Here is a 40,958-nt window from a genome sequence, read left to right on the forward strand (position 1 = left end):
CAGGCCGATGTCCTTGACGCAGGGCACGATCCGGCTGAAGAGCAGCTTGCGGAAGAGGTGCAGGAACTCGGACTGCTCGGAGTACGCCTCCGCCTCCGCCGCCGAGAGACCGAAGTTCTCCAGGACCTCGATGCCGCGCAGCCGGTCGCGCATCAGATAGCAGCCCTCGATCACGAACTCCTCGCGTTCGCGCAGTTCCGCGTCGGTCAGCTGCCGGTAGTGGTCGCGCAGCGCCATCCGCCCGAAGGCCACGTGCCGGGCCTCGTCCTGCATGATGTACGCGAGGATCCGCTTGGGCAGCGGCTTGGTCGTGGTGTCGCGGATCATGCCGAAGGCGGCGAGCGCCAGGCCCTCGATGAGCACCTGCATACCGAGGTAGGGCATGTCCCAGCGGGAGTCGCGCAGGGTGTCCCCGAGCAGGGCCCGCAGATTGTCGTTGACCGGGTAGAGCATCCCGACCTTCTCGTGCAGGAAGCGGCCGTAGATCTCGGCGTGCCGCGCCTCGTCCATGGTCTGGGTCGCGGAGTAGAACTTGGCGTCGAGGTCGGGGACGGACTCGACGATCCGCGCCGCGCAGACCATGGCGCCCTGCTCGCCGTGGAGGAACTGGCTGAACTGCCAGGACGTGTAGTGCTTGCGCAGTTCCCCCTTGTCCCGTTCGGTCATCTTCGCCCAGTGGCGGGTGCCGTACAGGGTGAGCGCCTCGTCGGGGGTGCCCAGCGGGTCGTACGGGTCGACCTCCAGGTCCCAGTCGATGCGCTTGGCACCGTCCCACTGCTTGTCCTTGCCCTTCTGGTAAAGGGCGAGGAGGCGTTCACGCCCCTCTTCGTACTCCCAGCTGAAGCGGGCGGAGCCGGTGGCGGGGATCTGCCAGATCGGCTCCGAGGGGGCTTTCGTATAGCGGTCCTGACTCGACACCGGCGGCTCCTTCGCCTCGTATCCCTTGTGCACAAGGACAGTTGGCAGGCTCACACGCTGGTAGACGAGGAGTCAACAAGTCGTGCACGGGGGATTGACGAGGTTACTGACAGGGAGTCTCATAACTGAAGAAGCCGGTGACCCCCACTCGCGAGGTGCCCTCAGCCATGACGACAGTGACCGACCGCGACGTGCAGCTGCTCCGCGACGCCCTCGGCCCGCTACGGGACCGCGAACAGGTCGCCGCACGCCTGCTCGAGTCCTCGGCCAAACACTCCTTCGATCCCGACAAGGAACTCGACTGGGAGGCACCGGTCGAGGACGGCAAATGGTTCTGGCCCCCGGAGCTGGTCTCCCTCTACGACACCCCGCTCTGGCGGAGGATGTCCGAGGAACAGCGGATGGACCTCGCCCGGCACGAGGCCGCCTCGCTCGCCTCGCTCGGGATCTGGTTCGAGATCATCCTGATGCAGCTGCTGGTGCGCCACATCTACGACAAGTCGGTGACCAGCAAACACGTCCGCTACGCACTCACCGAGATCGCCGACGAGTGCCGGCACTCGATGATGTTCGCCAGGATGATCGAGAAGGGCGGGGCCCCCTCGTACCCGGTGCCGCGGATCTACCACAACATGGCACGTGTGCTGAAGACGGTCTCCACCACACCCGGCTCGTTCGCCGCGACCCTGCTCGGAGAGGAGATCCTCGACTGGATGCAGCGCCTGACCTTCCCCGACGAGCGGGTGCAGACGCTGGTGCGCGGTGTCACCCGCATCCATGTCGTCGAGGAGGCCCGTCATGTGCGGTACGCCCGCGAGGAGCTGCGCCGCCAGATGGTGACCGCGCCGCGCTGGGAGCAGGAGTTCACCCGGCTCAGCTGCGGCGAGGCGGCCCGTGTCTTCAGCGTCTGCTTCGTCAACCCGCAGGTGTACGAGAACGTCGGCCTGGACCGCCGCGACGCCGTCGCCCAGGTCAAGGCCAGCGGGCACCGCCGTGAGGTCATGCAGACCGGCGCCCGCCGGCTCACCGACTTCCTGGACGACATCGGCGTACTGCGCGGCCCCGGCCGCAGGCTGTGGAAGAGTTCCGGCCTCCTCGCGTGATCACATGACAGGTGCCGCGCACCCTCCGGTTACGCTGCGGAGCATGACCGGTCCCGCTCCCGCCACCCGCGCCTACCGACGGCTCAGCGTCGAAGAGCGCCGCGAGCAACTGCTCGCGGCGGCGCTCACCCTCTTCGCGCACCGACCGCCGGAGGAGATCTCCCTCGACGACGTGGCGGAGGCGGCCGGGGTGTCGAGGCCGCTCGTCTACCGGTACTTCGCCGGCGGCAAGCAGCAGCTGTACGAGGCGGCCCTGCGGTCCGCCGCCGACCGGCTGCGGCAGTGCTTCGCGGAACCGCAGACCGGTCCGCCCACCGAGCGGCTGACCCGCGTGCTGGACCGCTACCTCGTCTTCGTCGACGAGCACGACGCCGGGTTCAGCGCGCTGCTGCGCGGCGGAAGCGTCGCGGAGACCTCCCGTACGACCGCGATCGTCGACGAGGTGCGGCGGGCGGCGGCCGAACAGATCCTCGTCCACCTCGGGGTGCACCGGCCCGGACCGCGCCTCGGGATGATGGTCCGCACCTGGATCGCGTCGGTCGAGGCCGCGTCGCTGATCTGGCTGGACGAGGACAAGCAGCCGGCCGCGGACGAGCTGCGCGAATGGCTCGTCGACCATCTGGTCGCGCTGCTCACCGCGACGGCCGCGACCGACGAGGAGACGGCGGCCGTGGTCGCCAACCTGCTCGCGCAGGAGACGGCGGACGGCCCCGTCGGCACGCTGGTGCAAAGGCTCGGGCCCGTCGTCGGCGGCGCGGCGCACCTGCTGTGAGACTGGTCCGGTGAAAAGCGAGAACACCCCCTTCGAGGGCGGCCCCCTCGACGGCCGCGTGCTGCCCGTACTGGTGGGCCCCACCGGCCACCCCCCGAAGTGGTACAAGGTCCCCGTCCCGAACGACGACGGCACCCCGCCCACCGTCCACGCCTACCGCCGCGTCCCCTCCGGCTACACCAAACGGCTCGGACTCCAGCGCGGCTGGAAGTACGAGTACGCCCCCGGTGGCGTGGAACGCCGCGAACTGAAGTGGCCGTGGTCCAAGCCGGGGGGCGGCGCGGCGTAGGAGCGGGGCCGGCGCCCCACGACGGTGACCGGCGACCTTCCCGGCGGCTGAGTGGCAGGCGCCCTTCCCGGGAGTGGCCGGCGACCTTCCCGGCGGCTGAGTGTCCGGCCCGTGATGCGAGCGCGCTCGGCGCCGCGGCTCGGTGCCGGGGCTCGGCGCCGGGGCTCGGTGCCGGGGCGCAAGGAGACGCGCCGGGTGGGCGGGGATCGTGACCGGGCGAGTGACCGGGTTGCGCCGGGGTGCGCAGCTCCGGTCGCCGTACACGGGGGCGCCACGCAGCCTCGGGTGCGGGCGGAGGGACCGTCCGTACGGCCGGAGGTGATCGGGTGTCAGGCAGTTGCGTGATGCGGGCCGTGTGCGTGGGCGCGCTCGTCGTCGCCGCGACGGCGACGACACTGCCCGCGGCGGCGGAAGGGCCGGAGCCCGGAGCCCGGCAGGGTGCCGTCGACAGGGTGCTCGGCGAGATCGGGGACGCCGTCATGGAGCGGTTCGCCGCCGAAGGCGCGGGCTCCGCTCCTGGCTCGCCGCTCTCGCTCGGCGAACTCACCGCCGCCTCCGGCGTGAGCGGCGTGCTGACCCGGTTGCGCGAGCTGTACCGGCAGGCCGAGGCCGCCGGTGAGACCTATCGGAGCACCGAGGGCGCCCTGCGAGCCCAGCGCACCGAGACCGCGCGGCTGAACAAGGAGCTCGCCGCGGCACGCGGCGCGCTCGCGCTGAGCCGCGCAGAGGCGGGCCGGATCGCGCGCGAGCAGTACCAGGGCACGTCCGAGCTCTCCGCGTACCTGGAGCTGCTGCTGGCCCGCGACCCGCAACGCGTCCTGGACCAGGGGCACCTCATCGAGCGTGCGTCAACCGGCCGCCTGGCGGCCATGGCACGGCTGGAGGCCGGCGAGAAGCGGTCCCGAGAACTGGCGGCCGCCGCCCGCAGGGCCCTGGACCGGGAAATGGTGCTCGCCGCCCGGAAGAAGCAGGCACGCGACCGGGCCACGGCCCGGCTGCGCTCCGCCGAAGGGCTGCTCGCCTCGCTCTCCACCGACCAGCTCACCGCCCTGGCCGCGCAGGGCACGGCTTCGTACGCCCCGCCCGAGCTGCCGCCCGGCGTGGCGGCGGACGGCCCGGACGAGGCGGAGGCCGAGGCCGGCGGTCAGACGCCGGAGACGGACGCCAGGTAGGCGCCGGTCTTCTCCGGGTCGTAGAAGAAGTTCTCGAAGTCCGACGGGTCGTTGAAGCCGTTCGCGAACCGGTCCGCGACCGGCTGGAGCCCACCGGCCGCGCCGATCAGGTTGAGCACGTGCTCCGGCGGCACACCGAGCATCGCGTTCGTCCACTTGGTGACGTGCTGCGCCGTCTCCCAGTACCGGTCGAACGTGCCCTGCATCCACTGCTCGTCGAACGGCCTGTCCCCGTGCTCGGTGATCGACGCGAGGTACGAGGCCGCGCACTTGGACGCCGAGTTGGAGCCCTGGCCGGTGATCGGGTCGTTGGCGACGACGACGTCCGCGACACCGAGGACCAGCCCACCGCCGGGGAGCCGGCCGATCGGGTTGCGGACGGTCGGGGCGTATCGTCCGGCAAGTGTGCCGCCGGCGTCGGTCAGTTCGACCCTGGTGGCCCTCGCGTACTCCCAGGGTGTGAACTTCTCCATCAGCTCCAGCGTCAGCGACAGGTGCTCCGCCGGGTCCTTGACGCCCTTGAAGGCGTCGAGCGGTCCGCCCGGAACGCCCTCCCAGAAGAGGATGTCGGCGCGGCCGGACGTGGTGAACGTCGGCATGACGAACAGCTCGCCGACGCCCGGCACCAGGTTGCAGCGCACCGCGTCGTAGTCGGGGTGCTCGGGGCGCGGGCCGAGGCCGTGCACATAGGCGACGGCGAGCGCGCGCTGCGGCTCCGTGTACGGCGAGCGGGACGCGTCCCGGCCGAACATCGAGACCAGCTCGCCCTTGCCGGCCGACACCAGCACCAGGTCGTAGGCGCGGGAGAAGTAGTCGAGGTCGGAGACGGCCGCGCCGTGGATGACGAGTTGTCCGCCGCGCTGAGCGAAGGTCTCCATCCAGCCGGCCATCTTCACGCGCTGGTCGACGGACTGCGCGTAGCCGTCCAGCCTGCCGACCCAGTCGACCGCGCGGCTCGAGTCGGGAGCGGCGACGGAGACTCCGAGGCCCTCGATCCTGGGTGCCTGCGACTCCCAGAAGTTGATGCCGAGGTCACGCTCGTGCTGGAGCGCGGTGTGGAACATGCACTGGGTGGACATGACCCGGCCGGACCGGATCTCGTCCGCCGTGCGGTTGGACATCAGGGTGACGTCGTAGCCCTGCGACTGGAGGCCCAGGGCGAGCTGGAGGCCGGACTGACCTGCTCCGACTATGAGTATCTTCCGCATGGCGGGGTTCTCCGTGGTTCTGCGTCGTGGTTCCGGCGTCGGGATCCCGGCGTCGTGGTTCCGGCGTCCCGGTCCCGCGTCGGGGTCCCGGCATCCCGGTCCCGGGAGGCTATTCGGGGGTGGCTTCGAGGGCGTGCGCGACCAGCGCCAGCAGGGACTCGACCACCGTGATCCGGTGACGGGCATCCATGATCACCACCGGTACGTGCGGCGGCACCGTCAGAGCCTCCCGTACGTCCTCCGGCTCATAGGCGGTCGTCCCCTCGAAGTGGTTGACGGCGACGATGTACGGCAGCCCGCAGCTCTCGAAGTAGTCGAGCGCGGGGAAGCAGTCCGGCAGCCGCCGGGTGTCGGCGAGCACGACCGCGCCGATCGCCCCGCGCACCAGGTCGTCCCACATGAACCAGAACCGCTGCTGGCCGGGCGTGCCGAAGACGTACAGCACCAGGTCGTCGTCGAGTGTGACCCGGCCGAAGTCCATGGCCACGGTCGTGGTGACCTTGTCCGGCGTGGCGGTGAGGTCGTCGGTGTCCTCGCTGGCGCGGGTCATCAGCGCCTCTGTCGTCAGCGGCGTGATCTCGGAGACGGAGCCGACGAACGTCGTCTTGCCGACGCCGAAACCGCCCGCGACGACTATCTTCGTCGCGGTGGGGGCGCGGGTCGTGTCCAACTGCCACGGCTGCGGCGGCTCTTCGGGCTCGGTCCCGGCGCCGGTCCGAGGCGGGTCGAGGAGCATGTCAGAGGCGGCGGAGTCCACTCAGCACCCTTTCGAGCAGTGCGCGGTCGGGCCGGCCGGTGCCGTGACCGCTCCCGTACACGCGGATCTTTCCCTGGTCCGCCAGGTCGCTGAGGAGCACCCGGACGACGCCCAGCGGCATCTTGAGCAGCGCCGAGATCTCGGCGACGGTGCGCATCCGGCGGCACAGCTCGACGATCGCCCGCAGCTCGGGCATGACGCGCGAGGCGAGGTTGCCGCCGGGCAGCTCACGGCTCCCCTTCAGCCTTCGGCGAGGGGGTACCCCCGTCTCGCCGTGCTCGGGCGGCGCCTCCAGCGCGGCGACGAACGTCTCGACCAGCAGCACGTGCCCGAAGCGGGTGCGGCCGCCGGTGAGGGAGTACGGACGGACCCGGGCGGGGCGTTTGCCGTCACCGCGGACGGGCAGATTGGGGACGGACATCACAGGCCGCTCTCCATCGATTTGCGCAGCTCGCTGCGGACTTCGGGGGTGAGTACGTGTCCGGCTCGGCCCACGAAGAGGGCCATGTGGTAGGCGACGATGCTCATGTCGCAGTCGGGCGTGGCGTGCACTCCGAGCAGGGAGCCGTCGCTGATCGACATGACGAAGAGGCTGCCCTCGTCCATGGCGACCATCGTCTGTTTGACGCCTCCGCCGTCCATCAGGCCCGCGGCGCCGATCGTGAGGCTGCCGATCCCGGAGATGATCGTGGCGAGGTCGGCGGCGGAGCCCTTCGGGCCCTCACGGGGGACGACGGCGGCAGCCTGGGCGGCGTTCTGTCCGGGGTCGGACGAGAGCAGTAGCAGGCCGTCGGACGAGACGACGGCGACCGAGCGGACTCCTGGTACCTCCTCCACCAGATTGCCCAGCAACCACTGAAGGTTGCGTGCCTCGCTGCTCAGGCCGAACGTGCCGGTCGCAGTCAACTGCGTACCTCCTCGACTGTGTCCCCCGTTTCCGCTGCGGTGTGTGCGTGTCCGTCGTTCTCGGCGGCCGCGGTGGTCTCCGCTGCCTCCGATGTCTCCGCCGTTCTCGTTTCCGTCAGCTCCGCGATCTCCGCCTCCGCGTCCCGGCGGCCGTCCTTCGCGCCCTGATGGAAGCCGCCGAGCCGGCGGCGCAGAGCCTCCGCGTCGACGCTCCCGGTGCGCCCGGTCGGGGCGGTGGCGGGCGTGACGGACTTCGGGGTCCGCTTGGGCAGCCCCTTGTCGGTGACGCGGTCCCAGACGGCGGGCGACACCGGGGCCACCGGGTTCTCGGGGGCCTCCGGCCCGGCGCTTTCCGACCCGACGCTTTCCGACCCGGCGCTTTCCGACCCGACGCTTTCCGGCCCGGGCAGCGGTGGGAGCCGCATCGCGAACGTCTCCTGGTCGACGCCGACCGTCACCGGCTCTCCGTCGGCCACCCGCTCGCGCGTGTCCGGCTCCGCCGCGGCGGCTACGGCCCGCTCGGCGGCCTCGACGAACGGGTCCGGCGCCGGGGCCGTACGGGGCGGGGTGGGCTCGTCGTCGTGCTCCATGTCCGAGTCCGGCACGACGTCCACGTCCGGCTCGGGTGCAGCCGCCGCGAGCAGGTCCGGCGCTGCGGCGTCGGCCGGGCCCGGCTCGAGGGCGTGCTCCATGTCCGGGCCGGGAGAAGCGTCCGCGTGAGCGAGCGGCCCGTCCGCTGCCGGAGCCGGCGGCTCGACCGGGGCCGGACCCGCCTCCGCTGTCTCCGGTACGCCGGGCTCGGCCGGGGCGTCGGCACGGCCCTCCGGGGGCGGGGCGTCGGCACGGCCCTCCGGGGGCGGGGCGTCGGCACGGCCCTCCGGGGGCGGGTCGGCGTCCTGGTCGGCGTCCTGGTCGGCCGGGGCCGGTGCGGCGCGGTGTTCGCTGCCGGGCAGTGCGTTGGAGTTGGCCTCGGCCACCGAGCCCGGGAGGTTCAGCGCGGGAGCCGCGCCCGGTACGGGCGCCTGGCGACCGCCCGTCGCCGGCGGCCCCGTCGGCAGCAGGGTCTGCGGCACGACGACGACCGCCGTGATCCCGCCCTGCTGGTGCTCGCGCAGCTGGATCCGTACGCCGTGGCGCGCCGCCAGCAGCGCGGCGACCCGCAGGCCGAGACCTTCGGCCTCGCGGCCCGCCGGGGGCCCGGTCTCGTACGACTCCGGGTCCTCGAGCCGGGCGTTGATCTGCGCGATACGTCCCGCGGTCATACCGATGCCGGCGTCCTGGACGGAGAGCATGACCTCCCCGCTCTCCAGGAGCCACCCCGACAACTCGACCTGGGCGTCCGGCGGCGAGAACGAGGTGGCGTTCTCCAGCAGTTCGGCGACCAGGTGGCTGAGGTCGTCCGCGGCGAAGCCGGCGACCTGGGCGTGCGGCGGCAGGGACTGAATGACGACCCGCTCGTAGCGCTCGATCTCGCTCACCGCGGCGCGCAGCACGTCGACGAGCGGGACGGGCCCTACGTGCCCGTGTCCGTGCTCCGTGCCGGCCAGGACCAGCAGGTTCTCGCTGTGCCTGCGCATGACCGTGGCCATGTGGTCGAGTTTGAAGAGGGTGGCGAGGCGCTCCGGGTCCTGCTCGCGCTCCTCCAGCTTCTCGATGACGCCCAGCTGTCGTTCTACGAGGCCGAGGGTGCGCAGCGAGAGGTTGACGAAGGTGTGGCGGACGGTGTGGCCCAGCCGGTCGAGTGCGCTGCCGATCTCCTCGGTTCGCTGCCGCAGCTCCAGGCGGGCCGCGGCGACTTCGGCCTCGAGCGCCTCGCGCGCACCGGCGAGTTCGCCGCGCTCCGCCTCCAGCCGCTCGGCCCGTGCCCCGAGGTCGCGAAGCTTGCCGTGCAGGGCGTTGAGCGACCGTACGACCTGGGCGAACTCGTCGTTGCGGCCGGTGAAGCGGACCGGCGCCTCCGTCTGCGGGGCGGGCGCGTCGGCGAGCCTGGCCGCGCCGATGCGCAGAACGGCGAGCGGGCGGGTGAGCGTACGGGAGACGGCGGCGAGCACGCCGATGGTGACGACGACCAGTCCGCCGAGGAGCGCGATGCGGATCTCGAGTGCGGTGAGGTCGTCGTCGCGCAGCTGCGCGAACCGTTCGGTCCGCTCCGTGGCGAGGGACGACTCGGCGCCCCGCATCTGTTCGATACGGGCGGTGAGCGCGGTCTCCAGTTCGGCGGGGTCGGTGCCGCGTTCCGTGTCGGAGAGCCTGGGCTGGTCGGTGAGGCGGCCCAGGTAGCTCTCCGCGGCCTTGACCTCGGGGCCGGTGACGGTGGCGGCGACCTTCTCGCGGGCGGTCTTCGCCGCGGCCTGGTCGAAGTCGGCGAGGGCGGCGAGTTCGCGTACCCGGGCCTGCTGAGCGGCGGCGGTGAGGGCGTTGCGGGTGCGGGCGTCGGTGCCGGAGTCCTCGCCCGGGTTCTCCACGGGGAGGCCGGTGACCGGGTCGTAGCCGATCACCGGGTCCGGCTGCGGAACGGCGAGCGCGGCGAGCAGCAGGCCGCGGGCGGCGGATGCCTGCTCTACGGCGAGTCCGAGTTCGGCGGGTGCCCGGGTGCCCTCGGCGGCGCGGGACGGTGTCCGGTCGGCCAGTTCCCCGGCGAGAGCGTGCAGGGCGGAGATGACGGTGGTGTAGGCCAGGTGGGCCTCGATCGCGGTGCTCTTGCCGGTGAGCGCGGTGCGGCGGACGGAGGGCACGGAGGCCAGCGAGTGGCGCAGGTCCGCGCGCTCGGAGCCCAGGGCGTCGCGCATCTCGTCGACCTGCCGGTCGACGCGGGCGCTGAGGCTGCCGGAGATCTTCCGGCGGTCCTTCTGCTCGCCCTGCTGGTCGTCCCGGCCGGCGGCGACGTACGCGGTGACCTCGTCGCGCTCGTCGGCGAGCGAGTGGGCGAGGGTGACGGCCTGCCGGTCGAGCGCGGCAAGGGTGACCAGCCGCTGCGACTCGGTCAGGTCCGCGGAGCTCGCGAGGATGCCGGGGGCACCGGCGCCGACGACGAGGAGGACGGTCAGCGCCACACCCGCGACGAGCCGGTTGCGCACGCGACGGGGGCGGCCCGCGGGCGGCTGCGCTTGGGCGGCGGCCTGCGAGGGCGGCGCGGCCGCGGTGTGCGGGACCGGGCCGGGCGCGGTCGGGCCCTGCGCTGCGACTGCGTCTCGCCCAGCAGGTGGGCTCTGCACGGCGGCTGCATCCTGCCCGGGTGGGCTGCTCTGCACGGCGGCTGCATCCTGCCCGGGTGGGCTCTGCACGGGTGTCTCGTGCGCGGCTGGGTCCTGCGCGGCTGCGTCCTGATCACGGGGGCCCGGGATCGGTTGGGGAGAGGCCGGGGCCCGGTGGTCGCCCGGGGCTCCCGTGGACGGCGTTCCAGTGGGCCTGCCGCCGTTGCCCCGAGGCCGCTTCATCTGCACCGGTGCTCGCAATCTTGCTTGACTCGTCCACCCTTGAAGCAGAGATGACGACCGGTCACACGCGAGAGCCCCACCCCTGGTACGGCTTCCGACCATTCCAGTGCCTACGGGAGGGAGGCGCGCATCGGCCGCTCCGCCACCCGAACGAGTGAACAACACTCAGGAGTTGGCGAACAACTTCCGCGCGCGCGTCGCAGGGCTCTGCGGCGCCCCCGGGTTGGACCTTCCGGCAACCCTTTGGCAAGATGCCCGCCCGCAGCTTCGCACAGCCGCCCATTCCGGGCGAAGCACCTGCTTGACCTGCCGGTACGCGGCAACTACCGCCCCGTGAGGCCCTTGTGAAGGTCTCATGCAGACTGGATCCATGCGCATCGAGTTCGCCACCTCGCCCGGCTCCCCCGAACGCCCCAACGAGGACTGGGTATCCGTCGCCCTGCCCGCTTCGGGCCAGGGCGGCACGCTGGTGGCGCTCGACGGCGTGACGCCGCCGAGCGGTGATGCGGGATGCGTGCACGGGGTGCCGTGGTTCACCGCCCGGCTGGGCGGCGCTCTGGTCGAACTGTCCGGTTCGCGGCGCGACCTGGCACTTCGGGACGTCCTCGCGGAGGCAATCCGGCGCACCGCGGACGCCCACCGCCGAACCTGTGACCTTTCTCACGTGCGTACGCCCCAGGCGACGGTGGTCCTGGCGCGGTGGGGCGGAGCGGACGAGCACGCCGAGTATCTGGTGCTCTCGGACTCGACGCTGCTGCTGGAGTCGCCCGACGGCACCGTCCGCCCGGTGCTGGACGACCGGCTGGACCGTCTGCCGCGCGAGGCGCTGCGGACCCACGCCTCGGCGGACACCCTGCGGAACGCGGAGGGCGGCTTCTTCACCGCGGCGGCGGACCCGTCGGTGGCCCTGCGCGCGGTTGCGGGCAGCGTCCCGCGCCGCAAGGTGCGCTCGGTGGCCGCGCTCACCGACGGTGCCTCGCGCTGGGTGGACATGTTCGCCGAGGGCGACTGGGCCGCGTGCGTGGCTCTGGTGCGCAAGGAGGGGGCACAGGGGCTGATCGACCGGGTGCGGGAACTGGAGACAGCGGCACGGACCCGTACGACGGCTGTCCGGTGGAAGCTCCACGACGACGCGTCGGTGGTGTACGCGGAGCTGTGACGTGAGGGCGGGCGGTGGATCCGCCGCCTGGTCCCTTCCCCCCGCCTGTCCCCCTTCCGCCGCCTGGTCCCTTCCCCCGCCTCTCCTCTTCCCCCGCCCGTCCTCCTCCCCGCCCCTTCTCGCCTCCTCCCCTCCCCGTCCCTTCCCCCCGCCTCTCCTCGCCTCTTCCCGCTGTACCGACGTGCGGCCCCTCCGCGTGGCGGGCTCTGCCCGGGCCGGGTGCCGCGCTTCGCCGGTGTCCTGAAACGCCGGACAGACGGATTGCGCACAGCGAAATCCAGCCCGCCGGAGGCACTCCCCTACGCTCTGGCGGCGTGGGAGGTGGCCCCACCCGCGGCTGCCGAGCCGTAGGGGGAGTTCGCGGCGCGGGGGTCCGGTGGGGGTACCCCGGGCCGCCGGGCCGAGGGGAGGAGCCCCGTCACGCGGCGGAGCCGCATTCCGGTGCAGCGGGAAGGGGCGGGGCGGGGAACCAAGCGCCGCGCAGCGGCCCGTCAGCCTTCTGCGTGGGCGTTGAGCCGATTGAGCAGGCGGGCCAGTTCGGCGACCTCGCCGCGATCCCAGCCGGCCAGCTTGCTCCGGTACCGGTCGCGGCGGGCATCGCGCACATGACGGAACCGGGCCACTCCTTCGTCCGTGAGCCGTACGAGGGACGCGCGGCCGTCGGCGGGATCCGGTTCGCGGGCGACCAGGCCGAGGTCCTCCAGGGCCCGCAGTTGGCGGCTCATGGTCGCCTTGCCGACGCCGAAGTAGGAGGCCAGTTCGGTCGCCCGCTGCTGCCCGGTCTCCTCCAGTCGTACGAAGAGCCCGTAGGCGGCGGGTTCGAGCTCTGGGTGGACCTCGCGGGCCATCTCGCCTGATGACGCCCTTGCTCGGCGCAGAAAGACGGCCAACTCCCGCTCCAGCGCCAGGAATTCCGGGTCCACTCCACTCCCGCCGTTCGGGTCCGCCGCATCCGCCGTACTGCTTTCGTGCACGTCAGCACCCCTCGCGCGCTTTCCTGGTCGTGAAAGTCTCTTCCGGCGGCCGGTACTGCCGCAGCTCAGCCAGTATTTCGCAGGAGTGGACCGACGGCGGCGGCCGGGCGCGGGACGCGACCACGGCCCGCCCCGTTCACGCCCAGTGAGCGGGGCGGGTCAGCCGGTCCGGAATACGGGTGGCCGCGTCGCCCCTGGCCGCGTTGAGCTGCGGCTGGGTGAGGAAGATGCAGCCGGTCAGGTCCGCGCCGGACAGATCGGCGTCCCTGAGGTCGGCGCCTATGAGGTCCGCCGACCTCAGGTCGGCGCCGGTCAGGTCGGCTGCTATCAGATACGCGCCGCGCAGCCCGGCGCCCCGCAGGTCGGCGTTCCTGAGTCGGGCGCCCATCAGGTCCGCTCCCCTGCGGTCCTTCTTCCGGCCCTTGACCCGGGCCCGCACCAGTTCGCTCACCCGCAGCAGGAGGACGTTCACCTCCTGGCGGTGGGCGGCCACATCGGTCTTCTCCAGGGCGTCAGGGGCGAGCCGGGTGAGGTCGGTGACGACGTCCCGTTGCCGCCGCAGCTCCGGGTGCACCTCGCGCGCGGCGCTCAGGGTCAGTGCCTCCTCGACGTACCAGAGGAGCTCATGGAGCTGCCGGACCACGGGGAAGACGTCGAACATCTGCCGGGACGTGGCCGGGGCGTCCCGCCAGCTCGTGCCGCCGAAGGTGATCTGCGAGACGTGCTGTCCGGCGCCGAAGCAGTCGTAGACCGTGCAGCCGGGAAAGCCGCTGTCGCGGAGCCGGTCGTGGATGCCGCAGCCGAAGTCCGTACGGAGGTTGGCACAGGGCTTGCCGGCGTCCTTGTTCACCGCGAAGTCGGCGGAGGCTGCGAAGGGCAGAGCGACACAGCACAGCCCGAAGCAGTTCGAGCAGTCGGCCCGCAGGGTGGTCATCCATCCATTGTGCGTGACGGGCGTGATGGGCGTGACGGGCGAGTCAGGTGAGGCAGGCGTGACAGGCAGGGCGAGAGGGAACGGGCGGGGCCGGGCGGGAACGGCAGGGGCCCGGCGGTGGTCACCACCGCCGGGTTCCACCACCACCGGGCCCCTGCCTGTCTGTCGCCCGAGCCGGTACTGCCCACGTGCGCCCCCGAGGACCGTCGGGCCGCCGCCACGGCCCCGTCGGGCCCCCGCCGTCACCGGGGCCGGTCAGGCCGAGTGCGGCGCTCCGGTCCGGTCAGGCCGCCGCCGTCACCGGGATCTTCGCCGTGGAGAGCGCCAGCTCCAGGACCTGGCGGACGTCCGTCACCGGATGCACTTCCAGCTTGTCGAGGATCTCCGCCGGGACGTCGTCCAGGTCGGCCTCGTTCCGCTTCGGGATCACGACCGTGGTGATACCCGCCCGGTGCGCCGCGAGCAGCTTCTGCTTCACGCCGCCGATGGGCAGCACCCGGCCGGTCAGCGACACCTCGCCGGTCATCGCCACGTCCGTACGCACCTGGCGACCGGAGAGGAGGGACGCGAGTGCCGTGATCATCGTGATGCCCGCGCTCGGCCCGTCCTTCGGGACCGCGCCCGCCGGGAAGTGGATGTGCACGCCCCGGTCCTTGAGGTCGGCGACCGGCAACTCCAGCTCGGCGCCGTGCGAGCGCAGGAAGCTCAGCGCGATCTGCGCGGACTCCTTCATCACGTCACCGAGCTGACCGGTCAGCGTCAGTCCGGATCCGCCGGTCTCCGGGTCGGCGAGCGACGCCTCCACGAACAGCACGTCCCCGCCTGCCCCCGTCACCGCGAGCCCGGTGGCCACGCCGGGCACCGCGGTGCGGCGCTCGGCCGGGTCCTGCGCCGACTCGGGAACGTGGCGCGGCCGCCCGATGAGGCCGCGCAGCTCGTCCTCCGTGACGGTGAACGGCAGTTCGCGGTCGCCCAGCTCGTGCTGTGCCGCGACCTTCCGCAGCAGCCGCGCGACAGACCGCTCCAGGTTCCGTACGCCCGCCTCGCGGGTGTACTCCCCCGCCAGCCTGCGCAGCGCCGAGTCGTCGAACGTCACCTCGCCGGCCTCCAGGCCGGCCCGCTCCAGCTGGCGCGGTACGAGGTGGTCGCGGGCGATGACGATCTTCTCGTCCTCGGTGTAGCCGTCGAGCCGTACCAGCTCCATCCGGTCGAGCAGCGCCTCCGGGATGGCCTCCATGACGTTGGCGGTGGCGAGGAAGACGACGTCGCTGAGATCGAGCTCGACCTCGAGGTAGTGGTCTCGGAAGGTGTGGTTCTGCGCGGGGTCCAGGACCTCGAGCAGGGCTGCGGCGGGGTCGCCGCGGAAGTCGGACCCGACCTTGTCGATCTCGTCGAGCAGAACGACCGGGTTCATCGAGCCGGCCTCCTTGACGGCACGCACGATCCGGCCGGGCAGCGCGCCGACGTACGTACGCCGGTGGCCTCGGATCTCGGCCTCGTCCCGTACGCCACCGAGCGCGACGCGCACGAACTTGCGGCCCATCGCGTGCGCTACGGACTCGCCGAGCGACGTCTTGCCCACGCCGGGCGGGCCGACGAGTGCGAGTACCGCGCCCCCGCGCCGCCCGCCGACCACGCCCAGCCCCCGGTCGGCGCGCCGCTTGCGCACCGCCAGGTACTCGGTGATCCGCTCCTTCACGTCTTGCAGGCCCGCGTGCTCGGCGTCCAGGACGGCCTTGGCGCCCTGGATGTCGTACGCGTCCTCCGTGCGTTCGTTCCACGGCAGTTCGAGCACCGTGTCGAGCCAGGTGCGGATCCAGGAGCCCTCGGGCGACTGGTCGCTCGCCCGCTCCAGCTTCTCGACCTCCTTGAGCGCGGCGTCCCTGACCTTCTCGGGCAGGTCGGCGTTCTCGACGCGGACGCGGTAGTCGTCGGACTCGTCCTCGCCGCCCCGGCCGCCCAGCTCGCGCAGCTCCTTGCGCACCGCGTCCAGCTGACGGCGGAGCAGGAACTCGCGCTGCTGCTTGTCGACGCCTTCCTGGACGTCCTTGGCGATGGACTCGGCGACGTCCTGCTCGGCAAGGTGCTCGCGCAGCTGCTCGGTGGCGAGCCTGAGCCGGGCGACGGGGTCGCCGGTCTCGAGCAGCTCGATCTTCTGGGCGGTCGTCAGGAACGGCGAGTACCCGGAGTTGTCGGCGAGCTGCGAGACGCCCTCGATCTGCTGCACACGGTCGACGACCTGCCAGGCACCGCGCTTCTTCAACCAGTCGGTGGCAAGGGCCTTGTACTCCTTGGCCAGTTCGGTCACCGCGCCGGGCAGGGGGTCGGGCACGGTCTCCTCGACCACGGTGCCCTCCACCCACAGGGCGGCGCCGGGACCGGTCGTACCGGCGCCGATACGGACGCGGCCGACGCCGCGGATCAGCGCGCCGGGGTCGCCGTCGGAGAGCCGGCCGACCTGCTCGACGGTGGCGAGCACACCGGTCGCGGCGTAGGTGCCGTCGACCCGGGGAACGAGCAGCACCTTCGGCTTGTTGCCGGAGGTGCGGGCGACAGCCTGGGCGGCCTCGACCGCAGCGCGTACGTCGGTGTCGGACAGGTCGAGCGGCACGACCATGCCGGGCAGCACGACCTCGTCGTCGAGCGGCAGCACGGGCAGAGTGAGCGGTGAGTTCGCCTTGATATCGGCAGCCATGATCTCCCCTTAGGCAGTCAAGTTGAGCTGTACCGACTCAATGCATGTGAGCCCGCCATTGTTCCCTTCACCGTGTTCGCCCTGAGCGATCACCGAAATCCGGTGGGCGACGACGGCACCGCGCGCCATAGTGAGGCGATGGGGAACAAGGGACTGAACCCTGACGGGACCATCGCCCGGGAGGGTTCGCTCGACCACGTGACCGCCCGCTTCGCGCCCGTGGTCGCCGCGGCCCGGGCGGAGATCGCGGGACGCTTCGGCGACGGCCGGCTGCACAGCGCGTATGTCTACGGCAGCATCCCGCGCGGCACGGCCGTGCCCGGCATCTCCGACCTCGACCTACTGCTCGTCCTGGCCGAGGAGCCCACTGCGCGCGACCGGGCGGACGCCGACGCCGCCGAGGGCGTGCTCGACGGGTCGTTCGACGTGATCGACGGCGTCGGTGTTCTGCTCGTGGGGGTCGGAGCGGCGCTGAGCGAACTCGAGCGGTACGACCTGGGCTTCTTCATCTCCTGCCTGTGCACACCGCTCCTCGGGGAGGACCTGGCCGCCCGGCTCCCGCCTCAGCGCCCCACCTCGCTGCTGGCCCGCGAGACCAACGGCGATCTGGCTCTCGCGCTGCCGCGCTGGCGGGACGGCTTGCTGAACGCCCGTACGGATGCCGAACGGCGGGCCATGTGCCGCCGAATCGCGCGGCGCGTCGTGCGGTCGGGGTTCACGCTGGTCATGCCCCGCTGGGGCGGCTGGACCAGCGATCTGCACGAGTCGGCGGAGCTGTTCGCGCGCTACTACCCGCGGCGCGCGGCCCAGATGCGGTCGGCTGCCCGCGCGGCCCGAACCCCGACGCCTGACCCGGCCGGACTCCGCGCCCTTACGGAGGACCTGGGGCCCTGGCTGGCGGCCGAGTACACGGCGGTGCACGGCGAGAAGGCGGCCCGCCCGTGAACGGCCCGCCGCCGTGACGTGCGTCACCTTGATATTCAGTCGCACTCCCCCACCTCTCGGTGCGTAACAGACCACGGCGCCACCATCGGCCTTCTGGGCGGCACCCCGGACGACCGCGCCCTCTACGAGTCCCTGGGCCGGCACACCCACGCACCGCTGGCGAGCCTCTTCCACCGCCGGGCCTCCTGAGCACCGGCGGCGGCCCGTTCCGACCGTCGTTGCCGTGAACCGGAACATCGGCGCCGCCCGGCCTCCGACGGGTTTGGCCCGCCGCGTGCCGCCCCGACAGAATGGGGCCGATTCCCGTCGTCACCTGCCGGCCGCCCGGAGGTCATCTCATGCCGTTCCCCGCCAGCGACGCCCCTGTCACCCTCGACCGGCGCGAGGGCCCCTACGGGGAGGTGGTACTGCGCAGACGGGGCGACGGCGACGAGAAGGTGCACGAGATCATCGCCAACGGGTGCTTCCTGATGGACACCTCCGACGGGCGGTCCGAGCGGCTGCTCGTCGACGCCGCGTACGAGGCCATCGGCACGGGCAACGTCGCCCCGCGCCTCCTCATCGGCGGTCTGGGGGTGGGCTTCTCGCTCGCCCACGCCGCGGCCATGCCGTCGTGGCGGCAGATCGCCGTGGTCGAGCGCGAGCAGGCGATCATCGACTGGCACCGCGGCGGGCCGCTCGCCGCCGTCTCCGGGCGGGCACTCGCCGATCCGCGCTGCGTGATCCTTCACACCGACCTGCTGAACCACCTGAACGCGACCGCGGACCGTTACGACGCCCTGTGCCTGGACATCGACAACGGGCCCGACTGGACCGTCACGGAGGACAACGGGGCGCTCTACTCACCGGCCGGACTCGCCGCGTGCGCAGCCGTGTTGGCGCCCGGCGGAGTGCTCGCCGTGTGGTCCGCGCAGCCGTCCCCGGAATTCGAAGAGTCGTTGCGGAATGCCGGGTTCAGCGCAGTAAGAACCGAAGAGATCCACCTTGCCCGGGGCGTACCGGACGTCGTCCACCTCGCCGTTCGCCCTGCGTAGCCGGGACACAGCCGCTGCCTTTACGCTGCTGGACTACACAGCGGATCCAGCTTCGAAGCAGAACCACATGCAGCTCGCAGAGAACGCGTACAAGGGCGGGGCGATGGAGCAGACACACACCACGCAAGGCGGCGTCGCGGCCACTCCGGGGGCCCAGCGCCGGGTGCTGGTGGTGGAGGACGACGCCACGATCGTCGACGCCATCGCGGCGCGGCTGCGGGCCGAGGGCTTCCTGGTGCAGACCGCCCTCGACGGACCGGCCGCCGTCGACGCCGCGGAGGCATGGCAGCCGGACATGATGGTTCTCGACATCATGCTGCCCGGCTTCGACGGACTCGAGGTCTGCCGCCGGGTCCAGGCGCAGCGCCCCGTGCCGGTGCTGATGCTGACCGCCCGTGACGACGAGACGGACATGCTCGTCGGGCTGGGCGTCGGCGCGGACGACTACATGACCAAGCCGTTCTCCATGCGCGAACTCGCGGCCAGGGTGCACGTCCTGCTGCGCCGGGTGGAGCGGGCGGCCCTCGCCGCGGTGACTCCGCGCAGCGGGATCCTGCGTCTCGGCGAACTGGAGATCGACCACGCGCAGCGCCGTGTGCGTGTCCGGGCTGAGGACGTGCACCTGACGCCGACCGAGTTCGACCTGCTGGTGTGCCTGGCGAACACGCCGCGCGCGGTCCTCTCCCGTGAACAGCTGCTCGCAGAGGTGTGGGACTGGGCGGACGCCTCCGGAACACGAACGGTCGACAGCCACATCAAGGCGCTGCGCCGCAAGATCGGCGCCGAGCGCATCCGTACCGTCCACGGTGTGGGGTACGCCCTGGAGACGCCCGCGCCATGAGTCCACGGCGGCAGGCCGTCGGGCCGGGCAGATGGCTCAGTACCGCGTCCATCACGATATCGATCAAGACCAAGCTCAGCACGCTCGTCGTGGTCTCGGTCCTCATCACCACCGGTCTGATGCTGTTGGCGTTCCACAGCAAGACCGAGGTGCGGTTCATCACGGTCTTCACGATCATCGCCACCCTGTTGATCACCCAGTTCGTGGCGCACGGCCTGACCGCTCCGCTGGACGAGATGAACACCGTCGCCAAGGGCATATCGCACGGCGACTACACCCGCCGGGTGCGCGGCGCCGACCGCCGCGACGAACTCGGCGACCTGGCCTCCACGATCAACCGCATGGCGGACGACCTGGAGGCCGTCGACCGGCACCGCAAGGAGCTGGTCGCCAACGTCTCCCACGAGCTGCGCACCCCGATCGCCGCGCTGCGCGCCGTGCTGGAGAACGTCGTCGACGGGGTGTCCGCCGCCGACCCGGAGACGATGCGCACGGCGCTGAAGCAGACCGAGCGGCTGGGCCGGCTGGTCGAGACGCTGCTCGACCTGTCCCGCCTCGACAACGGAGTGCTGCCGCTGCGGGCGTCGTGTTTCGAGGTGTGGCCCTATCTATCCGGGGTGCTCAAGGAGGCCAACCTGGTCTCGGCGCGGCCCGGCCTCGCTTCCGGGTCGGGCCACCACACCCGTACCGACGTCCATCTCCACCTGGACGTGTCCCCGGCGGAGCTGACGGCGCACGCGGACGCCGAGCGGCTGCACCAGGTGGTGGCGAATCTCATCGACAACGCGGTGAAGCACTCCCCGCCGCACGGCCGGGTCACGGTACGGGCCAGGCGCGGTCCCTATCCGGAGTCGCTCGACCTGGAAGTGCTGGACGAAGGTCCGGGCATCCCGGAGCAGGACCGGCACCGGGTCTTCGAGCGGTTCAACCGGGGCGGCGTCCCCGCCCCGCACGGGCCCGGCAGCGACGGCGGCACGGGGCTGGGACTGGCGATCGCGCGCTGGGCGGTCGATCTGCACGGCGGGCGCATCGGGGTGGCCGAATCCGCACACGGCTGCCGCATCCGCGTCACTCTTCCGGGGGCCAGGTCGGCACGCGGTTGACGTAGGGTTCGAACCGGAAGCACAGATTCTCCGTGTAAGTGGTCGAGACACGGGAAGCCGATCTGCCGAGCCGAGGAAAACTGCCGGTCAGGCAGCTCCCGGAGTGCCGCCAGGGGTGCGGGCCAAGGGCTCGTGACCGCTGATAGCCGTACCCCGGCTCGGCCGAACCGTGCTAGTTTCCCGCCATTCACAGCACCGAAACGCGCTGTTCGGTGTGACTTGCACGACGTTGACCCGCCCGGCCTGCACCTCCCGGCCAGGGAGGCGTAGCCTTTATTTCCGCTGTCCATCACCTTGCGAAGCGGAAGAGGGCGGTTCTCGCCGTGTCGTCTCAGTCCCCCAGTAACTCGAGTCTCTCGACCGACCAAACCGGGCAGGGTCAGAACCCTGCCGCCGCGTTCGGCGCCAATGAGTGGCTCGTCGACGAGATCTACCAGCAGTACCTCCAGGATCCGAATTCGGTCGACCGTGCCTGGTGGGACTTCTTCGCCGACTACAAGCCGGGTGCGGCCGCCACCGCGGACGCCCCCGCCGCCGGAGCGAAGCAGACTCAGGGCGACGGAGCCGGTACGGCTCCCGCCCCGGACGCCGCGCCGGCGCAGCCGGCCGCTCCGGCGCAGCCCACCGCCCCCGCCGCTCCGGCTCCGGCCAAGGCGGCCCCCGCGGCCGCTCCGGCCAAGCCCGCCGCCGCCAAGCCGGCCCCGGCCGCCAAGGCCGACACCCAGCCGGCCGACGGCCCCGAGCTCGTGACGCTGCGCGGCCCGGCCGCCGCGGTCGCGAAGAACATGAACGCCTCCCTGGAACTGCCCACGGCCACGTCCGTGCGTGCCGTCCCGGTGAAGCTGCTCTTCGACAACCGCATCGTCATCAACAACCACCTCAAGCGCGCCCGTGGCGGGAAGATCTCCTTCACCCACCTCATCGGGTACGCGATGGTGCAGGCCATCAAGGCCATGCCGTCGATGAACTGGTCCTTCGCGGAGAAGGACGGCAAGCCGACCCTGGTCAAGCCCGACCACGTCAACTTCGGTCTGGCCATCGACCTGGTGAAGCCGAACGGCGACCGACAGCTGGTCGTCGCGGGCATCAAGAAGGCCGAGACGCTGAACTTCTTCGAGTTCTGGCAGGCATACGAGGACATCGTCCGCCGCGCCCGCACCAACAAGCTGACGATGGACGACTTCACCGGCGTCACCGTCTCGCTGACCAACCCCGGCGGCCTCGGCACCGTCCACTCCGTGCCGCGTCTGATGCCAGGTCAGTCGGTCATCATGGGCGTCGGCTCCATGGACTACCCGGCCGAGTTCCAGGGCACCTCGCAGGACACCCTGAACAAGCTGGGCATCTCCAAGGTGATGACGCTCACCTCGACGTACGACCACCGCGTCATCCAGGGCGCCGCCTCGGGCGAGTTCCTGCGGATCGTCGCGAACCTCCTCCTCGGCGAGGAGAACTTCTACGACGAGATCTTCGAGTCGCTGCGCATCCCCTACGAGCCGGTCCGCTGGCTCAAGGACATCGACGCCTCGCACGACGACGACGTCACCAAGGCCGCGCGGGTCTTCGAGCTGATCCACTCCTACCGGGTCCGCGGCCACGTCATGGCCGACACCGACCCACTGGAGTACCGCCAGCGCAAGCACCCCGACCTGGACATCACCGAGCACGGCCTCACGCTCTGGGACCTGGAGCGCGAGTTCGCCGTCGGCGGCTTCGCCGGCAAGTCGATGATGAAGCTGCGCGACATCCTGGGCGTGCTGCGTGAGTCGTACTGCCGCACCACCGGCATCGAGTTCATGCACATCCAGGACCCGAAGCAGCGCAAGTGGCTGCAGGACCGGGTCGAGCGCTCGGCCACCAAGCCGGAGCGCGAGGAGCAGCTGCGCATCCTGCGCCGGCTGAACGCGGCGGAGGCTTTCGAGACCTTCCTGCAGACCAAGTACGTCGGCCAGAAGCGCTTCTCGCTGGAGGGCGGCGAGTCGGTCATCCCGCTGCTCGACGCGGTCATCGACTCGGCCGCCGAGTCGCGCCTCGACGAGGTCGTCATCGGCATGGCCCACCGCGGCCGGCTGAACGTACTGGCGAACATCGTCGGCAAGTCGTACGCCCAGATCTTCCGCGAGTTCGAGGGCAACCTCGACCCGAAGTCGATGCACGGCTCCGGCGACGTGAAGTACCACCTGGGCGCCGAGGGCACCTTCACCGGCCTCGACGGCGAGCAGATCAAGGTCTCCCTGGTCGCCAATCCCTCCCACCTGGAGGCCGTCGACCCGGTCCTCGAGGGTGTCTCCCGCGCCAAGCAGGACGTCATCAACAAGGGCGGCACGGACTTCACGGTCCTGCCGATCGCCCTCCACGGTGACGCGGCCTTCGCCGGCCAGGGTGTCGTCGCCGAGACGCTGAACATGTCCCAGCTGCGCGGCTACCGCACCGGCGGCACGGTCCACGTCGTCATCAACAACCAGGTCGGCTTCACGGCGGCGCCGGAGTCCTCCCGCTCCTCCATGTACGCGACCGACGTCGCCCGCATGATCGAGGCGCCGATCTTCCATGTGAACGGCGACGACCCGGAGGCCGTGGTCCGCGTCGCGCGGCTCGCCTTCGAGTTCCGCCAGGCGTTCAACAAGGACGTCGTGATCGACCTCATCTGCTACCGCCGCCGCGGTCACAACGAGGGCGACAACCCGCAGTTCACCAACCCGCAGATGTACAACCTGATCGACAAGAAGCGTTCGGTGCGCAAGCTCTACACCGAATCGCTCATCGGTCGCGGCGACATCACGCTGGAAGAGGCCGAGCAGGCGCTCCAGGACTTCCAGGGCCAGCTGGAGAAGGTCTTCGCGGAGGTCCGCGAGGCCACCAGCCACCCGGCGCCGACCCATGTCCCGGACGTCGAGGCCGAGTTCCCGGTCGCGGTCGGCACGGCGGTCTCCCAGGAGGTCGTCAAGCGGATCGCCGAGTCCCAGGTCAACATCCCCGACCACATCACCGTGCACCCGCGGCTCATGCCGCAGATGCAGCGTCGCGCGGCGTCCGTCGAGGACGGCACCATCGACTGGGGCATGGGCGAGACCCTGGCCATCGGCTCGCTGCTGATGGAGGGCACTCCGGTCCGCCTCTCCGGCCAGGACACCCGCCGGGGCACGTTCGGCCAGCGCCACGCGGTGCTGGTGGACCAGGAGACCGGCGAGGACTACACCCCGCTGCTCTACCTGTCCGAGGACCAGGCCCGCTACAACGTCTACGACTCGCTGCTCAGCGAGTACGCGGCGATGGGCTTCGAGTACGGCTACTCGCTGGCCCGGCCGGACGCGCTGGTCATGTGGGAGGCCCAGTTCGGTGACTTCGTCAACGGCGCGCAGACCGTCGTGGACGAGTTCATCTCCTCCGCCGAGCAGAAGTGGGGCCAGCACTCCGGCGTCACGCTCCTCCTGCCGCACGGCTACGAGGGCCAGGGCCCGGACCACTCCTCCGCGCGCCCGGAGCGTTTCCTGCAGATGTGCGCGCAGGACAACATGACGGTCGCGATGCCGACGCTGCCGTCGAACTACTTCCACCTGCTGCGCTGGCAGGTCCACAACCCGCACCACAAGCCGCTGATCGTCTTCACCCCGAAGTCGATGCTGCGTCTGAAGGCCGCGGCGTCCAAGGTGGAGGAGTTCACCACCGGCGGCTTCCGCCCGGTGATCGGCGACACCGAGGTCGACTCGGGCGCGGTCGACCCGACGGCCGTGCGCAAGGTCGTCTTCTGCGCGGGCAAGGTCTACTACGACCTCGACGCCGAGCGTCAGAAGCGCGGCGTCAAGGACACGGCGATCATCCGCCTCGAGCGTCTGTACCCGCTGCCGGGCGCGGAGGTCCAGGCGGAGATCGCCAAGTACCCGAACGCCGAGAAGTACCTGTGGACCCAGGAGGAGCCGGCGAACCAGGGCGCCTGGCCGTTCATCGCGCTCAACCTGATCGACCACCTCGACCTGGCCGTCGGCGCGGACATCCCGCACGGCGAGCGCCTGCGCCGCATCTCGCGCCCGCACAGCTCGTCCCCGGCGGTGGGCTCCGCGAAGCGCCACCAGGCGGAGCAGCAGCAGCTGGTCAACGAGGTCTTCGACGCGTGAGGCGGCTGCGCCGCCGCGTGACGTAGTACCTGGCCCGGCCCCGCGATCCGATCGCGGGGCCGGGCCATATTCTGTCCGTATGTACTTCACCGATCGCGGTATCGAGGAGCTGGAGAAGCGACGCGGCGAGGAGGAAGTCACCTTCGAGTGGCTCGCCGAACAGCTCCGCACGTTCGTCGACCTCAACCCGGACTTCGAGGTCCCCGTGGAACGCCTCGCCACCTGGCTGGCGCGCCTCGACGACGACGAGGACGACGAATAGCCCTCTCGTCCCAGGCCCGGGGCCACGGGTCGGGGCCGAGTGCCGGCGCCGAACGGACGCGCGGACCGCGCAGTACGGGGCACGAGCACCGGGCCGAGTGCCGGCGCCCGGGGGCAACGCCCGGCCGGCGCGCGGAGCGCAGTACGGGGCGGAGCCCCGGTTCTCGGTGAGGGGCGCGCCGGGGGCGGGGCGGGGAAGGTCACCGGCCCGGCGCGTACACACCCAGCCGCGCCCGTGTCCACGGCGCCAGTCCGTGGGCGACCAGGACCGCTCCCGCCGTCAGCCAGCCCCCGCTGCGCCGCCGCAGCCCCCACGCCACCAGCGCCACTCCCGCCACCAGCTGGGCCGTGCCCGCCACCCGGAACCAGGGCGGGGCGGACGGGCGGGGCGGACCGGGCGGGGACCGAAGGGCCTGGGGCTCGCGCCGGCCACCGGCGGGATCGATCTCCTCGGCGTCCGCCGCCCGCGCGGCGGTACGCAGCCCGTCCGCCGACGCACCCGGCGCCAGGCCGGGCGGCAGGGCGAGGCCGGTGCGGGTGAGGACGGCCGTCAGGCCGGCCAGCCTGGTCCGGGCGTCGGACTCGGGGTCCGGTGCGGTCAGCGGTTCGAGGGCCCGCAGGGCGAGGGCCGGGTCGAGCCCCAGCCGCGCCGCGAAGGTCCGCATCGCCTCGTCCTCGCCCGCCGGGGTGCCGTCGGCCAGCCAGACGTATCCGACCGGCCGGCGGAAGCCGGAGGCCAGCGTGAGACCGGCTCCGTCGCCGTCCCACCACAGAGCGAGGACCGGCCGGCCCGCGCCGATCGAGAGCGCCGCGGCCCAGCCGCCCAGCACGGCGTCGACCGGTTCGCCGCCGTCCAGCCACGGCCCGCCCTCGGGGACGAGCAGGCTCCATCCGTCGCCGGCCGGGGCAAGAAGCGCCTGTTCGCGCAGCAGGTGAGCGGCCGGGGCCCGCACGGCCGCCGGGTCGGCCCGGCAGAGCAGCACGGCTCCCGCGGGTGTCGCGTTCATGGCCCCACGCTAGGGCAATTCGCCCCGCAATCGGCGCCAATGCGACGCGTCGCCCGCCGGGGCTGCCCGCCCCCGCGGGCGGCACCTCCCTTGACAACCCGACACCGCGATATATCGTCTTCTCAACGAGACGCGATATGTTGCGTCGTGGCCGGCCCAGGAGGTCAGCATCATGGCAGTGACGACGTGGGAAGTCGCCGAGCCCCGGAAACTCACCTTCGACGACCCTTTGACCACGCTCAATGTCCGGATCGTAGGCGGAACGGTCAACGTCGTGGGCACGGACGAAGGTTCCACCCGTCTGGAGATCTCCGAGATCGACGGCCCGCCCCTCGTGGTCACCAGAAACGGGTCGACGCTCACCGTCGCCTACGAGGACCTGCCCTGGCAGGGCTTCCTCCAGTGGCTCGACCGCAAGGGGCCCCGGCGCAGCGCCGTCGTGTCCGTCGCGGTACCGGCGGCGACGGCCGTCGAGGTCGGTGTCGTCGGCGCCGGCGCGGTCGTCTCCGGCGTGCGGGGCACGACCGCGGTGCGCGGCGTCAGCGGTGACACCACGCTCGTCGGCCTGTCGGGCGACGTCCGGGCGGACACCGTCACCGGCAACCTCGAGGCCCAGTCGGTCACCGGCGACCTGACGTACCACTCTGTCTCCGGCGACCTGACCGTGATCGACGGCGCGGGCGCCTCGGTGAAGGCCGACTCCGTCAGCGGTGACATGGTCGTCGACCTCGGACCGGGCGGGGGGAAGCCGACGGACATCCGGCTGACCACGGTCTCCGGCGAGGTCGCCGTCCGGCTCCCGCACCCGGCGGACGCTCGGGTCGACGCGCACACCGCCGGCGGCGCCGTGTCCAACGCCTTCGAGAATCTGCGGGTCAGCGGGCAGTGGGGCGCCAAGCGCATCACCGGAACTCTCGGCGCGGGCACCGGCACCCTCAAGGCGACCACCGTCTCCGGGGCCATAGCCCTGCTGCGCAGGCCCCCCGCGGAGGACGACCCGTACGAGGAATCACCCGCGGACCACCCGAGTGGGAAGGTGCTCTGACATGCCCCCCGTCTTCGCCCACGGCCGGCTGCGCCTGTATCTGCTGAAGCTGCTCGACGAGGCACCGCGCCACGGCTACGAGGTGATCCGCCTCCTCGAGGAGCGCTTCCAGGGCCTCTACGCCCCGAGCGCCGGCACCGTCTACCCGCGGCTGGCCAAACTGGAGGCCGAGGGCCTCGTCACCCACGCCACCGAGGGCGGCCGCAAGGTGTACTCGATCACCGACGCGGGCCGTGCCGAGCTGGCCGGACGCAGCGGCGAACTGGCCGACCTCGAGCTGGAGATCCGCGAGTCGGTCTCCGAACTGGCCGCGGAGATCCGCGACGACGTCCGCGGCGCGGCGGGCAAGCTGCGCAGCGAGATGCGCGCGGCGGCGAGCCGTACCGCCCAGGACTCCGGGACCGCCGCCGGCGACCGGGTCCCGGGCCCGTTGGACTTCGGCGACCTGGGCGACTTCACGGACACGGAGTCGTGGCGCGCCGCGAAGGAGGAGCTCAAGCGCGCCAAGCAGGAGTGGAAGGAGCAGACGCGCCGCGCGAAGGACGAGTCGCGGCGGGCCCGCGAGGACGCCCGGCAGGCGCGCCGCCAGGCGCAGGAGGCGCGCGAGAACGCACGCGCCGAGATGCAGCGCATCGCCCGGCAGGTGCAGGAGCAGGTCCAGGACCACTTCACGCGCGGCGACTGGCCGACCGGCGTCCGCGAGGGTCTGTCCGAGCTGACCACCCAGCTCGGCGGGCTGGCACGGGGCACGGCATGGCCGCCGTATGCAAAGCCGGACGCGGCGGACGCCGACCCCGACTGGGCGAAGGACACCGTCGAGGCGGGCGCTTCCGCCGACCCGGCGCGTGATCTGGAGCGGCTGCTGGACCGCTTCCGTGACGACGTACGGGACGCGGCGCGCGACCACGGCGTGACGGCGGACCAGCTGGGCGAGGCCCGGCGCCATCTGTCGACGGCGGCGGCCCACATCACCGCCCTGCTGCGCGGCCCGGAGGCGTGACGAGGGCCGGGGGCCGCGCGGCTCCCGGCCGCCCCACCCGCCGGGCTCAGCCGATTCTCGCCGTCCCTCCGTCCGCCGGGCACGGCATCACCTGGGGCTGACGCCGACCGTGACGTGCTCGCCCGGGCGGGCGTGGACGCGGACCGTGGCCGTCCGGCCGGGTGGGACGGTGCGGGTCTGCGGCCGGGCGCGGCCGGTCACCTCGATCCGCCAGCCGCTCGCACCGGGTGGCACCGAGATCTCGCTGACGCCGCGCGCCGAGCGGTACTCCAGCCGGTACGTCCCACTCCCCGGTTCGTACCTCTCGGCCGTCACCCTGCCCGCCACGGCCGGCGCGTACGGGGCCGCGGTCTGCTCCTTGTTGGTGCGGAACCGGCCCTCCGCGTCGACCGCGCAGTACCCGCCGCCGTAGCACCAGACGTACCCGGCCCAGCCGGAGCCGTAGCGGTTCAGGGAGGCGAGCGCCTCACGGTAGAAGCGGCCCATGTTCGGCAGCGCGTTGTTCAGCGGGCCCCACTCGCCGACCACGACGGGCATCCGGTGACGCGCCGGATACTCGGTCACGGCCTGCTCGTACGCCTCGATCCAGCCCGCGGCGGGGTCGTAGTCGGCGCCCGCCTCCATGGCGGTGTTGTAGAAGTGCGGGGCGTAGACGACCCTCGGGTCCTCGATCCGGCCCAGCCCGGTCGGCACTCCCTCACCGACGATCGGCGTCGGTTCGACGAACAGCCAGGTGTCCCGGTCCACCGCACGGACCGCGTCCGCGAGCCGGTTGTACATCGGCGTGAGCTGCTCGGCCTCGATGCGCCGGGCGGCGGTCGCCAGGTCCTCGCCCTCCCGGATCTCACCCATGGGCTCGTTGATCAGGTCGTAGCCGAGGACGGCGGGGTGGTCCTCGAAGCGGTGGGCCAGCACCCGCCACATCCGCGCCTGGGCGAGCCGCAGGTCCCGGTCCTCGTAGAGATGGGTGAACGCGCGCTGCACGGCGGGCTCGAAGTATTCGGAGAACCAGTCGTCGGGATGCGGAGTGAACGGCAACCCGTCCGTCCTGGTCGCCCACTCGGGGATGCCCCGGTGTCCGAAGGCAGGCCCGAAGACGTCCTGATGTGCGTCGATGAGCACATGGATCCGGTGCTTGTGCGCCCAGTCCAGCACCTGGTCGATCTTGCGCAGATACCGCTCGCTGTAGCGGCCGCGCACCGGCTCCAGGTCGTCCCAGAAGACCAGCAGCCGGGCGAAGTTGAAGCCCTGGGCACGCAGGTCGCGGAAGTGTCGCTCGGTGATCGCGGACAGGGCCGCCTCGCCCCGGTGGGTCTTGTCCTCGACGTTCCAGCCGCGCAGGGTCAGGACCCGGCCCCGGTCGTCCGTCAGCCGGGGGATGCCGTCGGGCGCTTCCCGGGCGGCGGCGCCGTGGGCCGGAGCCGGCACGGGGTCTTGTGCTCCGGCGGGCGCGGCACAGAGCAGCAGGACGGCACAGACGAGGACGGCGAGCAGACGGCGGTGCATGAAGACCTCCGGCACGGTCGTAGAGCAGTGCCGGAGATCCCATCAGCAGACCTGACGATCCATCAAGAGTTCGTCAGGACAATCTTTCCGAACAGCTCACCGGAGGCGATCTTCTCGAAGCCCTCCCTGGCCCGGTCCAGTGGCAGCACCTCGTCGATCACCGGCCGCACACCCGTGGCCGCACAGAACGAGAGCAGGTCCTCCAACTCGTCCTTGGAGCCCATCGTCGAGCCGACGACCTTCAGCTCCAGGAAGAAGATCCGCGTCAGCTCGGCGTGCGAGGGACGGTCGCCACTGGTGGCACCCGAAATGACCAGAGTGCCGCCGGGACGCAGCGACTTGACCGAGTGCGACCAGGTCGCCGCCCCGACCGTCTCGATGACGGCGTCCACCCGCCGCGGCAGCCGTGCCCCCGGCTCGTACGCCTCCTCCGCGCCCAGCTCGACGGCGCGCCGGCGCTTGGCCTCGTCGCGGCTCGTGGCGTACATCCGCAGGCCGGCCGCCTTGCCCAGGACGATCGCGGCGGTGGCCACACCGCCGCCCGCGCCCTGGACCAGGACGGAATCACCGGGGCGGACCCCGGCGTTGGTGAACAGCATCCGGTAGGCGGTCAGCCAGGCGGTCGGCAGGCACGCGGCCTGCTCGAAGCTGAGTTCCCTCGGCTTCGGCAGCACGTTCCACGTGGGCACGCTGACCCGCTCGGCGAAGGTGCCCTGGTAGCGCTCGGTGAGGATGGAGCGGGGCTCGTCGGGGCCGACGCCGTGACCGCTCTGTCCGACGACGGAGTGCAGCACCACCTCGTTCCCGTCCTCGTCGATGCCGGCGGCGTCGCAGCCGAGGATCATCGGCAGCTTGTCCTCGGCGAGACCGACACCGCGCAGCGACCACAGGTCGTGGTGGTTGAGGGAGGCGGCCTTGACGGTCACGGTCGTCCAGCCCGGTCGTGCCTCCGGCGCCGGGCGTTCGCCCAGCTCGAGGCCGTTGAGCGGCTGGTCGCGGTCGATACGGGCGGCATAGGCGGCGAACATGACCTTGAGAGTAGGCCGGGCCGGTGCGTGGCGGAACCACGCACCGGTGTGACACGCGTCCCGCTACTCCCTCCGCCACTGCGCGGGAGAGCCCTTCGTCGCCGGGTCCTCGTACGAGCCGGTGCTGCCACGGTCGACGTGGAAGCTCGTGAGCGTGGTGACGGGCGACGCCGCGTCCCGACGGTCGCCGATCACCCGCATATGGGCGCTGAAGCGCTCGGGGGTGGCCTCGTAGACGTCGTAGCCGTAGCGGTTGCCCTCGAAGTACTTCAGATGCGGGTTGGCCGCGCCCATGAGCGGCCCGTTGGCCTCGTTCCAGTCCGCGCTGTACGCGCCCGAGGTGACCGAGTGCGCCGTGAACTCCGTACCGACCAGCGGCGACGACGGGTCGTCGAAATCGGTCCTGATGTCGTCGACGAACGCGGAGTGCCAGTCGCCGGTGATGACGACGAGGTCCTCCAGACCGCTCGCGTGCACATGGCTCAGCACCTCCTTCCGCTCCGCGAGGAAGCCGTCCCACTGATCGGTGAACATGTACGAGCCGCCGGGCCGGCCGCGGAGCTGGCTGAGCATGATCGAGTTGGCCCAGACGTGCCAGGAGTCGGGCGCACGGTCGATGCCGCGCCTGAGCCAGGACTTCTGCTCGGCGCCGAGGATCGTGCCGCCCTCGATGTTCTGCGCGGAGCGGTACGAACGCAGGTCGAGCACCGTCAGTTCCAGCAGGTCGCCCCAGCGGCGGACCCGGTGGATCTCCGGGTCCGGCAGCGCGAAGGCGCCGTCGTCGCGGTGGGGCATGTGCTCGTACCACGCCTGGTACGCGGCTGCCCGACGCCGCATGAACGGAGCGCCGCCACCGGTGCCCGAGTAGTCGTTCGCCACCTCGTGGTCGTCCCACGTCAGGAACCACGGATGGGCGGCGTGCGCGTCGCGCAGGGACGCGTCGCCCTTGTAGAGCGCGTGACGGCGGCGGTAGTCGGCGACGGTGAAGACCGACGGCCCCTCGTGGTCGCGCACATGGTCGGCGGGTACGCCGCCGACCCGGCCGTGCTCGTAGATGTAGTCGCCGAGATGGACGACGAAGTCCACGTCCTCGCGGGCGATGCCACGATGGGCGGCGTAGAAACCGTCGTGGAACGCCTGGCAGTTGGCGGCGGCGAACCGCACACCGCCCACCCGGCCGACGGGCGCGGTCAGGGTCCGGCCGGTGCGGCTGGTCCTCCCGAGCGCCTTGAAGGCGTACCAGTAGCGGGTGCCGGGCCGCAGCCCGGAGACCGGCACGTGAACACTGTGGCCGAGGGTCGCCGAGGCCGACGCCGTACCGCGTGCCACGACCCGGCGCAGCGACCGGTCCAGGGCGACGGTCCACTCGACCTCGACGACCTCGGGCAGGCGCTGCTCGGCGGCGAGCGGCTCCGGCGCGAGCCGGGTCCAGAGCAGGACGCCGGTCGGCTGCGGGTCGCCGGATGCGACGCCCAGGGTGAACGGCGCGGGATCGTAGTCGGCGCCGAGCGCCTCGGCGGCCTCGCGGGCCTGCGCGGGGCTGAGCCCCGCGCTCAGCGGCCAGGCCACGTTCAGCGCACCGGCGGCCGCGGCGGCCCTGAGCAGGGTCCGCCGGTCGAGCCCGGTCACCCGCGACCCCCCGTGGTCGTGAGGCCGAGCGTCATCGCGTCGGCGTAGCCGTCGTTGGAGGTGCCGCCGCTGCGGGTGAACACCAACAGCAGGCGTGCGGTACGGGAGCCGGGCGGCACGGCCCCGGACGCCGTCCGCTCCAGCAGCCCGGTACGCGTGCCGCGTTCGGCGGCCGTGACGGGTCCGAGCACGCTGAGCGCCGTCGGCGTCCCGGCCTCGTCCCGGAACTCGGCGGAGAGCCGGGCGCCGTCCTCCTGGGCGGCGTACCCGCCGAGCCAGGCGGTGAGCGTGTAGCTCACCTGACCCGCATCGACGGCGACCCGGCCGGCCGGGCCGGTCGCGGGCAGCGTGATGTCCTGGACCAGGGCGGTGCGGGGCGAGTTGCCGCCGCTGAAGAAGCGCGAACCGCGGCGGGCCGGACCGGGGTCGGCGGCGGTCGGGTATCCGCCGCCCACGTCGTACCCGACCAGTGCGGGAGCACCCTGAGCGACCACCCAGCCGGTGACCGTGCCGACCGGCTCGGCGCTCCCTCCCGGACCGCTCTCGGCATCACCGTTGACAACCAGATTCACCAGCGCCTCCTGGGTGACGTGGGGTTGGCGCGGAGCAGCACACCAGCACAAGGTGAACCTGAGAAGTCCCCCGGCGGAACGCCCGCCGTGTTCCAGCCACACCTCCCCCTCCGGGCTCCGCCCGGCACGGGGCGGAGCCCGGAGGGTCGGTCAGCGGTCCTCGCTACCGTGGCGTTCTGGACGCTCCTCTCTTCAGGGCCCTGACATCCATGGAGGCAGTGCGATGACCGACGACGGCTTCTGGGAGTACCCGCCGGAGCAGGACGTCGCGAGGTACGGGGAGTTCAGGCTCACCCTCGTCGAGCAGCCCGTCCCCGCCGGCGCGAAGACGCTGCCCGCTCACGACCCGGCCCGGGCAGGGGAGTTCGTGGCCGCGCTCCGCACCGTCGACGCGGTGCTGGAGGAGGTCGAGCGGATCGAGGCGGTCGAACGGCCGCCCTTCGCCACCCGCGCGGATCTCGACCTGGTCGGTGTCGGATGCTGGGGCACGGTGACCGAGATCAACGATCCCGCCTGGCGCTCAGCGGAGGGACCCACCCGCTCGCCGAGCAGGCGGACGCGCTGGCCGAGCGCTTCCCGGGGGCGGTCGTCATCGGCTCGGCTACGATCGACCACAGCATCACCTACGGCACCCACGTCATACACCACCCGGACGGGGCACACCTGTTCGGCTCGGGGTGGAGCGGCGAGGGGGGATGGGAGAGCGCCGGCACACCGCAGAAGGTCGTCGACGCCTTCGGCATCGGCGCCGACGACCTCGCGCGGGAAGGCGTCGACCTCGGCGCCGACCCCGGGTCGTTCCACTGGGAGGGGCTGGTGCGGCTCGCTCTGCTGCGTGTCACCCCGCTGTACCGCAAGGGCCGCGCCCTGTCCGTGTTCCGTGTCCGGCACACCGAGAAGGCCACTGGCGATCTGGAAGACACGTGGATCCGGAGCCTCGACACCGCGGCGGCCATCACCCTGACCGGTCTCGACGAGGCACAGGCCGCGAAGCGGCCCAACGTCATCGACTTCTCCACGCTGGAGATCAACTACGTCGGCACCCCGGTCCAGGGCGAGGGCCTCGACTACTCGATGAAGGCCGACTACGTCCAGGACCCGGACGCGAACCCCGGCTACGGCGGTGACGCCAAACTCCAGCTCGCCTCGGACGCGTTCTTCACCTGGCTCACAGCCCGGAACGGGCCCGGGGCAAGCTCAACCGGGGCCCGGCGATAGCGCGACAGGGGCCGGGCGCAGCCCGGAACGGGCCCGGGGCTCCGGGTAAGGGGACGGGCGGGGAGGGGAGCGGCTTCGCGCAGCGGCCCCGCCCCCGCCCCCTCCCGCGGCCACAACACGAACGGGCCGACGCCACCCCCCGCACGGGGACGGCGCGGCCCGTCATGGAAACCGCACGCGCGGCGACTCAGCGCCGGGCGACACCCTCCGCCCGCGCCGCCGCGGCCACCGCCGCGGTGACCGCCGGGGCGACCCGCTCGTCGAAGGGCGACGGGATCACGTAGTCCGCCGAGAGCGCGTCGCCGACGACGTCCGCCAGCGCGTCCGCCGCCGCGATCTTCATGCCCTCGGTGATGCGGGAGGCCCGCACCTGGAGGGCGCCCGCGAAGATGCCCGGGAAGGCAAGGACGTTGTTGATCTGGTTGGGGTAGTCCGAGCGCCCCGTGGCCACGACCGCCGCGTACTTGTGCGCGATGTCGGGGTGGACCTCGGGGTTCGGGTTGGCCATGGCGAAGACGAACGCGCCCGGGGCCATCGACGCGACGGCGGCCTCCGGCACCGTGCCGCCGGAGACGCCGATGAAGACGTCCGCGCCGGCGAGCGCGGTCTCCAGTGAGCCGGAGAGCCCCGCCCGGTTGGTGAGCTCGGCGAGCTCGCGCTTGACCGGGGTCAGGTCCTCGCGGTCACGGCTGACGATGCCCTTGCGGTCGGCGACCGCCACGTCACCGAGACCGGCCTCCAGCAGGAACTTCGCGATGGCCACTCCGGCCGCGCCGGCGCCGGAGATGACGGCGCGCAGGTCACCGAGCGGGCGCCCGGTCAGCTTCGCGGCGTTGCGCAGGGCGGCGAGCGTCACGACGGCGGTGCCGTGCTGGTCGTCGTGGAAGACAGGGATGTCGAGGCGTTCCTGGAGCTTGCGCTCGATCTCGAAGCACCGGGGCGCCGAGATGTCCTCGAGGTTGACTCCGCCGAAGGACGGCGCGAGGCGCACGACGGTCTCGATGATCTCGTCGGCGTCGGTCGTCGCGAGGGCGATCGGGACCGCGTCCACGCCGCCGAACTGCTTGAAGAGGATCGCCTTCCCCTCCATGACCGGGAGCGACGCCTCCGGCCCGATGTCACCGAGACCGAGCACTGCCGTGCCGTCGGTCACGACGGCCACGACCTGCGACTTCCATGTGTAGTCGTGGACGAGCTCGGGCTTCTCGGCGATGGCGGTGCACACCTTGGCGACACCGGGTGTGTAAGCGAGGGACAGGTCGTCCTTGTTCCGCACCGGCACGGTGGCCTGGACGGCCATCTTGCCGCTGCGGTGCAGCGCGAACGCCGGATCGAAGGGCTCGTCGGCGCTCTCCGTGCCGGCACTGTCGCTGTGAGGATTGACGATCTCCGCTGCCATTTTTCGTTGACCCCTTAAGTCTTCAAGGTTGAGGGTGGCCACTCCTGGTTGAGGAGGGGTGGGCGGGCACCGCGTCCGTTCCTGCACCAGGCGGTTGGCCCGCCCCGGCAGGGGAGGTACGCACGCGCGGGCGCGCCGCACACGCGCCCTGAGCCCCGGATGAGGGGTGTAAGGATCCTTCTTACCGGACCGACGGCACCGCGGACGAGTCGATTCGCACGCGGTGACGCGGCTCATAGCCGGAAATCGGGACAAGCCAGCCAGCTGCGGCGGTACCCGCCCAGAAGGCAAGGCGGCCGAAGATCCTTCGGCGGAAAGAAGGCTTTCCCGCGAATGGTCCGGCCTTGATGTACCGGCCCGCAGGGGTTCGGGGGTGACCCGTTACCCGATTTTGACATGCGTGGCCCCCTGAATGGGCTCGTCCGAATGGCAAGATGCCGAAAACACACGAGGTCGGGGACACTCGAAGATGAGTGCATACGACCCGATAACTCCCACCCTCACCCGCCGGAGGACTCCGATCATGACCGCAAGCACCACGCGCCGTACGACCGCCGTGAAGTCCCGGATCGCGGCGGTCAGCGCCATCGCGGTCGCAGGCACCATGCTGCTGACCGCCTGTGGCGACCAGACGGACAGCGGATCCAAGGAGTCGGAGACCAAGGGCAACGCTTCCAACGCGCCGCTCCACGACAAGCTCCCCCAGAACATCCGAGACAAGGGCGTCATAAACGTCGGGTCGGACATCGCGTACGCGCCGATGGAGTTCATGGACGAGAACAACAAGCCGGCCGGTGTCGACATCGACATCGCCAGGGCGCTGGGCAAGGTCCTCGGCGTCGAGTTCAAGTTCGAGAACGCCACGTTCGACCAGCTCGTGCTGGGTATGAACAACGGCCGCACCGACATCGTCATGTCCTCGATGACGGACACCAAGGAGCGTCAGCAGGGCGCGACCGACGACGCCAAGGGCGGCGCCGACTTCGTGAACTACTTCCGGGCCGGCTCCGCGATCCTGGTCCAGAAGGGCAACCCCGAGAAGATCACCACGCTCGACGACCTGTGCGGTCTGACGGTCGCCGCCCAGCGCGGCACGGCGAACGAGACGCTGCTGAACGAGACGCAGAAGAAGTGCGGCTCGGACAAGATCAAGCCGTTCATCTCGGACCAGGACAGCGACTCCATCACGCAGCTCCAGACCAAGCGCGCCGACGCGGTGATCACCGACTTCCCGGTCGCCCTCTACAACGAGCTGAACGCCGGTGGCGGCAAGCTCTTCGAGGTCGTGGGCGAGCAGATCGACGCCGCGCCGTACGGCATCGCGGTCAGCAAGAAGAACCCGGAGCTGCGCGACGCCCTGCAGGCCGCCGTCCAGAAGATCATCGACGACGGCTCGTACGCCGCGGTGCTGAAGGAGTGGAAGGCCGAGAGCGGCGCCATCGAGAAGGCCACGATCAACGCCGGCCAGTGACGGCCACCCCTCGCCACCACCTCCCCATGTAAGGCAGCAACCCTGTGACTGACCCCCTCGACAAGGCGCCGGCCGACGTCCCACCGGACGGCGGCCAGGACGGCTCCCCCCCTAAGGACCCCGCCGCTCACCCGGGACCCATCAAGGCGGTTCCGGTGCGCCACTACGGACGCTGGATCAGCGCCGTCGTGGTGCTCGGGCTCCTCGCACTGCTGGTGAAGGCGTTCGCGGACGCCCAGATCCAGTGGAGCGTGGTCGGTGAGCAGATCACCAACGGCACGTTCGCCTGGGGCGCCTGGGAGACCCTGAAGATCACCGTCTACTCGATGCTGATCGGTGTGGTGCTCGGCGCGATCCTCGCGGTGATGAGGCTCTCGCCGAACCCGGTGCTCTCCGCCGTGGCCTACGGCTACATCTGGTTCTTCCGCGGCACTCCGGTGCTGGTCCAGATCCTGCTGTGGTTCAACCTCTCGCTGGTCTTCGCCTATCTCGACCTCGGTTTCATCTACAAGGACGAGATGAACCAGGTCATGACGCCGTTCGTGGCGGCGCTGCTGGCCCTCGGCCTGAACGAGGCCGCGTACATGGCCGAGATCTGCCGGGCCGGCATCCAGTCGGTCGACCAGGGCCAGACCGAGGCGGCGCACGCGCTGGGCATGAAGGGCGGCAAGACGATGCGCCGCATCGTGCTGCCGCAGGCCATGCGGGTGATCATCCCGCCGACCGGCAACGAGTTCATCAACATGCTCAAGACCTCCTCCCTGGCGTTCGCCATCGGGTACGGCGAGCTGTTCCTGCGGGGCCGCGAGTTCGGCTCCCGGACGCTCGCCATCATGGAGGGCTACATCGTGATCTCGCTCTGGTACCTGGCGCTGACGACCGTGTTCAGCATCGGCCAGTACTACCTGGAGCGGTATTACGCCCGCGGTTCGAGCCGTTCGCTTCCGCCGACGCCGCTGCAGCGTCTGCGCAAGCAGCTGTCCTCGTTCCGTGTGCAGAGCAACGTCGGAGGCGTGAAGGTATGAAGTCCCAGTCGACGCAGCCGATGGTGAAGGCCGAGAACGTCCACAAGTCGTTCGGCCATGTGAAGGTGCTCAAGGGCATCGACCTGGAGGTCGCCCACGGCGAGGTGTTCTGTCTGGTCGGTCCGTCCGGCTCCGGCAAGTCCACCTTCCTGCGGTGCATCAACCACCTGGAGCAGATCAACGGCGGCCGGCTCTCGGTCGACGGGCAGCTCGTGGGCTACCGCGAGAAGGGCGGCAAGCTCTACGAGCTGAAGGAGAAGGAGGTCGCGGCGCAGCGCAGGGACATCGGCATGGTCTTCCAGCGCTTCAACCTCTTCCCTCACATGACGGCTCTCGCCAACGTCATGGAGGCTCCGGTCCAGGTCAAGGGCGAGTCGAGGGCCGTCGCCCGCGAGCGTGCGCTCCGGCTGCTGGACCGGGTGGGTCTGGCCGACAAGGCCGGGAACTACCCGACGCAGCTCTCCGGCGGCCAGCAGCAGCGAGTCGCCATCGCCCGCGCGCTGGCGATGGAACCGAAGCTGATGCTCTTCGACGAGCCGACGTCGGCCCTCGACCCCGAGCTGGTGGGTGAGGTCCTCGACGTGATGCGGGGCCTCGCGGAGGACGGCATGACGATGATCGTCGTGACGCACGAGATGGGCTTCGCCCGTGAGGTCGGGGACGCTCTCGTCTTCATGGACGACGGCGTGGTGGTCGAGGCCGGCCACCCGCGGGACGTGCTCGGCAACCCGCAGCACGACCGGACGAAGTCGTTCCTGTCGAAGGTGCTGTAGGCGCGACGCGGTAGGCGCAGGGCACTGGAGACCGCAAGGCGCAGGCCGCAAGGCGCTACACGCCGCGTGGAAGGGGCGGTACGGACCTCGAGTCCGTACCGCCCCTTCTTCCGTGTTCCCGCTGAGGCGGTCTACTTCAGCGCCAGCACCAGCGCGTCGCTCGGCGACGCCCACACCGGGCGGGCCTCGTCGAAGCCGGCCGCGCGCAGCGTTTCGGCGTGCCACCGGGCAGAGGGGGTGTCGCCGTCGGCGTGCTCGCCGTAGATGCGGAACCGCTCCGCGGTGGACTCCGCGAGGACCGGGTCCTCGGCGGCGAGCGCCCACCACTCGGCCCAGTCGAGGGCGCCGGCCGCCTTGGCCCGTTCCATGCCGTCGTGGCGGTGCGCTCGCTCGGCGGCGTCGATACGCGGCGTGGACTCGTCCTTCATGTGGTCGGCGTTCATGAAGACGCCACCGTCGCGCACCAGGGCGGCGATCTGCCCGTAGAGGACGGCGAGCGGTTCGCTGTGCAGCCAGTGCAGGGCGGTGGCGGTGAGCACCGCGTCGTACGAGGCGTGCGGCAGGGCCGCCGTCCAGGCCGGGTCCTTGAGGTCGGCGGTGACGAAGGTGACGCGCTCGTCCCCGGCGAAGTAGCCCCGGGCAATGGTCAACAGCGCGGGGTCGAGGTCCACCCCGGTGCTCGTCGCCTTCGGGAACCGCCTCAGCAGCCGGTCCGTGATACTTCCCGTACCGCACGCGAGGTCGAGCACCCTCGGCTCGGGGCCGACCGTGGCCTCGACCATGTCCAGCATGACCCTGAACCGCTCCTCGCGGTCGGGCATGTACCACTCCTGCTGCCGGTCCCAGCTCTGCTGCCAGGCCGCCCAGTCGGCACTCTCCACAGCACCCGCTTCAGCACCCGTGCCCGCATCGGTCGCACTCACCGGAATCCTCCCGTCCGTAATACCCTCGAAGGGTAAGCAGCCGTTACTCACTCTAGAATGCCTGCGGTAAGGACTACAAGTGGAACTGGCCTATTACTCGGACTACGCCGTGCGCCTGGTCAACACCGAGGAGCCGGCTCGCAACAAGGACTCCCTCACCTCCATCGAGTCCGTCCGCGAACTCTTCGGCGAGTCGACGCAGGCCGCACGCCGTGCGGGAGACTCCGACGTCACCCGCTTCCGGTCGGTACGCGGCCGGCTGCGCGCCGTCTTCGCCGCGGCGGACGCGGGCGAGGAGACCCAGGCCGTCGACCTGCTCAACTCGCTCCTGCTGGAGTTCCCCGTCAGCCCGCAGATCTCCGGGCACGACCACCGCGACGAGGACGGCCGCCCCAAGTGGCACATGCACCTCGCCGACCACCCCTCCAACGCGACGGCGGGATACGCAGCGATCGCAGCGATGGGGCTCGCCTTCCACCTCACCGAGTACGGCGTCGACCGCCTCGGCCTGTGCGAGGCCACTCCCTGCCGCAACGCCTACCTCGACACGTCCACCAACCGCTCGCGCCGCTACTGCTCCGACCGCTGCGCCACCCGCGCCAATGTGGCCGCCTACCGCGCGCGCAAACGCCTGGAGAGCGAGCGGTCGGCCAGCACCGGCCGCACGGCCGAGGCCAGCCAGACGATGACACCGAGCACCGACCGCTGACCCTGGCCGAGCGGGCGGAACCGGCCGCGCACCAGCCCGAGCAGCAGCTCGGGCGGCACCACACCGAACACCCGGCTGTCGCCGTCCGCGCCGGGATTGTCCCCGAGCACCCACCAGCCTCCGTCGCGACGCTCGGCCAGCCGTTTGACGATGAGGAGATCCTGCTGGAGCGGATGGCGGAGCACCACGACGTCCCCGGCCCGGAACGCGGCACGGTAGTCGACCAGCAGCCGGTCCCCGTTCACCAGCGTCGGCACCATCGAAGGCCCCGTCACTTCGGCGAACCCGAAGCGCGCCCTCGGCTCCTGCCACTGCTCAGTCATCAGCCACCTCCGGCTCCCCACTGTATGTTCGGCCACCCGCCCGACACGGACCCCGGACTTTTGACCTAAGCCCAAGGGGGCACCCGCCAAAACGGCTCCCTCACGGAGTAATGTCCCACCTGAGAAGACGATCACGAGGAAGGACAGCTCCATGCTCTCCCGCCTGTTTGCCCCCAAGGTGAAGGTCAGCGCCCACTGCGACCTGCCCTGCGGTGTGTACGACCCGGCCCAGGCCCGCATCGAGGCGGAGTCGGTCAAGGCCGTCCAGGAGAAGTACCAGGCCAACGAGGACCCGCACTTCCGCGCCCGCGCCACGGTCATCAAGGAGCAGCGCGCGGAACTCGCCAAGCACCACGTCTCGGTGCTGTGGAGCGACTACTTCAAGCCCCCGCACTTCGAGAAGTACCCGGAGCTGCACCAGCTCATCAACGACACGCTGAAGGCGCTCTCGGCCGCCAAGGGGTCGACCGACCCGGCGACCGGCCAGAAGGCGCTGGACCACATCGCCCAGATCGACAAGATCTTCTGGGAGACCAAGAAGGCTTGATCTCAGCCTAGGCCGCCTGACCCGCACTTTCGCGGGTCTGGTCACCTACCGGTCCGCGCCCGGGCCGGGCGGGGGCGCCGCGGTGGGCGGCCGGTGCGGCCCGGGGGGGGGGGTGTAGCCCCCGCGGGCGGTGGCGGGGGGGGGGCCGAGAGATGGAGCG

At 71.4% G+C, this 40,958-nt stretch carries 35 protein-coding genes and 1 pseudogene (1 of these 36 running past the window's edge); 19 read left to right on the plus strand and 17 right to left on the minus strand.

Annotated features, from left to right (window positions below; translation table 11 throughout):
- Positions 1-918: the 5' portion of a ferritin-like domain-containing protein gene (locus AB0903_RS05070; RefSeq protein ID WP_366699114.1), read on the minus strand. The gene continues 195 nt to the left of window position 1, outside the view; the window shows 918 of its 1,113 coding nt (coding positions 1-918); the start codon lies at positions 916-918; its stop codon lies beyond the left edge, outside the window.
- Between the two features lie 167 nt (positions 919-1,085).
- Between AB0903_RS05070 and AB0903_RS05075 the strand changes: the two genes are divergently transcribed.
- From AB0903_RS05075 to AB0903_RS05090, 4 genes are all read left to right on the plus strand, one after another.
- Positions 1,086-2,021, plus strand: a complete 936-nt coding sequence (locus tag AB0903_RS05075) for a diiron oxygenase (protein WP_366699116.1) — start codon at positions 1,086-1,088, stop codon at positions 2,019-2,021.
- Positions 2,022-2,064: 43 nt separating this feature from the next.
- Positions 2,065-2,793 (plus strand): TetR/AcrR family transcriptional regulator, encoded by a 729-nt coding sequence (locus AB0903_RS05080; RefSeq protein WP_366699118.1) that lies wholly within the window; start codon positions 2,065-2,067, stop codon positions 2,791-2,793.
- Positions 2,794-2,803: 10 nt separating this feature from the next.
- Positions 2,804-3,082, plus strand: a complete 279-nt coding sequence (locus AB0903_RS05085; RefSeq protein WP_366699120.1) for a hypothetical protein — start codon at positions 2,804-2,806, stop codon at positions 3,080-3,082.
- A 326-nt stretch (positions 3,083-3,408) separates the two neighbouring features.
- Positions 3,409-4,254 (plus strand): hypothetical protein, encoded by an 846-nt coding sequence (locus AB0903_RS05090; protein WP_366699122.1) that lies wholly within the window; start codon positions 3,409-3,411, stop codon positions 4,252-4,254.
- On the opposite strand, the gene AB0903_RS05095 is transcribed toward AB0903_RS05090, so the two are convergent.
- The 5 genes from AB0903_RS05095 to AB0903_RS05115 form a co-directional block, all read right to left on the minus strand.
- Positions 4,227-5,462, minus strand: coding sequence for a styrene monooxygenase/indole monooxygenase family protein (locus tag AB0903_RS05095; RefSeq protein ID WP_366699124.1), 1,236 nt, complete (start codon positions 5,460-5,462; stop codon positions 4,227-4,229). The genes AB0903_RS05090 and AB0903_RS05095 overlap by 28 nt on opposite strands.
- Before the next feature lie 109 nt (positions 5,463-5,571).
- Complete coding sequence (locus tag AB0903_RS05100; protein WP_366699125.1) at positions 5,572-6,219, minus strand: ATP/GTP-binding protein; 648 nt, start codon at positions 6,217-6,219, stop codon at positions 5,572-5,574.
- Positions 6,200-6,640, minus strand: a complete 441-nt coding sequence (locus AB0903_RS05105; protein WP_366699127.1) for a DUF742 domain-containing protein — start codon at positions 6,638-6,640, stop codon at positions 6,200-6,202. The genes AB0903_RS05100 and AB0903_RS05105 overlap by 20 nt, the downstream gene beginning before the upstream one ends.
- Positions 6,640-7,125: a roadblock/LC7 domain-containing protein gene (locus AB0903_RS05110; protein WP_366699129.1), complete on the minus strand. Its 486-nt coding sequence runs from the start codon at positions 7,123-7,125 to the stop codon at positions 6,640-6,642. Before AB0903_RS05110 ends, AB0903_RS05105 begins: the two co-directional genes overlap by 1 nt.
- The gene (locus AB0903_RS05115; RefSeq protein WP_366699131.1) at positions 7,122-10,202 is read right to left on the minus strand and encodes a nitrate- and nitrite sensing domain-containing protein; all 3,081 of its coding nucleotides are present in this window, start codon (positions 10,200-10,202) and stop codon (positions 7,122-7,124) included. The genes AB0903_RS05110 and AB0903_RS05115 overlap by 4 nt, the downstream gene beginning before the upstream one ends.
- Before the next feature lie 730 nt (positions 10,203-10,932).
- Here AB0903_RS05115 and AB0903_RS05120 point away from each other — a divergent pair.
- Positions 10,933-11,721 (plus strand): hypothetical protein, encoded by a 789-nt coding sequence (locus tag AB0903_RS05120; RefSeq protein WP_366699133.1) that lies wholly within the window; start codon positions 10,933-10,935, stop codon positions 11,719-11,721.
- 491 nt (positions 11,722-12,212) lie between these two features.
- Here the strand turns inward: AB0903_RS05120 and AB0903_RS05125 are convergent, their stop codons facing one another.
- From AB0903_RS05125 to lon, 3 genes are all read right to left on the minus strand, one after another.
- The gene (locus AB0903_RS05125; RefSeq protein WP_366699135.1) at positions 12,213-12,695 is read right to left on the minus strand and encodes a MarR family transcriptional regulator; all 483 of its coding nucleotides are present in this window, start codon (positions 12,693-12,695) and stop codon (positions 12,213-12,215) included.
- 136 nt (positions 12,696-12,831) lie between these two features.
- On the minus strand, positions 12,832-13,629 hold the full coding sequence (locus tag AB0903_RS05130) for a pentapeptide repeat-containing protein (protein WP_366699137.1): 798 nt from the start codon (positions 13,627-13,629) through the stop codon (positions 12,832-12,834).
- Between the two features lie 283 nt (positions 13,630-13,912).
- A complete protein-coding gene (gene lon, locus AB0903_RS05135; protein WP_366699139.1) occupies positions 13,913-16,324 on the minus strand; it encodes an endopeptidase La in 2,412 nt (803 codons plus the stop codon).
- A gap of 138 nt (positions 16,325-16,462) precedes the next feature.
- On the opposite strand from lon, the gene AB0903_RS05140 reads away from it, so the two are divergent.
- From AB0903_RS05140 to AB0903_RS05165, 6 genes are all read left to right on the plus strand, one after another.
- Positions 16,463-17,269, plus strand: coding sequence for a nucleotidyltransferase domain-containing protein (locus AB0903_RS05140; RefSeq protein ID WP_366699141.1), 807 nt, complete (start codon positions 16,463-16,465; stop codon positions 17,267-17,269).
- 338 nt (positions 17,270-17,607) lie between these two features.
- Complete coding sequence (locus AB0903_RS05145; RefSeq protein WP_366699143.1) at positions 17,608-18,303, plus strand: spermidine synthase; 696 nt, start codon at positions 17,608-17,610, stop codon at positions 18,301-18,303.
- A gap of 103 nt (positions 18,304-18,406) precedes the next feature.
- Positions 18,407-19,144: a response regulator transcription factor gene (locus tag AB0903_RS05150; protein WP_366699222.1), complete on the plus strand. Its 738-nt coding sequence runs from the start codon at positions 18,407-18,409 to the stop codon at positions 19,142-19,144.
- The gene (locus tag AB0903_RS05155) at positions 19,141-20,247 is read left to right on the plus strand and encodes an ATP-binding protein (protein WP_366699145.1); all 1,107 of its coding nucleotides are present in this window, start codon (positions 19,141-19,143) and stop codon (positions 20,245-20,247) included. The genes AB0903_RS05150 and AB0903_RS05155 overlap by 4 nt, the downstream gene beginning before the upstream one ends.
- Before the next feature lie 323 nt (positions 20,248-20,570).
- Positions 20,571-24,362 carry a multifunctional oxoglutarate decarboxylase/oxoglutarate dehydrogenase thiamine pyrophosphate-binding subunit/dihydrolipoyllysine-residue succinyltransferase subunit gene (locus AB0903_RS05160; protein WP_366699147.1) on the plus strand — a complete coding sequence of 1,264 codons (3,792 nt, stop codon included), beginning with the start codon at positions 20,571-20,573 and terminating at the stop codon, positions 24,360-24,362.
- A gap of 79 nt (positions 24,363-24,441) precedes the next feature.
- Entirely contained in the window at positions 24,442-24,624 is a 183-nt protein-coding gene (locus tag AB0903_RS05165; RefSeq protein WP_019058231.1) for a DUF6104 family protein, read from the plus strand.
- A 199-nt stretch (positions 24,625-24,823) separates the two neighbouring features.
- Here the strand turns inward: AB0903_RS05165 and AB0903_RS05170 are convergent, their stop codons facing one another.
- On the minus strand, positions 24,824-25,630 hold the full coding sequence (locus AB0903_RS05170) for a hypothetical protein (protein ID WP_366699149.1): 807 nt from the start codon (positions 25,628-25,630) through the stop codon (positions 24,824-24,826).
- Positions 25,631-25,802: 172 nt separating this feature from the next.
- Here AB0903_RS05170 and AB0903_RS05175 point away from each other — a divergent pair, with 172 nt between their 5' ends.
- Both AB0903_RS05175 and AB0903_RS05180 read left to right on the plus strand, forming a co-directional pair.
- Positions 25,803-26,675 (plus strand): DUF4097 family beta strand repeat-containing protein, encoded by an 873-nt coding sequence (locus AB0903_RS05175; RefSeq protein ID WP_366699151.1) that lies wholly within the window; start codon positions 25,803-25,805, stop codon positions 26,673-26,675.
- Between the two features lies 1 nt (position 26,676).
- Positions 26,677-27,675 carry a helix-turn-helix transcriptional regulator gene (locus AB0903_RS05180; protein ID WP_366699153.1) on the plus strand — a complete coding sequence of 333 codons (999 nt, stop codon included), beginning with the start codon at positions 26,677-26,679 and terminating at the stop codon, positions 27,673-27,675.
- 87 nt (positions 27,676-27,762) lie between these two features.
- Here AB0903_RS05180 and AB0903_RS05185 read toward each other — a convergent pair whose 3' ends face one another.
- The 4 genes from AB0903_RS05185 to AB0903_RS05200 form a co-directional block, all read right to left on the minus strand.
- Positions 27,763-29,181, minus strand: a complete 1,419-nt coding sequence (locus AB0903_RS05185) for a cellulase family glycosylhydrolase (protein WP_366699223.1) — start codon at positions 29,179-29,181, stop codon at positions 27,763-27,765.
- Positions 29,182-29,243: 62 nt separating this feature from the next.
- On the minus strand, positions 29,244-30,209 hold the full coding sequence (locus tag AB0903_RS05190; protein WP_366699155.1) for a zinc-binding dehydrogenase: 966 nt from the start codon (positions 30,207-30,209) through the stop codon (positions 29,244-29,246).
- 63 nt (positions 30,210-30,272) lie between these two features.
- Entirely contained in the window at positions 30,273-31,838 is a 1,566-nt protein-coding gene (locus tag AB0903_RS05195) for an alkaline phosphatase D family protein (protein WP_366699157.1), read from the minus strand.
- Positions 31,835-32,410: a phosphoesterase gene (locus tag AB0903_RS05200; RefSeq protein ID WP_366699159.1), complete on the minus strand. Its 576-nt coding sequence runs from the start codon at positions 32,408-32,410 to the stop codon at positions 31,835-31,837. Before AB0903_RS05200 ends, AB0903_RS05195 begins: the two co-directional genes overlap by 4 nt.
- 223 nt (positions 32,411-32,633) lie before the next feature.
- Between AB0903_RS05200 and AB0903_RS05205 the strand changes: the two are divergent.
- A pseudogene (locus AB0903_RS05205) lies at positions 32,634-33,628 on the plus strand (DUF6333 family protein).
- A gap of 187 nt (positions 33,629-33,815) precedes the next feature.
- On the opposite strand, the gene AB0903_RS05210 reads toward AB0903_RS05205, so the two are convergent.
- Entirely contained in the window at positions 33,816-35,027 is a 1,212-nt protein-coding gene (locus AB0903_RS05210) for an NADP-dependent malic enzyme (protein ID WP_366699161.1), read from the minus strand.
- Positions 35,028-35,550: 523 nt separating this feature from the next.
- Here AB0903_RS05210 and AB0903_RS05215 point away from each other — a divergent pair.
- Genes AB0903_RS05215 through AB0903_RS05225 form a run of 3 tightly spaced genes read left to right on the plus strand, consistent with a single transcriptional unit; the run spans position 35,551 to position 38,296 of the window.
- Entirely contained in the window at positions 35,551-36,498 is a 948-nt protein-coding gene (locus tag AB0903_RS05215; RefSeq protein WP_366699163.1) for an ABC transporter substrate-binding protein, read from the plus strand.
- A 44-nt stretch (positions 36,499-36,542) separates the two neighbouring features.
- Positions 36,543-37,523, plus strand: a complete 981-nt coding sequence (locus AB0903_RS05220) for an amino acid ABC transporter permease (protein WP_366699165.1) — start codon at positions 36,543-36,545, stop codon at positions 37,521-37,523.
- Between the two features lie 20 nt (positions 37,524-37,543).
- Complete coding sequence (locus tag AB0903_RS05225; protein ID WP_366699225.1) at positions 37,544-38,296, plus strand: amino acid ABC transporter ATP-binding protein; 753 nt, start codon at positions 37,544-37,546, stop codon at positions 38,294-38,296.
- A 131-nt stretch (positions 38,297-38,427) separates the two neighbouring features.
- Here the strand turns inward: AB0903_RS05225 and AB0903_RS05230 are convergent, their stop codons facing one another.
- Positions 38,428-39,117, minus strand: coding sequence for a class I SAM-dependent methyltransferase (locus AB0903_RS05230; RefSeq protein WP_366699227.1), 690 nt, complete (start codon positions 39,115-39,117; stop codon positions 38,428-38,430).
- 181 nt (positions 39,118-39,298) lie between these two features.
- Between AB0903_RS05230 and AB0903_RS05235 the strand changes: the two genes are divergently transcribed.
- Positions 39,299-39,928, plus strand: coding sequence for a CGNR zinc finger domain-containing protein (locus AB0903_RS05235; protein ID WP_366699167.1), 630 nt, complete (start codon positions 39,299-39,301; stop codon positions 39,926-39,928).
- Here AB0903_RS05235 and sodX read toward each other — a convergent pair.
- Entirely contained in the window at positions 39,832-40,272 is a 441-nt protein-coding gene (sodX, locus tag AB0903_RS05240) for a nickel-type superoxide dismutase maturation protease (RefSeq protein ID WP_366699229.1), read from the minus strand. The two genes, AB0903_RS05235 and sodX, sit on opposite strands and share 97 nt — an antisense overlap.
- 130 nt (positions 40,273-40,402) lie before the next feature.
- Between sodX and sodN the strand changes: the two genes are divergently transcribed.
- Entirely contained in the window at positions 40,403-40,798 is a 396-nt protein-coding gene (gene sodN, locus AB0903_RS05245) for a superoxide dismutase, Ni (RefSeq protein WP_366699169.1), read from the plus strand.
- The last annotated feature ends 160 nt before the right edge of the window (positions 40,799-40,958 follow it).

This window comes from Streptomyces sp. NPDC048389 (genome assembly GCF_040706335.1).
Classification (GTDB): domain Bacteria; phylum Actinomycetota; class Actinomycetes; order Streptomycetales; family Streptomycetaceae; genus Streptomyces.

Coding starts and splice junctions, on each gene's coding strand:
- AB0903_RS05155 (WP_366699145.1), top strand. CDS start 19,141: ATGAGTCCACGGCGGCAGGCCGTCGGGCCGGGCAGATGGCTCAGTACC.
- AB0903_RS05185 (WP_366699223.1), bottom strand. CDS start 29,181: ATGCACCGCCGTCTGCTCGCCGTCCTCGTCTGTGCCGTCCTGCTGCTC.
- AB0903_RS05130 (WP_366699137.1), bottom strand. CDS start 13,629: ATGACCACCCTGCGGGCCGACTGCTCGAACTGCTTCGGGCTGTGCTGT.
- AB0903_RS05150 (WP_366699222.1), top strand. CDS start 18,407: ATGGAGCAGACACACACCACGCAAGGCGGCGTCGCGGCCACTCCGGGG.
- AB0903_RS05120 (WP_366699133.1), top strand. CDS start 10,933: ATGCGCATCGAGTTCGCCACCTCGCCCGGCTCCCCCGAACGCCCCAAC.
- AB0903_RS05080 (WP_366699118.1), top strand. CDS start 2,065: ATGACCGGTCCCGCTCCCGCCACCCGCGCCTACCGACGGCTCAGCGTC.
- AB0903_RS05190 (WP_366699155.1), bottom strand. CDS start 30,209: ATGTTCGCCGCCTATGCCGCCCGTATCGACCGCGACCAGCCGCTCAAC.
- AB0903_RS05140 (WP_366699141.1), top strand. CDS start 16,463: ATGGGGAACAAGGGACTGAACCCTGACGGGACCATCGCCCGGGAGGGT.
- AB0903_RS05180 (WP_366699153.1), top strand. CDS start 26,677: ATGCCCCCCGTCTTCGCCCACGGCCGGCTGCGCCTGTATCTGCTGAAG.
- AB0903_RS05225 (WP_366699225.1), top strand. CDS start 37,544: ATGGTGAAGGCCGAGAACGTCCACAAGTCGTTCGGCCATGTGAAGGTG.
- AB0903_RS05075 (WP_366699116.1), top strand. CDS start 1,086: ATGACGACAGTGACCGACCGCGACGTGCAGCTGCTCCGCGACGCCCTC.
- AB0903_RS05215 (WP_366699163.1), top strand. CDS start 35,551: ATGACCGCAAGCACCACGCGCCGTACGACCGCCGTGAAGTCCCGGATC.
- AB0903_RS05145 (WP_366699143.1), top strand. CDS start 17,608: ATGCCGTTCCCCGCCAGCGACGCCCCTGTCACCCTCGACCGGCGCGAG.
- AB0903_RS05095 (WP_366699124.1), bottom strand. CDS start 5,462: ATGCGGAAGATACTCATAGTCGGAGCAGGTCAGTCCGGCCTCCAGCTC.
- AB0903_RS05230 (WP_366699227.1), bottom strand. CDS start 39,117: ATGCCCGACCGCGAGGAGCGGTTCAGGGTCATGCTGGACATGGTCGAG.
- sodN (WP_366699169.1), top strand. CDS start 40,403: ATGCTCTCCCGCCTGTTTGCCCCCAAGGTGAAGGTCAGCGCCCACTGC.
- AB0903_RS05210 (WP_366699161.1), bottom strand. CDS start 35,027: ATGGCAGCGGAGATCGTCAATCCTCACAGCGACAGTGCCGGCACGGAG.
- AB0903_RS05105 (WP_366699127.1), bottom strand. CDS start 6,640: ATGTCCGTCCCCAATCTGCCCGTCCGCGGTGACGGCAAACGCCCCGCC.
- AB0903_RS05165 (WP_019058231.1), top strand. CDS start 24,442: ATGTACTTCACCGATCGCGGTATCGAGGAGCTGGAGAAGCGACGCGGC.
- lon (WP_366699139.1), bottom strand. CDS start 16,324: ATGGCTGCCGATATCAAGGCGAACTCACCGCTCACTCTGCCCGTGCTG.
- AB0903_RS05175 (WP_366699151.1), top strand. CDS start 25,803: ATGGCAGTGACGACGTGGGAAGTCGCCGAGCCCCGGAAACTCACCTTC.
- AB0903_RS05170 (WP_366699149.1), bottom strand. CDS start 25,630: ATGAACGCGACACCCGCGGGAGCCGTGCTGCTCTGCCGGGCCGACCCG.